At 69.6% G+C, this 45,500-nt stretch carries 54 protein-coding genes, 1 tRNA gene and 1 pseudogene; 29 read left to right on the top strand and 27 right to left on the bottom strand.

The window, feature by feature from the left end; all coding sequences use genetic code 11:
* Nucleotides 1-276: pseudogene (locus Q7T09_RS07905) on the bottom strand (hypothetical protein); the annotation flags it as partial.
* Between the two features lie 636 nt (nt 277-912).
* On the opposite strand from Q7T09_RS07905, the gene Q7T09_RS07910 reads away from it, so the two are divergent.
* Nucleotides 913-1,683, top strand: a complete 771-nt coding sequence (locus tag Q7T09_RS07910) for a sulfite exporter TauE/SafE family protein (protein WP_304699032.1) — start codon at nt 913-915, stop codon at nt 1,681-1,683.
* Between the two features lie 13 nt (nt 1,684-1,696).
* On the opposite strand, the gene Q7T09_RS07915 is transcribed toward Q7T09_RS07910, so the two are convergent.
* Nucleotides 1,697-2,104: an MAPEG family protein gene (locus Q7T09_RS07915; RefSeq protein ID WP_304699033.1), complete on the bottom strand. Its 408-nt coding sequence runs from the start codon at nt 2,102-2,104 to the stop codon at nt 1,697-1,699.
* A 131-nt stretch (nt 2,105-2,235) separates the two neighbouring features.
* On the opposite strand from Q7T09_RS07915, the gene Q7T09_RS07920 reads away from it, so the two are divergent.
* On the top strand, nt 2,236-2,442 hold the full coding sequence (locus tag Q7T09_RS07920) for a KTSC domain-containing protein (protein ID WP_304699035.1): 207 nt from the start codon (nt 2,236-2,238) through the stop codon (nt 2,440-2,442).
* Between the two features lie 7 nt (nt 2,443-2,449).
* Here the strand turns inward: Q7T09_RS07920 and Q7T09_RS07925 are convergent, their stop codons facing one another.
* The 4 genes from Q7T09_RS07925 to Q7T09_RS07940 all read right to left on the bottom strand — a co-directional run bounded on the left by Q7T09_RS07925 (nt 2,450) and on the right by Q7T09_RS07940 (nt 5,343).
* Entirely contained in the window at nt 2,450-3,889 is a 1,440-nt protein-coding gene (locus Q7T09_RS07925; RefSeq protein WP_304699036.1) for a class I adenylate-forming enzyme family protein, read from the bottom strand.
* Nucleotides 3,890-3,988: 99 nt separating this feature from the next.
* Complete coding sequence (locus Q7T09_RS07930; protein WP_304699037.1) at nt 3,989-4,318, bottom strand: DUF6481 family protein; 330 nt, start codon at nt 4,316-4,318, stop codon at nt 3,989-3,991.
* 95 nt (nt 4,319-4,413) lie between these two features.
* A tRNA-Gly gene (locus Q7T09_RS07935) sits at nt 4,414-4,488 on the bottom strand.
* A gap of 108 nt (nt 4,489-4,596) precedes the next feature.
* Nucleotides 4,597-5,343: a DUF6065 family protein gene (locus Q7T09_RS07940; protein WP_304699038.1), complete on the bottom strand. Its 747-nt coding sequence runs from the start codon at nt 5,341-5,343 to the stop codon at nt 4,597-4,599.
* An 80-nt stretch (nt 5,344-5,423) separates the two neighbouring features.
* On the opposite strand from Q7T09_RS07940, the gene Q7T09_RS07945 reads away from it, so the two are divergent.
* From Q7T09_RS07945 to Q7T09_RS07960, 4 genes are all read left to right on the top strand, one after another.
* The gene (locus Q7T09_RS07945) at nt 5,424-5,945 is read left to right on the top strand and encodes a prolyl-tRNA synthetase associated domain-containing protein (RefSeq protein ID WP_304699039.1); all 522 of its coding nucleotides are present in this window, start codon (nt 5,424-5,426) and stop codon (nt 5,943-5,945) included.
* 69 nt (nt 5,946-6,014) lie between these two features.
* Entirely contained in the window at nt 6,015-6,911 is an 897-nt protein-coding gene (locus Q7T09_RS07950; protein ID WP_304699040.1) for a co-chaperone YbbN, read from the top strand.
* Complete coding sequence (locus tag Q7T09_RS07955) at nt 6,908-7,588, top strand: LON peptidase substrate-binding domain-containing protein (RefSeq protein WP_304699041.1); 681 nt, start codon at nt 6,908-6,910, stop codon at nt 7,586-7,588. The genes Q7T09_RS07950 and Q7T09_RS07955 overlap by 4 nt, the downstream gene beginning before the upstream one ends.
* A gap of 10 nt (nt 7,589-7,598) precedes the next feature.
* Nucleotides 7,599-7,799, top strand: a complete 201-nt coding sequence (locus tag Q7T09_RS07960; protein ID WP_304699042.1) for a Trm112 family protein — start codon at nt 7,599-7,601, stop codon at nt 7,797-7,799.
* Here Q7T09_RS07960 and Q7T09_RS07965 read toward each other — a convergent pair.
* Complete coding sequence (locus Q7T09_RS07965) at nt 7,796-8,332, bottom strand: hypothetical protein (protein WP_304699043.1); 537 nt, start codon at nt 8,330-8,332, stop codon at nt 7,796-7,798. The genes Q7T09_RS07960 and Q7T09_RS07965 overlap by 4 nt on opposite strands.
* A 242-nt stretch (nt 8,333-8,574) precedes the next feature.
* Between Q7T09_RS07965 and Q7T09_RS07970 the strand changes: the two genes are divergently transcribed.
* A complete protein-coding gene (locus tag Q7T09_RS07970) occupies nt 8,575-9,336 on the top strand; it encodes a class I SAM-dependent methyltransferase (protein ID WP_304699044.1) in 762 nt (253 codons plus the stop codon).
* Here Q7T09_RS07970 and Q7T09_RS07975 read toward each other — a convergent pair.
* A complete protein-coding gene (locus tag Q7T09_RS07975) occupies nt 9,333-10,586 on the bottom strand; it encodes a UbiH/UbiF/VisC/COQ6 family ubiquinone biosynthesis hydroxylase (protein ID WP_304699045.1) in 1,254 nt (417 codons plus the stop codon). The two genes, Q7T09_RS07970 and Q7T09_RS07975, sit on opposite strands and share 4 nt — an antisense overlap.
* 171 nt (nt 10,587-10,757) lie before the next feature.
* Between Q7T09_RS07975 and Q7T09_RS07980 the strand changes: the two genes are divergently transcribed.
* The 3 genes from Q7T09_RS07980 to Q7T09_RS07990 are packed head-to-tail and all read left to right on the top strand — an operon-like array spanning nt 10,758 to nt 14,101.
* Nucleotides 10,758-11,870: an HlyD family secretion protein gene (locus tag Q7T09_RS07980; protein ID WP_304699046.1), complete on the top strand. Its 1,113-nt coding sequence runs from the start codon at nt 10,758-10,760 to the stop codon at nt 11,868-11,870.
* 9 nt (nt 11,871-11,879) lie between these two features.
* A complete protein-coding gene (locus Q7T09_RS07985; RefSeq protein WP_304699047.1) occupies nt 11,880-13,493 on the top strand; it encodes a DHA2 family efflux MFS transporter permease subunit in 1,614 nt (537 codons plus the stop codon).
* Complete coding sequence (locus Q7T09_RS07990) at nt 13,493-14,101, top strand: TetR/AcrR family transcriptional regulator (RefSeq protein WP_304699048.1); 609 nt, start codon at nt 13,493-13,495, stop codon at nt 14,099-14,101. The genes Q7T09_RS07985 and Q7T09_RS07990 overlap by 1 nt, the downstream gene beginning before the upstream one ends.
* 6 nt (nt 14,102-14,107) lie before the next feature.
* Here Q7T09_RS07990 and Q7T09_RS07995 read toward each other — a convergent pair whose 3' ends face one another.
* The 5 genes from Q7T09_RS07995 to Q7T09_RS08015 all read right to left on the bottom strand — a co-directional run bounded on the left by Q7T09_RS07995 (nt 14,108) and on the right by Q7T09_RS08015 (nt 17,752).
* Nucleotides 14,108-14,923: an enoyl-ACP reductase gene (locus Q7T09_RS07995; RefSeq protein ID WP_304699049.1), complete on the bottom strand. Its 816-nt coding sequence runs from the start codon at nt 14,921-14,923 to the stop codon at nt 14,108-14,110.
* Between the two features lie 11 nt (nt 14,924-14,934).
* Entirely contained in the window at nt 14,935-15,408 is a 474-nt protein-coding gene (locus tag Q7T09_RS08000; protein ID WP_304699050.1) for a GNAT family N-acetyltransferase, read from the bottom strand.
* A gap of 9 nt (nt 15,409-15,417) precedes the next feature.
* Entirely contained in the window at nt 15,418-16,629 is a 1,212-nt protein-coding gene (gene fabB / locus Q7T09_RS08005) for a beta-ketoacyl-ACP synthase I (RefSeq protein ID WP_304699052.1), read from the bottom strand.
* Nucleotides 16,630-16,661: 32 nt separating this feature from the next.
* Nucleotides 16,662-17,171, bottom strand: a complete 510-nt coding sequence (gene fabA, locus Q7T09_RS08010; protein WP_304699099.1) for a 3-hydroxyacyl-[acyl-carrier-protein] dehydratase FabA — start codon at nt 17,169-17,171, stop codon at nt 16,662-16,664.
* A 65-nt stretch (nt 17,172-17,236) separates the two neighbouring features.
* Nucleotides 17,237-17,752 (bottom strand): SH3 domain-containing protein, encoded by a 516-nt coding sequence (locus Q7T09_RS08015; RefSeq protein WP_304699054.1) that lies wholly within the window; start codon nt 17,750-17,752, stop codon nt 17,237-17,239.
* 113 nt (nt 17,753-17,865) lie between these two features.
* Between Q7T09_RS08015 and Q7T09_RS08020 the strand changes: the two genes are divergently transcribed.
* Complete coding sequence (locus Q7T09_RS08020; protein ID WP_304699055.1) at nt 17,866-18,852, top strand: D-glycerate dehydrogenase; 987 nt, start codon at nt 17,866-17,868, stop codon at nt 18,850-18,852.
* A 3-nt stretch (nt 18,853-18,855) separates the two neighbouring features.
* On the opposite strand, the gene Q7T09_RS08025 is transcribed toward Q7T09_RS08020, so the two are convergent.
* Nucleotides 18,856-19,596 (bottom strand): molybdopterin-synthase adenylyltransferase MoeB, encoded by a 741-nt coding sequence (locus Q7T09_RS08025; protein WP_304699056.1) that lies wholly within the window; start codon nt 19,594-19,596, stop codon nt 18,856-18,858.
* Between the two features lie 11 nt (nt 19,597-19,607).
* Here Q7T09_RS08025 and hslV point away from each other — a divergent pair, with 11 nt between their 5' ends.
* The 3 genes from hslV to hslU all read left to right on the top strand — a co-directional run bounded on the left by hslV (nt 19,608) and on the right by hslU (nt 22,571).
* Nucleotides 19,608-20,192, top strand: a complete 585-nt coding sequence (gene hslV, locus Q7T09_RS08030) for an ATP-dependent protease subunit HslV (RefSeq protein WP_370689219.1) — start codon at nt 19,608-19,610, stop codon at nt 20,190-20,192.
* Between the two features lie 185 nt (nt 20,193-20,377).
* Nucleotides 20,378-21,220: a DUF4440 domain-containing protein gene (locus tag Q7T09_RS08035; RefSeq protein WP_304699059.1), complete on the top strand. Its 843-nt coding sequence runs from the start codon at nt 20,378-20,380 to the stop codon at nt 21,218-21,220.
* 46 nt (nt 21,221-21,266) lie between these two features.
* Nucleotides 21,267-22,571 carry an ATP-dependent protease ATPase subunit HslU gene (gene hslU, locus Q7T09_RS08040; protein WP_304699060.1) on the top strand — a complete coding sequence of 435 codons (1,305 nt, stop codon included), beginning with the start codon at nt 21,267-21,269 and terminating at the stop codon, nt 22,569-22,571.
* A 10-nt stretch (nt 22,572-22,581) separates the two neighbouring features.
* Here hslU and Q7T09_RS08045 read toward each other — a convergent pair whose 3' ends face one another.
* The gene (locus Q7T09_RS08045; RefSeq protein ID WP_304699062.1) at nt 22,582-23,037 is read right to left on the bottom strand and encodes a DUF2244 domain-containing protein; all 456 of its coding nucleotides are present in this window, start codon (nt 23,035-23,037) and stop codon (nt 22,582-22,584) included.
* Nucleotides 23,038-23,148: 111 nt separating this feature from the next.
* On the opposite strand from Q7T09_RS08045, the gene nth reads away from it, so the two are divergent.
* Complete coding sequence (nth, locus tag Q7T09_RS08050) at nt 23,149-23,829, top strand: endonuclease III (RefSeq protein ID WP_304699063.1); 681 nt, start codon at nt 23,149-23,151, stop codon at nt 23,827-23,829.
* Here nth and Q7T09_RS08055 read toward each other — a convergent pair.
* Nucleotides 23,826-24,632: a peptidylprolyl isomerase gene (locus tag Q7T09_RS08055; RefSeq protein ID WP_304699064.1), complete on the bottom strand. Its 807-nt coding sequence runs from the start codon at nt 24,630-24,632 to the stop codon at nt 23,826-23,828. The two genes, nth and Q7T09_RS08055, sit on opposite strands and share 4 nt — an antisense overlap.
* A 71-nt stretch (nt 24,633-24,703) precedes the next feature.
* Nucleotides 24,704-24,940, bottom strand: coding sequence for a hypothetical protein (locus tag Q7T09_RS08060; protein ID WP_304699066.1), 237 nt, complete (start codon nt 24,938-24,940; stop codon nt 24,704-24,706).
* A 248-nt stretch (nt 24,941-25,188) separates the two neighbouring features.
* Here Q7T09_RS08060 and Q7T09_RS08065 point away from each other — a divergent pair, with 248 nt between their 5' ends.
* Genes Q7T09_RS08065 through Q7T09_RS08090 form a run of 6 tightly spaced genes read left to right on the top strand, consistent with a single transcriptional unit; the run spans nt 25,189 to nt 29,264 of the window.
* On the top strand, nt 25,189-26,178 hold the full coding sequence (locus tag Q7T09_RS08065) for an adenosine kinase (RefSeq protein WP_304699067.1): 990 nt from the start codon (nt 25,189-25,191) through the stop codon (nt 26,176-26,178).
* 4 nt (nt 26,179-26,182) lie between these two features.
* Nucleotides 26,183-26,773, top strand: a complete 591-nt coding sequence (hisB, locus tag Q7T09_RS08070) for an imidazoleglycerol-phosphate dehydratase HisB (RefSeq protein ID WP_304699068.1) — start codon at nt 26,183-26,185, stop codon at nt 26,771-26,773.
* A 10-nt stretch (nt 26,774-26,783) separates the two neighbouring features.
* Entirely contained in the window at nt 26,784-27,416 is a 633-nt protein-coding gene (gene hisH / locus Q7T09_RS08075; RefSeq protein ID WP_304699069.1) for an imidazole glycerol phosphate synthase subunit HisH, read from the top strand.
* The gene (hisA, locus tag Q7T09_RS08080; protein ID WP_304699071.1) at nt 27,413-28,135 is read left to right on the top strand and encodes a 1-(5-phosphoribosyl)-5-[(5-phosphoribosylamino)methylideneamino]imidazole-4-carboxamide isomerase; all 723 of its coding nucleotides are present in this window, start codon (nt 27,413-27,415) and stop codon (nt 28,133-28,135) included. Before hisH ends, hisA begins: the two co-directional genes overlap by 4 nt.
* Entirely contained in the window at nt 28,135-28,932 is a 798-nt protein-coding gene (gene hisF / locus Q7T09_RS08085) for an imidazole glycerol phosphate synthase subunit HisF (RefSeq protein ID WP_304699072.1), read from the top strand. Before hisA ends, hisF begins: the two co-directional genes overlap by 1 nt.
* Nucleotides 28,929-29,264, top strand: coding sequence for a phosphoribosyl-ATP diphosphatase (locus Q7T09_RS08090; RefSeq protein WP_304699073.1), 336 nt, complete (start codon nt 28,929-28,931; stop codon nt 29,262-29,264). The genes hisF and Q7T09_RS08090 overlap by 4 nt, the downstream gene beginning before the upstream one ends.
* 146 nt (nt 29,265-29,410) lie before the next feature.
* On the opposite strand, the gene Q7T09_RS08095 is transcribed toward Q7T09_RS08090, so the two are convergent.
* The gene (locus Q7T09_RS08095; protein WP_304699075.1) at nt 29,411-30,037 is read right to left on the bottom strand and encodes a hypothetical protein; all 627 of its coding nucleotides are present in this window, start codon (nt 30,035-30,037) and stop codon (nt 29,411-29,413) included.
* A gap of 47 nt (nt 30,038-30,084) precedes the next feature.
* On the opposite strand from Q7T09_RS08095, the gene Q7T09_RS08100 reads away from it, so the two are divergent.
* Nucleotides 30,085-31,008 (top strand): CPBP family intramembrane glutamic endopeptidase, encoded by a 924-nt coding sequence (locus Q7T09_RS08100; protein WP_304699077.1) that lies wholly within the window; start codon nt 30,085-30,087, stop codon nt 31,006-31,008.
* Between the two features lie 170 nt (nt 31,009-31,178).
* Here Q7T09_RS08100 and Q7T09_RS08105 read toward each other — a convergent pair whose 3' ends face one another.
* A complete protein-coding gene (locus Q7T09_RS08105) occupies nt 31,179-31,487 on the bottom strand; it encodes a polyhydroxyalkanoic acid system family protein (protein WP_304699078.1) in 309 nt (102 codons plus the stop codon).
* Between the two features lie 187 nt (nt 31,488-31,674).
* Here Q7T09_RS08105 and Q7T09_RS08110 point away from each other — a divergent pair, with 187 nt between their 5' ends.
* Both Q7T09_RS08110 and Q7T09_RS08115 read left to right on the top strand, forming a co-directional pair.
* The gene (locus Q7T09_RS08110; RefSeq protein WP_304699080.1) at nt 31,675-33,585 is read left to right on the top strand and encodes a pyrroloquinoline quinone-dependent dehydrogenase; all 1,911 of its coding nucleotides are present in this window, start codon (nt 31,675-31,677) and stop codon (nt 33,583-33,585) included.
* A gap of 67 nt (nt 33,586-33,652) precedes the next feature.
* Nucleotides 33,653-34,921 carry a dicarboxylate/amino acid:cation symporter gene (locus tag Q7T09_RS08115; protein WP_304699081.1) on the top strand — a complete coding sequence of 423 codons (1,269 nt, stop codon included), beginning with the start codon at nt 33,653-33,655 and terminating at the stop codon, nt 34,919-34,921.
* Here Q7T09_RS08115 and Q7T09_RS08120 read toward each other — a convergent pair.
* Genes Q7T09_RS08120 through timA form a run of 3 tightly spaced genes read right to left on the bottom strand, consistent with a single transcriptional unit; the run spans nt 34,918 to nt 37,238 of the window.
* Complete coding sequence (locus Q7T09_RS08120; RefSeq protein WP_304699082.1) at nt 34,918-35,445, bottom strand: Smr/MutS family protein; 528 nt, start codon at nt 35,443-35,445, stop codon at nt 34,918-34,920. The genes Q7T09_RS08115 and Q7T09_RS08120 overlap by 4 nt on opposite strands.
* Nucleotides 35,442-36,563 carry an MltA domain-containing protein gene (locus tag Q7T09_RS08125; RefSeq protein ID WP_304699083.1) on the bottom strand — a complete coding sequence of 374 codons (1,122 nt, stop codon included), beginning with the start codon at nt 36,561-36,563 and terminating at the stop codon, nt 35,442-35,444. The genes Q7T09_RS08120 and Q7T09_RS08125 overlap by 4 nt, the downstream gene beginning before the upstream one ends.
* Nucleotides 36,564-36,611: 48 nt before the next feature.
* Nucleotides 36,612-37,238 (bottom strand): TIM44-related membrane protein TimA, encoded by a 627-nt coding sequence (gene timA, locus Q7T09_RS08130; protein WP_304699100.1) that lies wholly within the window; start codon nt 37,236-37,238, stop codon nt 36,612-36,614.
* Nucleotides 37,239-37,401: 163 nt separating this feature from the next.
* Here timA and secB point away from each other — a divergent pair, with 163 nt between their 5' ends.
* The gene (gene secB, locus Q7T09_RS08135; RefSeq protein WP_304699084.1) at nt 37,402-37,899 is read left to right on the top strand and encodes a protein-export chaperone SecB; all 498 of its coding nucleotides are present in this window, start codon (nt 37,402-37,404) and stop codon (nt 37,897-37,899) included.
* Nucleotides 37,900-38,076: 177 nt separating this feature from the next.
* Here the strand turns inward: secB and dnaQ are convergent, their stop codons facing one another.
* From dnaQ to Q7T09_RS08160, 5 genes are read right to left on the bottom strand one after another with little or no spacing between them, the layout of a single operon-like run.
* Nucleotides 38,077-38,784, bottom strand: a complete 708-nt coding sequence (dnaQ, locus tag Q7T09_RS08140) for a DNA polymerase III subunit epsilon (RefSeq protein WP_304699086.1) — start codon at nt 38,782-38,784, stop codon at nt 38,077-38,079.
* Nucleotides 38,785-38,825: 41 nt separating this feature from the next.
* On the bottom strand, nt 38,826-39,449 hold the full coding sequence (coaE, locus tag Q7T09_RS08145) for a dephospho-CoA kinase (protein ID WP_304699087.1): 624 nt from the start codon (nt 39,447-39,449) through the stop codon (nt 38,826-38,828).
* 4 nt (nt 39,450-39,453) lie between these two features.
* Entirely contained in the window at nt 39,454-40,305 is an 852-nt protein-coding gene (gene aroE, locus Q7T09_RS08150) for a shikimate dehydrogenase (RefSeq protein WP_304699089.1), read from the bottom strand.
* Nucleotides 40,302-40,898: a nucleoside triphosphate pyrophosphatase gene (locus Q7T09_RS08155; protein ID WP_304699091.1), complete on the bottom strand. Its 597-nt coding sequence runs from the start codon at nt 40,896-40,898 to the stop codon at nt 40,302-40,304. The genes aroE and Q7T09_RS08155 overlap by 4 nt, the downstream gene beginning before the upstream one ends.
* Nucleotides 40,895-41,743 carry a pyruvate, water dikinase regulatory protein gene (locus Q7T09_RS08160; protein WP_304699092.1) on the bottom strand — a complete coding sequence of 283 codons (849 nt, stop codon included), beginning with the start codon at nt 41,741-41,743 and terminating at the stop codon, nt 40,895-40,897. The genes Q7T09_RS08155 and Q7T09_RS08160 overlap by 4 nt, the downstream gene beginning before the upstream one ends.
* Before the next feature lie 523 nt (nt 41,744-42,266).
* Here Q7T09_RS08160 and hemE point away from each other — a divergent pair.
* The 4 genes from hemE to Q7T09_RS08180 form a co-directional block, all read left to right on the top strand.
* Nucleotides 42,267-43,298, top strand: a complete 1,032-nt coding sequence (gene hemE / locus Q7T09_RS08165; RefSeq protein ID WP_304699094.1) for a uroporphyrinogen decarboxylase — start codon at nt 42,267-42,269, stop codon at nt 43,296-43,298.
* Nucleotides 43,295-44,335 (top strand): ferrochelatase, encoded by a 1,041-nt coding sequence (gene hemH / locus Q7T09_RS08170; protein WP_304699095.1) that lies wholly within the window; start codon nt 43,295-43,297, stop codon nt 44,333-44,335. Before hemE ends, hemH begins: the two co-directional genes overlap by 4 nt.
* Nucleotides 44,332-44,784 carry a CopD family protein gene (locus tag Q7T09_RS08175; protein WP_304699097.1) on the top strand — a complete coding sequence of 151 codons (453 nt, stop codon included), beginning with the start codon at nt 44,332-44,334 and terminating at the stop codon, nt 44,782-44,784. The genes hemH and Q7T09_RS08175 overlap by 4 nt, the downstream gene beginning before the upstream one ends.
* A gap of 278 nt (nt 44,785-45,062) precedes the next feature.
* The coding region (locus Q7T09_RS08180) for a Rho termination factor N-terminal domain-containing protein (protein ID WP_370689218.1) at nt 45,063-45,500 on the top strand (438 nt) is incomplete at its 3' end.

Consider the following 45,500-nt stretch of genomic DNA (forward strand, 5'->3'; position numbering starts at 1 on the left):
ATAGAGGGCCGCGACGCCGCTGGCGCCGCCGACCGCGGAGGCTTCGATGGGCTTGCCCGTCAGGGTGACGGCGCCGGCCGCATAGCCCGCGCCGAGCGCGGCCATGATGGCGTTCTTCTCAGCCACCGAGCCGGGCTTGGAGGGATCGAAGACCACCCCGAGAACCGCCTTGCCCGTGGGTCCGCCCTCCAGGAAGGTCAGGGCCCGGCCGGCCACGGCCAGGTCCTTGGCCGGATCGGCGTGGCCGACCACTGGCGCCACCAGCACGAGCGTCATCGCTCCTGCGGCCAGCAGTCTCTTGTGGTGTCGCAACATCGTTTTCCCCTCGCCCCTTTGGGCTGAACGGGAACAGGGGATAGCAAGTTAGCCCAATTTTCGTAGTGAAGGCCCCGGTCGGCGCAGGGCTTGTTAGGATATGTCGGACGCTTTCTTTGCTGAAGTCCGAACAACTCAATTGAGCGCAAACCCACTTATCGCGGCACTACTTTACATTTCACAAGAAAGCCGCCGCTCAGGTCTCTTTGATCAGAGGGCGGCGAGCCCCAGTTCCATCATTTTCATTGCGAAGCAGCGGTCTTGATCCGGGATCGCCATTGGCCCTACCGCGGTATGGCCAAGGTTCGAATCTGCCTTCGCCCCACATCTCTACTTTTGCGGACGGGGTGGCGCGGTCGCGCGTTTGGGACGTTTTGTCGTGATCTTAACGTACTGAAAACACGAGACTATCCCCACATTGAGTGTAATTTCTAGAGGATCGGGAATGTTCACCGCGACCTGATTCGGAGCGCCGGCCGACGCGGCCCATCGCCGGGCCGCCCATCGCCTTCAGAAAACTTGCGCGGGACCCGAGTTAATCCCCAATGCCCTAGTGGGGAATTTGCGCCACACAGGCCTCGCACAAGGGGCGACCTCATGGGTTCCGAATTCTGGCTGTTCGTCGCTGTGGGCTTCGCCGCCCAACTCGTCGACGGCGCCCTGGGCATGGCCTATGGGGTGATCTGCTCCACCGTCCTGCTGACCCTGGGGGTCAGCCCCGCCAACGCCTCGGCTAGCGTCCACGCCGCCAAGGTGTTCACCGGGGCGGCCTCGGCCATCAGCCACATCTACCACCGCAACATCGGCTGGCGGCTGCTGCTGCTGCTGTCGGCCGGCGGGGTGCTGGGCGGGGTGGCCGGCACCTACCTGCTCACCTCCATCGATGGGAAGGTGATCAAGCCCTATGTGGTGGCCTGGCTGGGGCTGATGGGCCTGGTGATCCTCTACCGCGCCTGGAAGCAGGCCCGGCCCAAGCTGTTCTCCTGGCGCCTGCCCTTCCCGCTCGGCCTCACCGGCGGCTTCTTCGACGCCGTGGGCGGCGGCGGCTGGGGGCCGGTGGTCACCTCAACCCTGATGGGCGGCGGCGCCGACCCTCGACAGGCGATCGGCACCACCAACGCCGCGGAGTTCTTCATGTCCGTGGCCGTCTCGGCGGCCTTCATCACCGCGCTCGTCACCGGCCACTGGGAGACGACGGGCCTGACCGACCACCTCTGGTCGGTGGTGGGCCTGATCGCCGGCGGGGTGGTGGCCGCCCCCGTCGCCGGCTGGGCCACCAAGGTCCTGCCCCACAGGGCCCTGACCTGGCTCGTCGGATCCCTGGTGACCGGCCTCTCCCTCTGGCAGGCCTGGGCGCTGTTCGCCTAGGGGGTAAGGGCCGTCAGACGGTCCCAGTCTGGACCATGGCCCAGATGACCCGGCCGAGCGCGCCGAACAGCAGGACGGCGGCGGCCAGCGCCTGGATCATGAAGCCCGCCTCCCGCTTGCCCGGATCGGCCACGTAGCCCAGGGCGTAGACGATGCGTCCGACGATCCAGACCACACCCACGGCGGCGGCGATGCGGTCGTCCCAGTAGATGGCGAACAACCACAGGCCGGCCAGGAAGATCGGCAGCCACTCCAGGGTGTTGTAGTGGACCCGGATGTTGCGCTCCAGGTGGGCGTCGCCGTGCATGGCCGGCGCGGCGATGCCGGAAACTTGACGGGCTTTTCCCACCCGCAGTCCCATCCAGACATAGACGAGCAGGGCCGCGATGGTGACGATGGCGACTTCGTAGTGCGGTTGCATGATTTCCCCCGAAATACCTCTGGCCCAGGTCGTGGCCGGTTCGCGTCAGGGTGACACGCGTCGGGCCGTGCGGGAACCATCCCCCAGGCTCGCGGTGTTTTAGTCCGTCGACGGAGACTTTGGAGGTCTCGATGCCGTTCGAATCCGCCGCTATCAGCGATATCCGCTACGACGAGGACCGCTCCAAGCTGTTCGTCCGGTTTCACGATGGGGACGAGTATGTCTATGTCGGCGTGCCCGGCGAGGTGCACCGCAGCTTCATCGACGCCGATTCCAAGGGCCAGTTCTTCGCCTACGAAATCCGCGACCAGTACCCCTACAACAAGATCCAGGCCTGACCGGGCCTCAGTTCGCCGCGGCGAGCATCTGGCGCAGACGGTCGCGCTGAATCTTTCCCATGGCGTTGCGTGGAACCTGCGCCACTCGCAGCAGCCGCGCCTGCCGCCCGAGCGACCGCTCGAAGACCAGGGTCAGGGGCGCCAGGTCGAGGCCGTCGGCGGCCACATAGGCCAGGTGGGGGGCGTCCAGGCCGTCAGCGTCGGGGGCTAGGAAGGCCGCGGCGTCGCAGACCCCCTCCACCGCCAGGACCAGGGCCTCCAGTCGCGAGGCGAGGAACTTCGCGCCGCCGACGTTCATCAGGTCATTGGTCCGCCCCACCACCCGCAGCAGGCCGCGGTCGTCGATCATCCCCAGGTCGCCCGGCCAGAACCACCCGTCGCGGAACATCTGCGCGGTGGCTTCGGGGTCGTCCATGTAGCCGCCCGCCAGGCCCGATCCGCCAATGCGGATTTCCCCCATCTGGCCGGGGGGCAGGACCTCGCCGTCCGGCCCCACGATCTGCACCTCCGCCCAGGGGCAGACGAAGCCCGCGGCGTCCTCCGCGCCCTCCATGTCGGTCAGCCGGCCCAGCGCCGTGGCCCCGGCCTCAGTGGACCCGTAGTTGACGACGATGTTTCCGCTCAACCGGACGCGGGTCTCCTCGGCCAGGGCCTTGGAGATCGATCCGCCGATCACGCCGACGATCAGATCGGGCATGGGGGCGAAGTCGTCGGGCAGGGCCCGCAGCAGGGTCTGGAGATGATGCGGCGCCAGGCGGATCAGATTGAGGTCCAGGGCGCCCAGGGCCCCGGCCCAGCCCGTCCCGGGCCCAGGGTGGCACATGGTCCCCCCCTGGGCCCAGCAGAGCAGGCTGGTCTTCAGGCCGCCGATGGACCCGGCGCCCACCGTGGCGGCCGCCCGCAACCGCGGCCGGACATAGAGCTGATTGAACAGCAGGGCGCCGGTCTGGACGTCGATCACCTCCCGCGTCAGCAGGATCTTCTTGGGCGAGCCGGTGGTGCCGGAGGTGACGATGATGCGGCAGGGATCGTCCTTGCCCCGCCGCCGGCGCCGGGCCGAGCTGGGCGGGTAGGCCCACAGGGCGTCGATCCAGGCCTGGTCGATCCGGTGGGTGGGAACCTTCAAGGGCCCCTCGGGCAGGACACTGGCGAACAGCACCTGGGGCTCCAGCAGGGCCACATCGCGGGGAATGTCGCCCACCGCGGCGCTGGAAGCGCTCACCAGGCCGCTCTGCTCCAGGGCGAAGGTCAGCACCCAGTGCAGGTAGGGGTGGGGTGTGCTGAGCAGGGCCCGGGCGTCCAGGGGCAGGTCCAGGGTGGCGAGCCAGGCCGCGCAACGCCCGATGTCGGCGGCCATGCGGCCGAAGGTGAAGCTGTCCTCGCCATGGACCAGGGCCACGCCATCGGGCTGTTGCCCGGCCTGATAGGAGATAAGCTGTTCGAACATGCAGAGGCTCAACGCGCGGCGGCGCAGGTCGGAAAGAAAAGCGCCCGCGTCCTGGTGGGAAGCGGGCGTCGGGTCGTCTGGGAGCCGTGAGGCGCTCGCCTATTTCCGCTTCTGCTTGCGGGCGGCGTAGCGGAGGTCTCGGGCTTCCTTCTGCTTGGCGCGCAGATCCAGGTCCCGGGCTTCCTGGGTGATGGCCTCGTCCTCCAGCCGCAGGCGCTCGGCCTCGGCGGCGGCGGCGCGCTTGGTCTCACGCTCGGCGTTGCGGGCGGCGCGGACGGCCTCCAGCTCGGCGGCCTCGGCCTTCTTGCGCGCCTCGATATTGGGATCGATGACGGAGGGCTTGGGCTTGAAGCGTTCCAGCAGCGCCTTCTTGGCCGCGGCGGAGGTCGCCTGGCGGTCGGCGTGCTTCATGCCTTTGGGTTCGAACATGCGGTCTCAAAGTTCCAATTCAGGGCCCGGTTCCGGTTCGCCGTCCCCTCCCCCGGTGGGGAGGGACGCCGGGCCTGCGGGATCGTTCGAATTTCTGGAGCGGGCGAAGAGATTCGAACTCTCGACCCCAACCTTGGCAAGGTTGTGCTCTACCACTGAGCTACGCCCGCACTCCGTGAAACCGATCCCCGTGAGGAAAGGCCCCGAAATTCGAGAGCGGGCTTATGGCAGAGGGTCCGGGGCTTGGCAAGCGGGGCTGGCCTCTATTGGCGTCTTTCTCAACCCATGAAGCGCGGCGCCTTGAGCCGGCGCTTGTTCACATGGTCCTTGGGAGCCTCGTTTTCGATCTCCGGCGGGAACTCGCCCTTGAAGTAGTAGCGCTGCCAGGCCGCCCTGGTGGCCTCCGGATCGAGCTGGAAGATCTTCTTGTTGAACTCCGCCCGATGCTTCTCCCAGACGTCGTACTGGTCGCGCAGTTCCGGATTTCGGGACATCGACTTGATCACCGGCTGGACCTCCGCGATCACCTTGTCCTGGGTGAGCGTGATGAAGCAGAAGGGCTCGCCCTTCTCGAACCGCACCACGCCGGGCCGGGTGAAGATCCAGTTCATCGTGAAGGGGAAGGGCAGCCAGTCGGTCTCCACCAGGCCGGCCAGGGGCTGGATGCCGTCCTTGACGTGGTTGGGCGGTCCCTGGGCGATCATCGACCAGCCCGGCGGCGTGCGGAACAGGTAGCCGGGATGGAAGGTGACGACGCCATGGCTGAAGTGGCTCTTGGCGAAGTTGTGGAAGTCCGGGTGCGGGTGGTCGGTCTTGAGCTTGATGTCCTCCTGCCGCAGGCCGCCGTTCCATTCGGCGGTGAAGGCCATGGGACAGAGAATCTCCCAGCCGGTGGTGTTGGCCATGGCCAGCGGCAGGCACCGGTAGGGGTGACGCTCGGCGAAGTGATCCATCCAGGCCCGCTGCGGGCGGCCCGGCACGATTTCCGGCGGGCGCTCGGCGGTGGGGTAGCACTCAAGTTCCATGGCGGGCTCTCAACGCAAGTGACCAGGGTTCTGGTCTAGCCAGCCTGTCGCGCCCGCGTCCAGTTCGCTAATCAGGTCACATGCTGACTCGCCCCGACCTGATCGCCTTTTTCGACGCCCACGGGATCGACCACGCCACCACCGAGCACGAGGCGGTGTTCCGGGTCGGCGAGGGCGAGGCGGTCAAGCACGGCATCGAAGGCGCCCACAGCAAGAACCTGTTCCTGAAGGACGCCAAGGGCCGGCTGTGGCTGATTTCGGCCCAGGACACCACGGTGATCGACCTCAAGCGCCTGCACCCGGTGATCGGCTCGGCCAGGCTCTCCTTCGGCAGCGCCGAGCTGATGGTCGAGACGCTTGGGGTGACGCCGGGCTCGGTCACCGCCTTCGCCCTGGCCAACGATGTCGAGCGCCGGGTGACCTTCGTCCTGGACCGGGCGCTCGCCGAGGCCGAACGGGTAAATTTTCATCCTCTCACCAATACCGCCACCACCACGGTGAGCCCGGCGGGGCTGCGGCGGTTCTTCCAGGCCCTGGGGATTACGCCCCTGGTCGTGGATTTCACGGACCTGCGCGTGGTCGAGGATGGTTTCGTCCGTTGAAGCGCGGGCCGCTTGGGACCATTTTAGGCGTCGAGACGTTCAACCCCCGGACGGGAAAGACTGCAGACCATGACCCTCATCGGTGAAACCGCGCCGGGCGCCGGCGGCGACCTCATCAAGGACGGCAGCGACGCGGGCTTCATGGCCGACGTGATCGAGGCGTCGAAGACCACCCCGGTGATCGTCGACTTCTGGGCGCCTTGGTGCGGCCCCTGCAAACAACTCGGTCCCTCCATCGAAAAGGCGGTGCTGGCGGCCAAGGGCAAGGTGAAGCTGGTGAAGATCGACATCGACCAGCACCCCCAGTACGCCGGCCAGCTGCGGGTGCAGTCGATTCCGGCGGTCTTCGCCTTTTCCGGCGGCAAGCCCATCGACGGCTTCATGGGCGCCCTGCCCGACAGCCAGGTGAAGCAGTTTGTCGACCGCATCGCCGGCCAGGCGCCGGCCAACGAGACCGACGAGCTGCTGGCCATGGCCAAGGAGTCCCTGGAACTCGGCGACATGGGCGGCGCGGCCCAGGCCTTCGCCCAGGTGCTGCAGGGCGATCCCACCAACGCCAAGGCCCTGGGGGGCCTGGCCCGGGTCTATCTGCAGGGCGGCGACGCCGAGAAGGCCCGCGAGATCGCCGACCTGGCGCCCGAGGGCGCCAAGGACCCCGACCTGGACAGCGTGCGCGCCGCCCTGGCCCTGGCCGACGCCGCGCCGGAAGAGACCTCGGACCTGGAAAGGCGCCTGGCCGCCAACGCCAATGACCACGAGGCCCGCTACGAGATCGCCACGGCGCTCGCCGGCCGCGGCGCCTGGGAGGCGGCGTCCGATCACCTGCTGAAGATCATCGAGGCCGACCGCGCCTGGAACGACGAGGCGGCCCGCAAGCAGCTGATCACCATCTTCGAGGCCGCGGGGCCCGGCTCCGACGTGGCCCGGTCCGGGAGGCGGCGGCTGTCGTCGATCCTGTTCTCATGAAGGGCGAGCGCGCCGTCCCGGGCGGCTACCAGAGCCCCGGCGACCTGCCGCAGGTGATCCCGGTCTTTCCCCTGGACGGCGCCATGCTGCTGCCGGGCGGCGAGCTGCCCCTGCGGATCTTCGAGCCGCGCTACCTGAACCTGGTGGACGACGTCATGGCCGGCGACCGCATGATCGGCATGGTCCAGACGAGGTCCGGCGGCGAGCGCTCCCGGCCCAACCTGGCCCATGTCGGCTGCGCCGGACGCATAACCAGCTTCAACGAGACCTCCGACGGCACCTATCTGATCACGCTGACCGGAGTGTGCCGGTTCGAGGCCGGGGAAGAGTTGCCGGTCAAGACGCCCTATCGCCAGGTGCGCACCGCGTTTGCCCCCTTCTTCGGGGACCTGGCCGACGAGGAGGTCGATCCCGACGAATTCGACCGCAAGCGGTTCGCCAAGGCGCTGAAAAAGTACCTGAATCGCCGCGAACTGGACATCGACTGGGACACCGCCGAGACCGCGCCCCTGGAGAGCCTGGTCACCAGCCTGGCCATGGGCCTGCCCTTCGAGCCCCTGGAGAAGCAGGCCCTGCTGGAGGCGCCGACCCTCATCGAGCGGGTGGACGCACTCACCACCCTGCTGGAGATCGACGCCCTGGATAACGGCGATGACGCCGGCCATTCCGTGCAGTAGGGATGGCGTCATGACCGAACCCCTCCCCGCCCTCACCGTCGAGATCGACCCGCGCCTGCTGGAGATACTGGTCTGCCCGGTGACCCACGGACCCCTGACCTATGATCGCGACAAGGGCGAACTGGTCTCCAGGTCGGCCAACCTCGCCTACCCCATCCGCGACGGGGTGCCGATCATGCTGCCGGAAGAGGCCCGCGAGATCGCGGATTAGGCCGCCAGCACCCGGCGCACGCTCTCCTCCACCGTGGGCGCGTCGCTGATCTCCAGGATCGGACAGGTCAGGGTCGAGAGCCAGGCCCGGTGGCTGGGTAGGCTGCGACCGCCGTTCGAGCCGTCGTCATAGCCCCGCGACCAGGTCACGAACTTCACGTGGATTTCGTGCATGTCGCCGCCGGGCAGGATCCGGTCGCCATAGCGGGCGCGTTCACGGACCAGGCTGCGCGCCATGCGGATCTCGGGATCGAGATAGAGGAAGACCACCAGGTCGAACCGGTCGACCACCTCCACGCCCCAGGACAACAGGGAGCCGGACAGCACCCAGGATTCGCCCTCCGGCACGGCGGCCTTGAGCATCGCAAGCCGCTCGGGCTGCGGTCTCTGGGTGGTGAAGGGCGGCTCGGTGGGCAGCCAGAAGAAGGTGTCGCTGTCATGGTGGGCCACGCTCAGGGCTCTGGCCAAGGCGGCGCCGAGGGTCGTGGTCCCCGACCCCGAGGCCCCGACGATGTGGATGCGCCGCGCGGTCATGGTCCCCTCCCCTCGCCACCGGATAGCGAGGACGGCGTGGCGGCGCAATTGACAGGCCCCGCCCGCCCGCGCACCGTCGCGGCCTCATCTTCAGATCGGGAGGCGGTTTCATGAAGGCTCGTTCGTCCACGCGGACCGCCCCGGGCGCCTAGCGCCCCTTCCAGCGTCCGCAGGTTTTCGCGCGCCCCGGCCGCCCTGAGCGGACCCTGGCGCATGCCTGACACTCGCGACGACGAGACATCATGACCGACACCCTCAACCGCTACGGAAGCCTCTGCGCGGAGATCTACGACCTCGACAAGCCGGTGGGCTCCCTGTTCGACATCCCCTACTACCAGAGCCGCCTGAAGGGCCTGGACGGCCCCGTCCTGGAGGCCGCCCTGGGAACCGGCCGCCTGTTCATCCCCCTCCTGGAGGCGGGCCTGGACATGGCGGGCTTCGACCATTCGGCCGACATGCTGGCGGTCTGCCGTCACAACGCCCAGGCCCGCGGCCTGGCGCCGGCGCTGGCCCAGGCGAGGTTCCAGGACTTCGCCTTCGACCGGGCTTTCGCGGCGATCATCGTGCCGGCCAGCTCCTTCATGCTGGTGGACGATTTCGACGAGGCCCTGGCGGTGCTGGCGCGTTTCCGCGACGCCCTGGCCCCCGGCGGCCTTCTGTTGATCGACCTGCCCCCCATGAGCTTCTTCGAGGCCGCCGGCGGGGTGCGCAGCTGGACCGCCGCCAATGGCGACCTGCTGCGCCTCAACTCCCAGCGGGTGGAGACCGACCCCGTCGGCCAGAGGCGGGTCAATCACGACACCTATGAGAGGTGGCGCGATGGCCGGCTGCTGGAGAGCCAGCTCGAGCTCTTCGCCTACCGGGTCTGGGGGGTGCGGGAGTTCCAGATGGCGCTGGCCGCCACCGGCTTCACAGACATCGCCGTGAGCGCCAACTATCGGCCCGGCCGCGCGCCCAAGGCCGGGGACGGCATCCTCAACTTCGAGGCCCGTCGGCCGACCTAAAGCGCCTCGCCCCGCAGCAGCCGGGGCAGGTCCCCCAGGGCTCCGCCCGCGTCGTTCATGAAGAACCGGCGGGCGGGGCCGATGCCGTTGACCGCCGCCATGCCCGCGCCCCGCGCCAGGCGCAGCAGGGGATTGTCGTTGGAGAACAGCCGCACGAAGAGGTCGCAGGCCGCCACCACCGAGATGTTGTCGAACCGCCGCCAGCGGGCGTAGCGCTCCAGCACCAGCTCCGAGCCGATATCCTCCCCCAGCCGCGCGGCGTCCACCAGCACCTGCGCCAAGGCCGCGGCGCCCTTGAGGCCCAGGTTCAGGCCCTGGCCGGCGATGGGATGGATGCCGTGGGCGGCGTCCCCCAGCAGGGCGGCGCGCGGGGCGCACATCCGCTCGGCCAGCTGCAGGGACAGAGGATAGGTGAAGACCTGGCCCATCACCTGGGCCTTCCCCAGCAGGGCGCCGAACCGGCGTTGCAGGTGGGCGTGGAAGACCTCCGGCCGGGCGGACTTCAGCGCCGCCGCCTTGGCGGTGGGTTCGGTCCAGACCAGGCTCGCCCGGTCCTCGGTGAGCGGCAGGATGGCGAAGGGGCCGCCGGGCAGGAAATATTCGTGGGCCACGCCCTCGTGCGGACGCGCCAGCTTGACGGTGGCCACCACGCCGGTCTGGGCGTAGGCCCAGCCAAGGGAACCGATCCCGGCGGCGGCGCGGACCACCGAGGCGCGCCCCTCGGCGCCCACCACCAGGGGCGCGGTCAGGACGCGGCCATCCTCCAGGGTGACCCGGGCGCGGTCGGTATCGAAGCTGACCTGGGCCACCCGGGCCGGGGCCAGGACGGTGATCTTGGCCTTCTCCACCGCCGCGGCCAGGGCGGCGCGGGAACGGCGGTTCTCCAGCAGATAGCCCAGGGGCTCACCGTCGGAGCGATCGGCGATCTCGGCGGAGTCGAAGCGCAGGTAGAAGGGCGAGGGCTTGCCGGCCGAGGCGCCGGGGCTGCGGCCGTCGGTCACCAGGATCTGCTCGATCCGCTGGGCGTGGGGCTCGATGTCCTGGGCCAGGCCGAGCGCCCGCCACTGTCGGAAACTCGCATAGGCGATGGCCGAGGAGCGGCCGTCGAAGGTCGGCGCCAGCTGGGCGTCAAAGACGATGGGGTCGATCAGGATCGGGGTCAGGCCGCCCTGTTTCAGGGCGAGCGCCAGGGTGGCCCCGGCCATGCCGGCCCCGGCGATGATGACGTCGGCGTCGAAGGTCTCGCTCATGGGCCGATATGCCGACGATAGGGCCGAGGCGTCCAGTCCCAGAACCCTTCCGCCGGTTTTTTGGGCGGCCGCGTCGATTTATCCGTTGCCAAGGCCCCCGGCCCCCTGTCTGCTGTTTTTTGGACCCTCGGGTCTAGTTTTCGAAACTCGCGCGCCTGGGGAGCCCCGCCGATGGCCATCCTGCCCAATATCCGACGTGGACCCCTCGTCGTGGGCGGCGTGGTGGCGGTGGTCCTGATCGTCGGAGGGGGGGTCTGGTGGACCAACAAGCAGCGCTATGAGTCCACCGACAACGCCTTCATCGCCGCCGACAAGGTGACCGTGGCCCCGCAGGTGGACGGCTATGTCGCGCAGGTCCTGGTGGAGGACAACCAGAGGGTCGCCGCCGGCCAGGTGGTGGTGCGGCTGGACGCCGCCGCCGCCCAGGCCAAACTGGCCCAGGCCATCGCCAACGCCGCGGCCCTCGACGCCGCCGTCCGCGGGGTCGACGACAAGTCGGCCCTGGAGAGCGCCATGATCGCCCAGAAGGCGGCCGGGGTGGAGTCCGCCCACGCCCAGGCCCAGATGGCCACGGCCGAGCTCGAGCGCTACGGCGCGCTCGCCAAGCAGGGCTGGGTCTCTCCCCAGCGGGCCCAGTCGGCCAAGGCCGCGGCCGGCACCGCCGCCGCCGGCGTCGCCCAGGCCCAGGCCACCCTGGAAGCCGAGCGCCGCACCGCCGAGGCCCTGGGCTCGGCCCGCGCCCAGACCCTGGCCCAGGCCCAGGCCGCCCACGCGGCGGTGGAGACCGCCCGCATCGATGTCTCGCGCACCGAGATCCGCGCGCCAGTCGCCGGCGTTGTGGGCGCCAAGGCCGTGCGTCCGGGCCAGTACGTGCGCCCGGGCATGGCGCTGATGAGCGTCGTGCCGCTCGGCCAGGCCTATGTGGTGGCCAATTTCAAGGAGACCCAGGTCTCGCGCCTGCGCATCGGCCAGCCGGTGGAGATCCGCGCCGACGCCTTCGGAAAACAGACCATCCGGGGCCATATCGACTCCTTCGCCCCGGCGACGGGCTCGGAGTTCGCCCTGATCCCGGTGGAGAACGCCGTGGGCAACTTCACCAAGATCGCCCAGCGCCTGCCGGTGAAGATCGCCGTCGATTCCAAGGAGCCCCTGGCCGGCGCCCTGCGGCCGGGCCTGTCGGTGGAGGTCAAGGTCGACGTGCGCAAGGACACCGGCCTCGGCTTCGCCGACACCGCGCCCACCGCGCCCTCGACCGAGCTCGCCCGCCGCGGCGTCTCGCGCTAGGCGCCCGCCGTGGCCGACGTCGCCGCCATCGACCGTCCCCCAGCGCCGGCGCCCCCCGGCGGCCACCTGACCAAGTCCGGCGAGATCGACTGGCTGAAGGTCTTCCTGGGTTTCGGCGGCATGGTGATCGGCCAGTTCATGGCCGTGCTCGACGTCCAGATCGTCGCCTCCTCCCTGGCCGAAATCCAGGCCGGCGTCGGCGCCAGCGCCGACGAGATCAGCTGGGTGCAGACCATCTACCTCCTGGCCGAGGTGGTGATGATCCCGTTGACCGCCTACTTCTCGAAGATGTGGGGCACGCGGCCCTTCTTCATGGCGGCCACGGCCTGCTTCATCGTTGCCTCGATCCTCACGGGCCTCTCGACCACCTTCGAGATGATGATCGTCACCCGAGCCCTGCAGGGTCTGGCGGGCGGCGCCATGATCCCCCAGGTCTTCGCCGCGGCCATGACCGTCTTCCCGATCGAGCGCCGGGTGACCGCAAACGTGGTGGTGGGCCTGATCGTCACCCTGGCGCCCACCATCGGCCCGACGGTGGGCGGTCACCTGACCGAAGCCCTGGGCTGGCGGTGGCTGTTCTATGTCAACATCATCCCGGGCCTGCTGGCCCTGTTCCTGGTCGGGCGCTTCGCCAATTTCGACAAGGGCGACCCTTCGCTGGCCAAGGGGATCGACTGGACGGGCCTGGCCCTGATGGCCGTCTTCCTGCTCACCATGCAGTACGTGCTGGAGGAAGGCGCCGGCGACGGCTGGCTGAAGGACGACAAGATCCTCTGGCTCACCGTCCTGTCGGTGCTGGCCGGCGCGGCCTTCACATGGCGGCAACTCGCCTATCGCCAGCCCATCGTCTCCCTCGCCCCTTTCACCGACCGCAACTTCGCGCTCGGCAGCGTGATGAACTTCGTGTCGGGGATGAGCCTCTATTCTGGAACCTTTGTCCTGCCCCTCTACCTGGCCCAGGTCCGGGGCTATTCCCCCGGGCAGGTGGGCACCACCATGCTGGTCTCCGGCCTGGCCATGTTCCTGGCCGCCCCGATCGCCGGGCGGGTGATCCGGCTCATGGACCTGCGGATTAGCCTGGTGCTGGGATTCAGCATGGTGGGAGTGGGCCTGGGCCAGGGCATCCACGTGGGCCCCGACTGGGGCTTCAACGAGTTCCTGGTGCTACAGGTCTGCCGCGGCCTGGGGGCGATGATCGCCATGATCGCCGCCTCCCAGATGAGCATCTCCACCCTGCCCCTGCACCTGATGAAGGACGGCTCGGGGCTGCTGAACCTGATCCGCAACATCGGCGGGGCCGTGGGCCTGGCGATGGTGACCACCATCCTGGCCCATATGAGCGCCGTCCACCTGGCCGAGCTGTCGGCCTCGCTGAACAGCAGCAGCCTTGAGGCCCAGGAGATGATGACCCAGCTCTCGGGGATGATGCAGGCCTCCGGCGCCCTGGATCCCGAGGGCGGGATGCGCAAGCTGATGGGCGGGATGCTGCGCCGTCAGGCCCTGGTCATGGCCTTCGCCGACGTCTTCATGTTCCTCACCGCCGGCTGCGTCGTCGCCATCGTCCTGACCCTGCTGGCCCGCCCGGCCCCGGCCACGCCGCCCCCAGGCGGCGGAGGCCGCTGATGCCCAGGATCGCCGGACAGATCGACCTGGCCAAGGGCGAGGCCATCCTCGACGCCGCCATACAGGTGCTGTCGGAGCGCGGCCTCTCGGCCTCCATGGAGGAGATCGCCCGGCGGGCCCGCGTCTCCAAGCAGACCATCTACAATCACTACGGCTCCAAGGCCGAGCTGATCGCGGCCCTGGTGGACCGCCGGGTGGCCGACATCACCGCCCCCCTGGAGATGCCCGGCGCCGACGAGCATCCGGAGGAGGCCCTGGCCAGCTACGCCCGGATCATGCTGCGGGCCCTGGTCAACCCGCGGGCCAGCGCCCTGATGCGCCTCTACATCCAGGGCGCCACCGAGGCGCCCGACGTGGCGCGCGCCGTCTTCGAGGCCGGGCCCAAGGCCTCCCGCGCCCGCCTGGCCGCCTTCCTGGCCCGCGAGACCGCCGCTGGCCGGCTGGCGGTGGACGATCCGGCCCAGGCCGCGGAGTTCTTCGGCGGCATGGTGGCCGGCACCTACCAGCTGTCCGAGCTGCTGGGGGTGGACCGGGGCCTCACTGAACCCCAGATCGACCACATCGCCGCCGAGGCGGCGCGGCGCTTCCTACGGGCTTACGGAGTCTGAACAGACCTACTCCGCCCCGAAATCGTCGGGCAGGCCGATCATGTGGAAGCCAGCGTCGACATGGACCACCTCGCCGGTGGTGGAACGGCCGAGGTCCGACAACAGCCACAGCGCCGTCCCGGCCACCCCTTCCATGGAGGTGTCCTCCTTCAGCGCCGACATCACCCGACCCTGGGAGAGTTTCTCGCGGCCCCCGGCGATGCCGGCGAGCGACAGGGTGCGCATGGCGCCGGCGGAGATGGCGTTGACCCGTATCTTGGCGGGGCCCAGGTCGCGGGCGGCGTAGCGGGTGGCCGCCTCCAGGCCCGCCTTGGCCACCCCCATGGTGTTGTAGTTGGGGATCACCCGCTCGGCGCCCAGATAGGTCATGCAGATGATCGAGCCGCCGTTCGGCATCAACCGGGAGGCCCGCCGGGCGCAGTCGACGAAGCTGTAGACCGAGATGTCCATGGCCTGGAGGAAGCCCGCCCGGGTGGTGTTCTCCACGAAGGAGCCCTTGATCTCGTCGCGGGGGGCGAAGGCGATGGAGTGGACGAAGAAGTCGAGGGTCCCCAGGGCCGCCTCGACCCCGGTGAAGGCTTGGTCCATCTGGGCGTCGTCGGTGACGTCCGCCGGCAGGACGGTCTTGACCCCGATGGAGTCGGCCAGCGGCTGGACCCGGCGCTCCATGCCCGGCAGGTGCAGGAAGGCCAGCTCCGCGCCCTGGGCGGCCAGCTGGGCGGCGATGCCCCAGGCGATGGACTGGTGGTTGGCCACGCCGATGACGACCCCCTTCTTGCCCTTCATCAGGTCGCCCTTGGGCAGGTCATAGTCCTCGGCCACGATCGCCTCCTCTACAGCTTGATCCGGTAGCCCACGTGGCTCTGCTCGAACCCCAGCCGGTCATAGAACCGGTGGGCGTCGGCGCGGCTCTTGTGGGTGAAGAGCTCCACGGCCTGGCAGCCGCGCGCCCGGGCGGCGTCCAGCGCGTCCGCGATCAGCCGGGCGCCCAGGCCCTGGCTGCGCAAGGACATGTCCACCCGCACCCCCTCGATGAGGGCCAGGTCCGCCCCCCGGTTGGAGAGGCCAGGGATGAAGGTCATCTGCAGGCAGCCCACCACCACTCCGTCCAGCTCCGCGACGGTTAAGATATTACCGTCACTGGCCTCGATGCGGTCGAAGGCGGCGTAGTAGGCCTCGGGCAGGGGGGCCTCGAATCGCTCCCGTCCGGCGCCCAGGGGATCGTCTGCCAGCAACTGGACGATCCGCGCCACGTCCTCGCGGCGGGCGGGGCGGAAGACAGGTTCAGAGGCCTTGGTGATTCCCACCGCGCTCGATCAGACCCGGCCCATCACCAGGCAGCCGTTGGTGCCGCCGAAGCCGAAGCTGTTGGACATCACCGTCTCCACCTGCTGGTCCAGGCGCTTGCGCAGGATCGGCAGGTCGGCGAAGGCGGGGTCGAGGTTCTCGATGTGGGCGCTCTCGGCCAGGAAGCCGTTGCCCAGCATCAGCAGCGAATAGATCGCCTCCTGGGCCCCGGCCGCCCCCAGGCTGTGGCCGGTCAGCGACTTGGTCGAGGAGATGTAGGGCGCCTTGTCCCCGAAGACCGCGCGCACGGCCTCCATCTCCTTGAGGTCGCCCACCGGGGTCGAGGTGCCGTGGGGGTTCAGATAGTCGATCTTGCGGCCGCCGAGGTCGGCCATGGCCAGGTTCATGCAGCGCGCCGCGCCCTCGCCGGAGGGAGCGACCATGTCGAAGCCGTCGGAATTGGCGGCGTAGCCGAGGATCTCGCCATAGATCTTGGCCCCGCGGGCCTTGGCGTGCTCGTACTCCTCCAGCGCCACGATGCCCGCGCCACCGGCGATCACGAAGCCGTCGCGGGCCGCGTCATAGGCGCGGCTGGCCACGGCCGGGGTCTCGTTGAAGTTGGAGCTCATGGCGCCCATGGCGTCGAACAGCACGCTCAGCGTCCAGTCGAGCTCCTCGGTCCCGCCGGCGAAGACCACGTCCTGCTTGCCCATCAGGATCTGCTCGTAGCCGACCCCGATGCAGTGGGTGGAGGTGGCGCAGGCCGAGGAGATGGAGAAGTTCAGGCCCTTGATCTTGAACCAGGTCGAGAGCGTCGCCGAGGGGCCCGAGCTCATGGCCTTGGGCACCGCGAAGGGGCCGACCCGCTTGGGGCCGCGGGTCTTGGCGGTTTCGGCCGCCTCGATGATGGATCGGGTCGAGGGGCCGCCGGAGCCGACGATCAGGCCGGTCCGCACATTGGAGACATCGGCCTCCTCGAGGCCGGAGTCGGCGATCACCTGTTCCATGGCGATGTGGGCGAAACCGGTGCCCTGGGCCAGGAAGCGGGCCGCGCGGCGGTCCACCATGGATTCCCAGTCCACGTCGGGCTTGGCCTGGACCTGGCTGCGGAAACCGAGCTCCGCATAGTCCGGCGCGAAGGAGACGCCCGACTTGGCCTCGTGCAGCGAGGCGAGAACCTCATTGGCGTTGGCGCCAATGGAGGAGACGATACCGATACCCGTGACGACGACGCGACGCATGTTTGCTCCCAAATCCAGACGGCGTTTACCGTTTACCGTTGGTAGAGACCGACGCGGAGATCCTGCGCCCAGTAGATAGGAACGCCGTCCGCTTCCAGCACACCATCGCCGATCCCCATGACGAGACGGCGGTTGATGACGCGCTTCATCTGAATCTTGTAGGTGACCTTCTTGATGTTCGGGGTCACCTCGCCGCCGAACTTCACCTCGCCACAGCCCAGGGCGCGGCCGCGGCCCTTGCCGCCGATCCAGCCGAGATAGAAGCCCACCAGCTGCCACAGGGCGTCCAGGCCCAGGCTGCCGGGCATGACCGGGTCGCCGATGAAGTGGCAATCAAAGAACCAGAGGCCCGGATTGATGTCGAATTCGGCTTCGATGAAGCCCTTGCCGTGATCGCCGCCTTCGTCGGTGATCTTGGTCATGCGGTCGAACAGCAGCATCGGCGGCGCCGGAAGCTGGGCGTTGCCCGGCCCGAACATCTCACCGCGCGCACACGCCATGAGATCTTCGAAGCTGTAGTTGTCCTTGGCCTTCACGCCCATGGTCATGCAGTTCGCCTTCCGGCTTCAAAAGAGGGGTCAGGGCCTATCAGAGCCGGCCGCGTCGCTCAACGGCATTGCAGACGGTCGTCGGTTCCCCAGAGCTCGGCGGCCGGGGCCCAGCCCGAGACGCCGTCGACCCGGAGCTTGCACCAACCCCGGCTGTCGCACCGGACCAACGCGGCCAGGGCCCGGGCGTTCAAAATGGCGTGCACGGGAGCGCCGGCCTTGGGCCCGCCATGCAGGGCCAGCGGGGTCGGCTTGATCCGCATCACCGTGCGGCGGCCGTCGGTGGTGCGCCGGTGCACCCAGGCCATGCCGTGCTCGGGATCGCAGATCCTGCGCCACTCGCTGTTCTCGGCCACCACCTGCACCGGCAGGTCGCGGGCGTGATAGACCCAGAGCAGGCGATGGTCGTCGCCGGGGCCGGACCGGGCGTTCACCTCGTTGAATTTCAAGGAAACATAGCGCGGCACCGGAAAGCCCGAGGGGGTCTGACGCTCCGCCGCCGCCAGGGTCTGGGCCGCGCCCAGGGCCCAGAACAGGACCGCCGTCAAAAGCGGCGCCCACGCCCGTGCGCCCATCGCCGTTTCCGCCTCGCCTTGGCCGCTCATATGCCCTTTGCTAGAGGTTCATCTCGCGACGCGCCATAGTCCCGCGCGCCGCACCTCCTTTTTCGAGTTCCGCGAAACCGCCCATGCCCGCCCGAAAGCCCAAAGTCATCGTCACGCGCAGGCTTCCGGATCCCGTGGAGACACGGTTGCGCGAGCTGTTCGACACCCAGCTCAACCTCACTGACGAGCCCCTGGACCGCACAGCCCTGATCGCGGCGGTGAAGAGCGCCGACGTCATCGTCCCCACCATCACCGACAAGCTGGACGCCGACATCCTGTCCCAGGCCGGGGAGCAGCTGAAGCTGATCGCCAATTTCGGGGCCGGCGTGGACCATATCGACGTGGCCGCCGCCAACGCCCGGGGGATCAGCGTCACCAACACGCCGGGCGTGCTCACCGAGGACACGGCCGACCTTACGCTGGCTTTAATGATGGCGGTCTCCCGCCGCATCGTGGAGGGCGCCAATGTCGCCCAGGCCGGGGGCTTCACCGGCTGGGCGCCCACCTGGATGATGGGGCGGCGGATTTCCGGGAAACGGTTAGGAATTATCGGCATGGGCCGCATCGGCCAGGCCGTGGCGCGCCGGGCCAAGGCCTTCGGCATGCAGATCCACTACCACAACCGCAAGCCGGTCAGCCCGCGCATCGCCGAGGACCTGGAGGCCACCTACTGGGAGAGCCTCGACCAGATGCTGGCCCGGATGGACATCATCTCGGTCAACTGCCCGCACACCCCGGCCACCTATCACCTGCTCTCGGCGCGCCGGCTGAAGCTGATGCAGCCCCACGCCATCCTGGTGAACACCGCCCGCGGCGAGATCATCGACGAGGGCGCCCTGGCCGATCAGCTGGCCAAGGGCGAGATCGGCGGGGCGGGCCTGGACGTCTTCGAGTTCGAACCGGCCATCAATCCCAAGCTGCTCAAGCTCCCCAACGCCGTCCTCCTGCCCCACCTCGGCTCGGCCACGGTGGAGGCCCGCACCGAGATGGGCGAGAAGGTGATCATCAATATCAAGACCTGGATGGACGGCCACAAGCCGCCCGACCGGGTGCTGACCTCGATGCTGTAGGGCCTAACCCCCGCCGCAGACCTCGCACTCCGGGTCGGGGCCGATCTTCACGGTGCGGGTCTCGGCCGAGAGGGCGTCATAGATCAGCAGCCGGCCGGCCAGGGGATCGCCGGCCCCGGTGAGGACCTTGATGGCCTCCAGCGCCATCATCGAGCCGATGACCCCGGCCAGCGCCCCCACCACCCCGACGGCCGAGCAGGTCTCGGCCTCGGGCGGGATCTCAGGCACCAGGCAGCGGTAGCAGGGGGCGCGGCGGAAGACGCCCACCTGGCCGGTCCAGCGGCCGATGGCGCCGGAGACCAGGGTCACGTGCTCGGCCACGCAGGCGGCGTTGACAGCGAAGCGGGTGGCGAAGTCGTCGGTGCCGTCCAGCACCAGGTCGCAGCCGCGCACCAGGGCCCGGGCGTTGGCCTCTTCGAGCGCCACCGGGACCCGCTCGATATGGACGTGGGGATTGAGGGCCTTCAGGCGATCGGCGGCGGCCTCGACCTTGCAGCGGCCGACATCGCCTTGCGTGTAGATCACCTGCCGCTGCAGGTTGGAGACGTCGACCCTGTCGGGATCGGCCAGGACCAGGGTCCCGACCCCGGCGGCGGCCAGGTAGAGGGCGGCCGGCGCGCCCAGGCCGCCGGCGCCCACGATCAGCACCCGGGCGGCCTTCAGGCGCTGCTGGCCCGGCCCCCCCACCTCGCGCAGCACCAGATGGCGGGCGTAGCGCTCGACCTCGTCGTCGGAAAAACTCATCGTCCTTGACCTTGACCCTTCGCCTGCTCACATCGGCCAGCATGACACCAGCTGACAAGACAAGCTTCCCCGACTGGCATGGGACCACCATCCTAGCCGTGCGCAAGGACGGACAGACCGTCATCGCCGGCGACGGACAGGTGTCGATGGGCCAGACCATCGTCAAGGGCAACGCCCGCAAGGTCCGCACCCTGGCCGGCGGCAAGGTGATCGCGGGCTTCGCCGGCGCCACCGCCGACGCGCTCACCCTGATCGAGCGGCTGGAGGCCAAGCTGGAGCAGTATCCCGACCAGCTGGCCCGGGCCTGCGTGGACCTGGCCAAGGACTGGCGCACCGACCGCTATCTGCGGCGGCTGGAGGCCATGCTGCTGGTGGCCGACAAGGATAATATCTTCACCGTCACCGGGGCCGGCGACGTCCTGGAGCCGGAAACCGGGGTGGCGGCCATCGGCTCGGGCGGCAACTATGCGCTGGCCGCGGCCCTGGCCCTCATGGAGACCGACCGCGGCGCCGAGGACCTGGCTCGCCGGGCCATGGGGATCGCCGCCAGGATCTGCGTCTACACCAACGGCAATCTGACGGTCGAAACCCTCTAAGGCCGTCATCCCGGCCAAGGCCCGTCAGGGCCGCAGAGCCTGGACCCAGGGGCGGGGCGCGCGGCCCTGGGTCCCGGGTCTTCGCTGCGCTCGCCCGGGATGACGGGTGTGGATGTCCAATCCTTCACTTGAGAGGGCGCGGTGGCGGAGCTTAGTTGCAGGGCGACTATCCAAGGATTCCCGCCGTGATCAGAGCCGCCCTCTTCGCCCTGCTGGCGCTGGCCGCCACCCCGGCCCTGGCCGCCGACCCCGCCCCGGTGGTGGCCGCCGAGCGGGCCTTCGCCGTCGACGGCCTGGCGCTCGGCATCCGCGATTCGTTCCTCAGGCACGCGGCCCCCGAGGCGATCCTGTTCGCCCCCGATGTCCGCAAGGTGCACGAGACCTTCCCCAAGCGCCCCGCCGACCAGGGCGGCCCGCCCCTGGTCTGGTGGCCCCTGTGGGCGGGGATCGCGCGGTCCGGCGACCTCGGCTTCACCACCGGCCCCTCCACCTATGACGGCAAGCCTGGCGCATATTATTTCACCGTCTGGAAGAAACAGGCCGACGGCGGCTGGAAATGGATCTTCGACGGCGGCGCGCCCTCCAGCACCGCCGGCGCCCCGCCCCAGGGCTCGCCGCCGGCCTATCTGCCGGTCTCGACCACCAAGGGGAAATATCCCGAGGCCGCCTTCGCCGATGTCCGCGAGGCCGAGGCGGCCCTGAACGCCGCGGCCAGGACCGACACGGCCAGCGCCTACAAGGCGGTGCTGGCCGCCGACGGCCGGGTGGTGGGCTCGCCGGCCGCCCCCGGCAATGGCCCGGCCGCACAGGCCGCCGAACTGGCCACCCGCCCGGCCCAGATGACCTTCGGCCCGACCCTGGGGGGCGAGGCCTCGGCGGCCGGGGATCTCGCCTGGACCTATGGCGAGGCGGCCTGGGTGCGGGACGGCAAGGACCGCCAGGGCCACTATGTGCGGATCTGGCAGCTGCGGCCCGAGGGCTGGGTCCTGGTCTTCGACGAGATCCTGGCCTCGCCGCCGAAGAGCTAGCCCCGGCGGGCTTGAACGAGCCGATCCGTACCTATCTAAGGCCGGCATGACCGAATTCTCACCGCGCGAAATCGTCTCCGAACTCGACCGCTTCATCGTCGGTCACCCCGAGGCCAAGAAGGCCGTGGCTGTGGCCCTGCGCAACCGCTGGCGCCGCCGCCGGGTGCCTGAGGCCCTGCGGGACGAGGTGACGCCGAAGAACATCCTGCTGATCGGCCCCACCGGGGTGGGCAAGACCGAGATCGCCCGGCGGCTGGCGCGCCTGGCCCAGGCCCCCTTCCTGAAGGTGGAGGCCACCAAGTTCACCGAGGTCGGCTATGTCGGCCGCGACGTCGACCAGATCGTCCGCGATCTGGTGGAGATCTCGCTCGGCATGGTGCGCGAAAAGCGCCGCGCCGCCGTCCGCGCCAAGGCCGAGGCCGCCGCCGAGGAGCGCATCCTCGACGCCCTGACCGGCCCCGGCTCCACCGCCGCCCGCGAGAGCTTCCGCAAGAAGCTGCGGACCGGCGAGCTGGACGACAAGGAGGTGGAGCTGACCCTGGCCGACACCGGCGGCGCGGGCATGTTTGAAATCCCCGGCCAGCCCGGCGCCCAGATGGGCATGCTCAATCTCGGCGAGATGATGGGCAAGGCCTTCGGCGGGCGGACCAAGACCCACAAGACCACCGTTGCTGCAGCCCACTCTCCCTTGATTCAGGAGGAGAGCGACAAGCTGCTAGACCAGGAAGCCCTGACCCAGGAGGCCATAGAGCTGGCCGAGAACCAGGGGATCGTCTTCCTCGACGAGATCGACAAGGTGGCCACCAGCCGCGAGCGCTCCGGCGGTGCCGACGTCTCCCGCGAGGGGGTGCAGCGCGATCTGCTGCCCCTGATCGAGGGCACCACCGTGTCGACCAAGCATGGGCCGGTGAAGACCGACCACGTGCTGTTCATCGCCTCGGGCGCCTTCCACGTGGCCAAGCCCTCGGACCTGCTGCCCGAGCTGCAGGGCCGGCTGCCCATCCGGGTGGAGCTGAAGGCGCTGACCCGCGACGACATGCGCCGCATCCTCACCGAGCCCGAGGCCAACCTGATCGTTCAGCACCAGGCCCTGCTGGCCACCGAGGGGGTGACGCTCACCTTCACCGCCGAGGCGATAGATGCGCTGGCCGACGCCGCCGTGGCGGTGAACGGCTCGGTGGAGAATATCGGCGCGCGGCGGCTGCAGACCATCCTGGAAAAGGTGCTGGAGGAGATCAGCTTCACCGCCTCGGATCGCTCGGGCGAGGCCATCAGCATCGACGCGCCCTACGTGAAGGCCCACGTCGGCGACCTGGCCAAGGACGCGGATCTCTCGCGGTTCATTCTTTAGCGGAGCGGCGCTAGAACCGCGCCCGCCGCGCGTTGTAGATCGCGCCCTCCAGGGCCTTGGCGAACTCGGCGCGTTCGGAGGGGCTCAGCGCCCGGGCCACCGGGGCCTCCTTGCCCGAGAGCGCCAGGCGCAGGTCGACGACGTGATCGTCCTCGGTCAGCAGGGTGACGCGGGTGAAGGCCGTGGGGCTTTCCCACAGCAGCTTGCGCATCTTCGGCGTCTCTTGGAACACCTGGACCTGGCGGTCGGTGACCCGCACCCGCTCGATCTGCTTGGCCGCGGCGTAGCTGGCCAGGAAGGCCACCACGATGGCGGCCAGGTCCAGGCCCAGGAACATCGGCACGAAGACCGCGCCCATCGACAGGAACACCGCCGCCGAGGCGCAGTTGAGCACCGTCACCACCGTGATCAGCACCATGAAGCCGCGCTGCGACAGGCTCCGGTTGGGCCTGATTTCGGCGTCCATGAAAACGTGATCGTCCATAGCCCGCGCAAGCTAGGCGATTTGCGGACGTCCAAACAGGCCCCACGTGCGGGGACGCTTGGCGAAGCGGCCCGGAGCGGGCGATGGTCGGCCATGGCCAAGACCCCGAAAGCCCAGACCCGCAAGCCCGCCAGCCCCGCCGAACAGGCGCGGATCGCGGAAATTTTTCACCGGTTCATCGCGCTCAGCGACGATCCCCGCACCGAGCTGGATTATGCCAGCCCCTATGAGCTGGTGACCGCCGTGGCCCTGTCGGCCCAGGCCACCGACGTCTCGGTGAACAAGGCCACCCGCAAACTGTTCGCCGTGGCCGACAGCCCGGAGAAGATGCTGGCGCTCGGAGAAGAGGGCCTGACCCCCTATATCGCCTCCATCGGCCTGTTCCGCACCAAGGCCAGGAACGTCATCGCCACGGCCCGCATCCTGATGGACCAGCACGGCGGCGAGGTGCCCCTGGACCGCGCGGCCCTCCAGGCCCTGCCCGGGGTGGGGCGCAAGACCGCCAGCGTCGTGCTCAACGAGCTGCGGATCGAGCCGGCCATCGCCGTGGACACCCACGTCTTCCGCGTCGCCCACCGCCTGAAGCTGTCGGATGGCAAGACGCCGGATCAGGTGGAGGCCGACCTGATGGCCATAGTCCCCGAGCCCTACCTGACCCGGGCCCACCACTGGCTGATCCTGCACGGCCGCTACACCTGCCTGGCGCGGCGGCCGAAGTGCGAGGACTGCCCGATCGCCGACCTCTGTCCCTCGAAGACACTGTTCGTCGGCTAATCGACGCGCACCGGCAGTTCGACGTCGCAGATGGAGAAGTCGGCGCCCTTGGCGCTGCGCACCTGCCGAACCAGGGTGCGGAAGGCCGGGCTGCGGTCGCTGAGGATCGAGACCCGGGGCCGCTCGGCGGCGGGCATGTCGGCGGCCACCCGCACCTTCAGCATCCGGTCGGGATCGGCGGGGGGCTCGCCCACCTTGATCAGCCGCACCACGTCCAGGCCCACGACCACCTTGCCCCAGACCGTATAGTCGCGGTCGAGGCGGCGGCTGGCGGCCCGCATGAAGAAGATCTCGCTGTTGCCGGTGTCGTCGGCCGCCTGCCGGCCCATGCCGGCGACGCCGGGGCAATAGGCGCCCCAGGCGCGGATCGTCCCGTCGGTGCTGCGCACGGCCTCCTGGCCCGACACCGTCTGGATCGGGACCGCGCCGAGGAAGCCGGTGGTGGCGTCCGACGGCGCGCTGACCGCCAGATAGTCGGTGATCTTCAGCTTGAAGGTGAATTCCGGCGGCAGGTCGGGGTGGCTGGAGACCCCGCCGTCGCGGTTGTCGGGATTGCCGGTCTGGTCGACGAAGCCGTCGATCACCCGATGGAATTGCAGGCCGTCATAGACGCCTTCGCGGGCCAGCAGCTTCACCCGGGCCACCGACTGCGGCGCCAGGACCGGCGCCAGGGCCACGATGATGCGGCCCTGGGTGGTGTCGATCACCAGGGTGTCTTGCGGATCGAGGGGCCGCCAGTCGCTGGCGGGGGCGGCGCCCATCAGGGCGAACGCGCAAAGGGCGGCGGAGAGCTTGCGGATCATGCGACCCAGTGAAGCTTCTCCGCCGCCCCGCGCCAACCGATCTTTTGAGGGACCGGCCGAATGGGATCAGGTCAGGTGATGCGCTTGACGCTCACCGGGTCGCTGCCCGGGAAGCTTTCCTCCAGGCCCTCGTCCAGCAGGGCTTCCTGGCGGTCTTCGGCCTCATGTTCCTTGTCCGCCAGTTGGTCGGGCTTCTCGCCCTCCTTCAGCGGCGTCACCTTGCGGGCGTGGGGGACCTCGGCCGCCTTCACGCTCTGCTTGTCGCTGGCCGCGCGCTCGGCGTCCTTGGCTTGATTGAGAATGCCCATGTGCCGGTCCTCTTGAACTGATGGCGGTTGTTCCGCCCTGCGGACCTAACGTGCGGGCCGCTCGCCGGTTGCCGCCCTGGCGCCCCGCGCCGAGGGGAGCGCGACCGGCCTCGGAACGAAGCATTCGATGTCGCGATCGTCGCGGAAGTGAAAAAGCCGCATGCTGGAGACTCTCTCACCGGCTCCTTGCGTTGCTCAAGCTTGCCTTTCCCTGTAGTCAGCCGGCCAACGTTTCCCCGGAAAGCCCCATGACCGAACTCTACGACGTCGCCGCCATCGGCAACGCCATCGTCGATGTGATCGCCCCGGCGACCGACGACTTCCTCTCCGCCAACGCGCTGGACAAGGGCGCCATGATGCTGATCGACGAAGCGCGCGGCGTGGAGCTCTACGGCAAGATGGCGGCGGGCATCGAGGCCTCCGGCGGCTCGGCGGGCAACACCATCGCCGGGGTCGCCAGCTTCGGCGGCCGGGCGGCCTATCTGGGCAAGGTGGCCAAGGACCAGCTGGGCGACGTCTTCGCCCACGACATGCGCGCCATCGGCGCCCACTTCGACACCCCGCCGCTCACCGGCGGCCCGGCCACGGCCCGCTCGCTGATCAACGTCACCCCCGATGGCGAGCGCACCATGTGCACCTATCTTGGCGCATCGACCGAGTTCGCCGCCGACGACGTCGACCCGGCGATCATCGAGGGCGCCAAGATCGTCTATCTTGAGGGCTACCTGTTCGACGCCGAGGCCGCGCGGCGCGCCTTCGCCAAGGCCGCGGGCCTGGCCCGGGGCTCGGGGCGGATGATCGCCATCACGCTATCGGACGGGTTCGTGGTGGAGCGTCACCGCGAGGCCCTGCTGGGCTTCATCGAGAGCCAGGTGGACCTGGTCTTCGCCAACGACACCGAGCTGATGGCGATGTTCCAGACCGACGATTTCAACGACGCCATGGCCCAGATGCGCGGCAAGGTGAAGATCGCCGCCGTCACCCGCGGCGCGGCCGGCTCCACCATCGCCGCGGCTGGCCAGACCTTCGACGTTTCGGCCTACCCGGTGGAAAAAGTCGTGGACACGACCGGCGCGGGCGACCAATACGCAGCCGGTTTCATGTTCGGTCTCGCCAAGGGCCGGCCGCTGAATGTCTGCGGTCAGCTCGGCTCGCTGGCGGCGTCGGAAGTGATCTCGCACTACGGCCCGCGCCCCCTGGTCAATCTGAAAGACCTCGCGGCGTCGAAAGGACTCTAAGCCCATGGCCCGCACGGCCGAAGTCGTCCGCAACACCAAGGAAACCCAGATCAGCGTCAGCGTCGATCTGGACGGGTCCGGCGTGTCCGATGTCCAGACTGGGGTCGGCTTCTTCGACCACATGCTCGATAGCTTCGCCCGTCACGGCGGCATCGACCTGAAGGTGCGGACCCAGGGCGACCTGCACATCGACTTCCACCACACGGTGGAGGACACCGGCATCGTCATCGGCCAGGCCATCGCCAAGGCGCTGGACGGGTTCAAGGGCGTCCGCCGGTTCGGCCACGCCTATATCCCCATGGACGAGACCCTGACGCGCTGCGCCATCGACCTGTCCAACCGGCCCTATCTGATCTGGAAGGTGGCCTTCAAGACCCCGAAGATCGGCGAGTTCGATACCGAGCTGTTCAAGGAGTTCCACCACGCCTTCGCCATGAACCTGGGCGCCTGCGTGCACCTGGAGACCCTCTACGGCGACAACAGCCACCACATCGCCGAGAGCGGCTTCAAGGCCCTGGCCCGCGCCCTGCGCGCCGCCGTCGAACTCGACCCCAAGACCCATGGTCACGCGCCGTCGACCAAGGGCGTCCTGTAGGATCCAATCCATGCAGAATGTCGCCCTGATCGACTACGGGTCGGGCAACCTTCGCTCGGCCGAAAAGGCCTTGGTGAAGGCCGCCGACGGCGAGAGCCAGATCGTGGTCACCTGCGATCCCGACATCGTGGCCGCCGCCGACCGCATCGTCCTGCCCGGCGTCGGGGCCTTCTCGGCCTGCATGACCGCGCTCTCGGAACGCCCCGGCCTGATCGAGGCCATGACCCAGGCGGTCCGCGGCAAGGGCGCGCCCTTCCTGGGCATCTGCGTGGGCATGCAGCTGCTGGCCACGCGGGGGCTGGAGTTCGGCGAGACGCGCGGCCTGGACTGGATCGGCGGCGACGTGCGGCGGATCGAGAGCCACGACCCGGCCATCAAGATCCCGCACATGGGCTGGAACACCCTGATCGGCGCCAGCGGCCCCGACCTGATCGCCAAGATCGGCGAGGCGCCCATGTACTTCACCCACTCCTTCGCCTTCTATCCGGACGACGAGAACGACGTCGCCGCCTGGGTCGATCACGGGGGACAATTCCCGGCCGCTGTCGCCAACGGCAACATCGCGGGCGTACAGTTTCACCCTGAAAAGTCGCAGAGCGCCGGCCTTGCCCTGTTGGCGCGCTTCCTGGAGTGGCGACCTTGATCCTCTATCCCGCGATCGACTTGAAGGATGGCCAGTGCGTGCGCGTGCTGCACGGTGACCTGACCACCGCCACCGTCTTCAACGCCTCCCCCGCCGACCAGGCCCGGCAGTTCGTGGAGTCTGGCTTCCACTGGGTCCACGTGGTGGACCTCAACGGCGCCGTCCAGGGCCGGGCGATCAATGAGAAGGCCGTCGAGGCCATCCTCGAGAACGTCTCCATCCCCGTCCAGCTGGGGGGCGGCATCCGCTCGATGAAGGACATCGAGCGCTGGATCGAGGCCGGGGTCTCCCGGGTGATCCTGGGCACCATCGCCGTCACCGATCCCGAGATCGTCAAGGCCGCGGCCCGCGAATGGCCCGAGCAGATCGCCGTCAGCGTCGATGTCCGCAAGGGCAAGGTGGCGACGCAGGGCTGGACCGAGAGCTCCGACCTCGACGCCGTCACCGTCTCCAAGCGTTTCGAGGACGCCGGGGTCGGCGCCCTGATCATCACCGACATCGACCGCGACGGCACGGTGATGGGCTTCAATGTCGAGGCCTTCGGGGCCATCGCCGACGCGGTCAATATCCCGGTGATCGCCGCCGGCGGCCTGGCCAGCGTCGACGACATCGTCCGGCTGCGGGCCCGCAAGGGCGTTCCGATCGCCGGCGCGGTCCTGGGCCGGGCCCTCTACAACGGCGCCATCAGCCCTTCCGAAGCCCTGAAGGTCGCCGCCTGATGCTCAAGGTTCGCGTCATCCCCTGCCTGGACGTCAAGGGCGGCCGCGTGGTGAAGGGCGTGAACTTCGTGGCCCTGCGCGACGCCGGCGATCCGGTGGAACAGGCGAGGGCCTATGACGCCGCCGGCGCCGACGAGCTGATGTTCCTCGACATCACCGCCAGCCACGAGCGGCGCGGCGCCATCCTCGACGTCATCGCCCGCACCGCCGATGTCTGCTTCATGCCGCTCTCGGTCGGCGGCGGCATCCGCGAGGTGGCCGACGCCCGCCGGCTGCTGCTGGCCGGGGCCGACAAGATTTCCGTCAACACCGCCGCGGTGGAGAACCGCGACCTGATCAGCGCCTGCGCCGACGCCTTCGGCTCCCAGGCCGTGGTGGTGGCCATCGACGCCAAGCACGGGACGTCGCGGACCGGGTCGGGCGGCCGCAACGACGGCTGGGAGGTCTATACCTATGGCGGCCGCACCGCGACGGGCCTGGACGTGGTGGACTACGCCGTCGAGGCCGTGAAGCGCGGCGCCGGCGAGATCCTGCTGACCTCCATGGACCGCGACGGCGCCAAGACCGGCTACGACATCGACCTGCTGCACGCCGTCACCAGCGCCGTGAACGTGCCGGTGATCGCCTCGGGCGGCGCCGGCAATGCGGCCCACATGGTCGAGGCCGTGGTCAAGGGCGGCGCCGACGCCGTCCTGGCCGCCTCGATCTTCCACTTCGGGGACGTTTCCATCGGCGAGGTCAAGCGCGCCATGGCGAAGGCCCATATTCCTGTCCGCCTGACGGAGACCGCCGCATGAGCCGTTTTTCCGAGACCCTGGAGCGCCTGGCCGCCACCATCGAGGACCGCAAGGGCGCCAGCCCCGAAAGCTCCTACACCGCCAAGCTGCTGTCGGAAGGCGTCGAGCGCGCCGCCAAGAAGCTGGGGGAGGAGGCCGTCGAGGTGGTGATCTCCGCCGTCCAGAAGGACAAGGACGGCCTGGCCGCCGAGAGCGCCGACCTGATGTACCACTTCCTGGTGGTGCTGGCGGCCGCCGACGTCAGCCTCGACGACGTCGCCGCCTGGCTGGAAAGCCGCGAGGGCCGCTCAGGCCTGGAGGAGAAGGCCTGGCGGCACAGGTCGGAGACCTGAGGTCTAGCGCCTCCTCTCCCGCTTGCGGGAGAGGGTAGGGTGAGGGCTTTTTCCGAAGTTCCGTGACCCCTCAGAGGCCGAGACGCGCAGCCCTGCTGCGCGCGCCCTCACCCATCCTCTCCCCCTGAACGGGGAGAGGAGAAGCGCTAAAACGGCCACCAGCTCCAGAACCAGGTGACGATCCGGGCCCAGAGGCCGTCGAAGGAGAAGCCGATGGCCTTTTCCACCGGACCCTTGGGCGGCTCGGGGACGAACCAGCTCGGCGCGGCCGGCGGGGCGCAGTTCATGCGCATGCCCACCCCCTTCAGATAGCCGCGGCGGATCTCGCCGGCGCGGATGGCGGCCTGGACCTTCTTGTCGTGGCGCGCGGCGCCGGTCAGCTTGCGCACCCAGCCCCGGAAGGGCAGCAGGCCGCCGCTCTCGCTGCGCACCTCCGAGATCCCGGCGTCCTTGATCGCCCCGCCAACCTTCTGGGCCCGGGTGCGGGTGTCGGGCGCCGGCGCCTCGTCCAGGTCGGGGCCCAGGGCGGCGTCCAGGCGTCCGATCTCGGCGGCGATGGGTTCGCAGCGCGACAGGCCCGCCAGGTCATAGGGATCGGCCCGGGCGCGGGAGAGCACGTCGGGAATGCCCTTCTGCTTGAGATTGAGGTCCTCGAGGGGGGCCAGGGCCGCGTCGCGGAAGGTGTCCTTGTCCTGCATGACGCCGCGATCGGCGGCCTGGGCCCCCGCAGCGGACAAAAGAGTGACGGTGACGGCGAAAGCAGCGGCGCGCATGGCGCCACCATAGTCGAGCTCGGCGGCGCGCGCTAACCTGCGCCCTCATGATCCCCGCCCTCGACGTGCTTGCCGGCCGCGCGACCCCGCCCTTCCTGGCGCAGACGACGCCCCGCGACCGCAGGGGGCGCTGGGTGGCGCTGATGGCGGTGGCGGGACCCGTGGCCGCCCTCGCCATGAGCCTGCTGGTGGTCCTGGTCCTGATCTTCGCCGGTCACCTGGGCCTGCCCCTCAACGTCATTGGCGGCGAGCTGGCCGACCTGCCGCGCCTGCTGAAGTCCAGCGTCTACATCTTCGAGGTGGGGATCGGCCTGGCGGCGGCGGCGGCGGGCCTGCTGCTGGCCGCGCGGCTGATCTTCCGCCGGCCCTTCCGCAGCTGGATCACCGTGGCGCCCCGCTTCCGCTGGGACGTCCTGGCCTGGGGCGCGGCGGCGGGTGTCATCGCCATCATGGTGCTGAACCTGATTTCGGTCTTCATGCCCCAGGGCGCCGGCGAGGCGCCGATCCTCGACGCCGGCGAACCCCTGACCCAGCGCCTGGCCTATGTGGCCGCCTCCAGCCTCGGCTTCCTGATCGCCGCCTGGGCCGAGGAGGTGGTGTTCCGCGGCTACCTGCTGCAGCAGGTGGGCGCCTTCACCCGCCGGGTCTGGCTGGTCCTGCTGATCAACGGCCTGGTCTTCGCCCTCTTCCACCTGGAGTTCGATCCGGGGGCCTTGGCGGCGCGGGCCCTGCTGGGGGCCGTCTTCGCCTGGGCGACCTTGAGGCTGGGCGGCCTGGAGTTCGGGATCGGCGCCCACGCCGCCCAGAACCTGGGGGTGGCCCTGTTCGGCGAGGTCCTGCTGCCGGGCTCGCCGGAAACCACCGTCAAGCTCGCCGACCTCGGCTACGAGGTGGTGCTGGCGGTGACCATCGTGGCCTGCGTGGAATGGCTGTATCGGCGGCGGACCCTGGTGGTTCCGGCCCTGGCCTAGGGGCGAGGCGCCCTACGCCGGACCCCGCGCGCAGTCTCGGTTCGAACAATCCCGTCATCCCGGACGGCCGCCAGGCCGATCCGGGACCCAGGGGCCGAGATCAATCCCCCTGGGTCCCGGCTCTCCGCTTCGCTGCGGCCGGGATGACGTGGAGGAGGGGCCAGGCGCCCCTACTTCAGCAGCAGCTGGCCTTCCTTCTGGACGCGACCCTTGATCTTGCCGGCGATGAGGGCGAGCACGTTGGGCAGGTTGATGGTCATGTGGACCGCGGCGTCCAGCACCTCCAGGTGGCCGGTGACGTTCTGGCCCATGGCCGCGACGGCGAAGTCCATGCGGTCGCCGGTCCAGCTCTTGGTGAGCGCCTTGGCCGCGGCCTCGCCGAACTGCTGGCTGATCTTGCCGAAGCCCTCCTCGATCCGCTGGCGCGCCACGGCGCGGCCCAGGTCGTGGGGAATGGTGATGGTGATCGGCTTGCTCATGTCGGGCCCTTCTGACTGACATCCATAACGGCGCAGATGGGGATCGGGTCCAGCCGGAACAAAGGCCGCCTCGCCGATAGTTGCAGAAGGTCGGCGGCCCGGCCGGGCGCCACCGCTCGTCCCGGCGGTCCCGCCGCTCGTCCCTGAAGGCTTTCCCGATCGGCTTCGGCGCGGGCTAGGCTGGGGCATGACCCGACACGCCCTCGCCCTGCTCGCCACCGCCAGCCTCGCCGCCTGTTCCGCGCCCCGCGCCGCGCCGGCCCCGGAAGCCGGATGGGCCCACTATGGCGGCGACGCCGGCGGCCAACGCTATTCCCCCGCCCGCCAGATCACGCCGGACAATGTCGCGCGGCTGAAGCCCGCCTGGCGCTTCTCCACCAGCGACATGGCCAGCAAGGGCGCGGCCATGGAACGCGCCGCCTTCGAGGTGACCCCGATCCTGGCGGCGGGCCGGCTCTATCTGTGTTCCCCCTTCAACGAGGCCAGCGCCATCGACCCGGGGACCGGCAAGGCCCTGTGGCGCTTCGATCCCAAGCTGAAGCTCGGGATCGGCTATCCCAACGACTACAACTGCCGGGGCCTGGCCTATTGGAGGAACCCCGCCGTCCCGCCCACGGCTCCCTGCGCCGAGCGGATCTTCATGAACACCAACGACCGGCGGCTGTTCGCCCTCGACGCCGCCACCGGCAGGGCCTGCCCGGGCTTTGGCCAGGACGGCATGGTCGCGGTCATGCCCGCCCTGGACGATCCCGGCGCCGCCCAGATCACCTCGCCCCCCGTGGTGGTGGCCGGCGTGGTGGTGGTGGGCTCCTCCATCGACGACAACCAGAAGGTCGACGAGCTCTCCGGCGCCGTGCGCGGCTTCGACGCCGTCACCGGGGCGCTGAAGTGGAGCTTCGACCCCCTGGCCAGCGCCCGGCCCGGGATCCGCGCCGGCGCCGCCAATGTCTGGGCGCCGATGTCGGCCGACGAGACCCGCGGCCTGGTCTTCCTGCCCACTTCCAGCGCCAGCCCTGACTTCTACGGCGCGGCAAGGCCAGGCGCTGGCGGGCACGCCAATTCGGTGGTGGCGCTGCACGCCGCCACCGGCCAGGTGGCCTGGGCCTTCCAGACCACCCACCACGACGTCTGGGACTACGACCTGCCGGCCCAGCCGACCCTGGCCACGGTGACCTACAAGGGCGCGACCTCGCCCGCCGTGATCCAGACCACCAAGCAGGGCCTGCTCTTCACCCTGAACCGCGACACCGGCGCCCCGGTCATCCCGGTGGTGGAGCGGCCGGTTCCCCAGGGCGGGGCCCTGGGGGAGACCCTGTCCCCCACCCAGCCCTTCCCGGTGGCGCCGGCCTCGCTCGCCCCCAACCGCATCGCGCCCCAGGATGCCTTCGGCCTGACGCCCTGGGACCGGGGCGCCTGTCGTCGGCTACTGGAGGGCGCCCGGAACCAGGGGCTCTACACCCCGCCCACCACCCAGGGGACGATCATCTATCCCTTCACCGGCGGCGGCTCGAACTGGGGCGGGATCGCCTTCGATCCGGGCCGCCAGGTGGTCTATGCCAACACCTCCAGCGCCCTGCACAAGGTGACCCTGATCCCGGCGGAACAGGTGAAAGCCGCCAAGGCCGCCCAGCCGGATCTGGAGATCAGTCCCAATACAGGCGCCCGCTACGGCATGAAGCGCGAGCTGCTGCGCTCGCCGCTGGGCCTGCCCTGCAACCCGCCGCCCTGGGGGGAGCTGTCGGCCATCGACATGCACGACGGCAAGGTGCTGTGGCGCGTGCCCCTGGGGACCACGCGGGACCTGGCGCCCGGCTCGCAGCTCTTCATGCGCGGAACCGGCACGCCCAATTTCGGCGGGCCCATCGTCACCGGGGGCGGCCTGGTCTTCATCGGCGCGGCCATGGACAACTATCTGCGCGCCTTCGACGCCCGCTCGGGCAAGGTGCTCTGGAAGGGTCGGCTGCCGGCCGGGGGCCAGGCCACGCCCATGACCTATGTCTGGAAGGGCCGCCAGTACGTGGTGATCGCCGCGGGCGGCCATTCCAAGAGCGATACCAAGCGCGGCGACCAGCTGGTGGCCTTCGCCCTGCCGCAATAGGGAACCTCGGGGTCCGGGCGGGTTTTTTCGCTGGCGCGCAGCCCCGCGCCCGGTGAAACCTGGCGGCATGACCCTGACCACCCGCGTTCTCATCGGCCTCGTCGCCGGTCTCGCCGCCGGCGCCGCCATCGCGGCCTACGCCCCAGGCTTGGTCCCGCAGATCATCGCCGTGGCCGAGCCGGCGGGGGGACTCTGGCTCGACGCCCTGAGGATGACCATCATCCCGCTCGTCTTCGCCCTGCTGGTGACCGGGGTGTCCCAGGCCGCCGACACCGCCCGGGCCGGGGGGGACGCGGCCCGGACGCTGGGCCTGTTCGCCGTCCTGCTGGTGGCCTCGGCCGCCTTCGCCGCCATCGCCACCCCGGCCCTGCTGGCCATCTGGCCGGCCCCGGCCGAGGCCGCCCAGGCCCTGCGCGCCGCGGCCCACGCCGCGAATGGGCAGATTCCGCCCACGCCGACCATCGAGGCCATGCTCAAGAGCTTCATCCCCACCAATCCGGTCCAGGTCGCCGCCGAGGGGGCCATGGCGCCCCTGGTGGTCTTCGCCCTGGTCTTCGGCCTGGCCGCCACCCGCATCGCCGCCGAGCATCGGGCCAGCCTGCTGGGGTTCTTCGCCGCGGTGAAGGACACCATGATGGTCCTGGTCCACTGGGTGCTGTGGGCCGCCCCCTTCGGGGTGTTCGCGCTGGCCCTGGTCACCGGGGCCCGGACCGGGCTGGGGGCGGTGGGGATCCTCGGCCACTATGTGATCGTGGTCTCCATCATGTGCCTGAGCATGGCTGCGGTCGCGGTGATCCTGGCCGTGGTGTTCGGCCGCGTGCCCTTCATGGCCTTCCTGCGCGCCATGATCCCGGTGGAGGCCGTGGCCATCTCCACCCAGTCGTCGCTGGCCTCCCTGCCGGCCATGCTCGACACCGCCGAGCGGCTGGGGGTTCCCGACAAGGTGCGTGGCATGGTCCTGCCCATGGCCGTGGCCCTGTTCCGCATGACCAGCCCGGCCGGCAACATGGCCGTGGTGATCTATGTGGCCCACATCTACGGCGTGGCGCTCAGCCCGCTGGTCCTCGCGGTCGGGGTGCTGGTGGCCGCCACGGTCAGCCTGGCGGCGGTCGGCATCGCCAGCGCGGTGACCTTCTTCACCACGCTGGGGCCCATCTCCATGGCCATGGGGGTGCCGATGGAGCTCCTGCCCTTGCTGCTGGCGGTGGAGACCCTGCCCGACATCTCGCGCACCATCGGCAACGTCACCGCCGACGTCGCCGTCACCACCATGGCCGCCGAATGGAGCCTGGAGGAGGACGCGCAGGAGGAACTGCCGGTGAGCGAGGGGGTCTAGGCCCGGCTCTTCCGCTTCAGGGCCACATAGAGCGCCCCCTCGCCGCCGTGCGTGCGGTGGGCCTCGGAGATGCCAGCCACCACCTCGCGCAGGGCCGGGCTCGACAGCCATTCCGGGGTCATGCGCCGCAGCACCCCGCCGCCGCGGGCCCCCTTGCCGGTGATCACCAGCACCGCGCGGTCGCCGCGGTTCCAGGCGCCGAGGACGAATCCCTCCAGCGCCGCCTTGGCCTGCATCTGATCCATGCCGTGCAGGTCGATGCGGCCGCCGATCGCCTCGCGCTCCTTGGCGATGCGCTGCTTGCGGCGCGGCTCGATGTCCTCGGGCCCGAGCCAGGGGTGGGCGGGACGCTTCGGCGCGGGCTTCTCGGGGATGGGGATGCGGGCGGCGGGCGCGTTGTGGTCGATCTGGGCGGCGAGGGCGTCACGTTCGGCCTTGGAGACCGCGCGACCGGGCATGGGGTGGACCGTGGCGGCCACCATGGACCAGAGGCGCAGTTCGTCGGGCCGGACCGGCCGCTTCACGACCCGGGACCCACCCGCGGAACCAGGCGGTGCATCCGCAGAGTATGGCGCACCCGGCCGGCCTCGGCGCCGGCGCGCTGGCCCTGACCCAGATAGAGGTCGGCGCGGACCTCGCCCTTGATCGCCCCGCCGACATCCAGCGCGGTCACCAGGCGCCGGTAGGTGGGGAAGGCGCCGGTGAGGATCGGCGCGACCCCGTCGATCCAGAACAGCTCGCCCGTGGCGTGGCGGGTCGGGTCCACCGCGATGGCGCGGCCGACCGGCAGGGGAATGCCCGCCGACCCCACCGGCGGTCGGCCGTCGTCCGGCGCCAGGGTGAAGAAGACGTAGCGCGGGTTGAGCCGCATGATGGCCTGGGCCTCGGCCCCGCGATGGTCGGCCAGCCACTGACGGATGGCCTCGCCCGAGGTATTGTTGGCCGCCAGCAAACCCTTGTCGCGCATGGGATTGGCGATTCCGACGAAGGGCCGGCCGTTAGTGGCGGCGAACAGCACCTTGGTCCGGGTCCCATCGGGATAGGTGATCACGCCCGAGCCCTGGACCTGCAGGAAGAACAGCTCCTCGGGCCGCATCCAGGCCAGAACCTGGCCGGGCGGGGAGGCTTCGATGGCGGCGCGGTCGGGATAGGGGCCGAGCTGGCCGTCGAGACCCCTCTGCTGGGCGTCGCGGCCGCCCTGGCCGCTGGCCGCCAGGTCGACGGGCTTGGGCCGGACGGGCGCGGAAAACTCGGCGTCGGACTTGGCGCGGGCCTCATATTCCGGCGCGTAATAGGCCGTCAGGATCCCCTCGCCGGGCAGGGCCTCGGGCCGGAAGTTAGCCTCGAAGAAGGCGCGGGCCTCGGCTCGGGGCGCCAGGGGCTGGCTGCGGGCCCGGCGGCAGATCTCCCCCATGGCGGCGTCCCGGGCCGCGCCGCAGGTGGCGCGGAAGGATTCGAAAGCCGCGGCGTGGTCCTCGTCGCTCCAGCCCGGCAGGTCGCTGAACTGCTCGAGCCGGGGGGGCGGACCCGGCTGCGGGCCGGGGGTGGGACGCGGCATGGGGCCGGGCTTGGCCGTGGCGCAGGCCGCGAGCGTCAGGGCCGCGGCGCAGGCCAGGAGGATCTTGGACAGGTTGCGGGCCACGACGGACTCCGGGCTGGACCGGCTGGGGGCCGGGATGAGCGGGTGGTCCTACGCCTCGGCGGCGTCGACGCGGACGAGGGTCCAGTTGGGGTCGCGGCTCTTAAGATTGCGTTCGAAGGTCCAGAGCTCGGCGGTGCGGCGATCGTCGACCCCCTCGCCCTCCGGCCCCTTGGTGCGGCTGCGGAACTCGGCCAGGAAGCGGACGGTGATCTTGGCCACGTCGCCCACCACCTCGGCCTTCTCCAGGTCGGCGCGCGGGGGATGGGCGAATTCCACGGTCTCGGTGCGGCCCTCGGTCTCACGCCGGGCGATCTCGGCGTCGAAGCTGGCCATGATACCCGGCGACAGCAGGTCGCGCAGGGTGTCGCGGTCGCCGGCGGCGAAGGCGGTGACGATCATCTCGTAGGCGCCCTTGGCGCCGCCGAGGAAGCGGGGCAGGTCGAAACTCCCGTCCCGGGCGCGCACGGCGGCCAAGCCGGAGAGGGCCACGCCCTCGGCGACCTCGGCGGCCTGGACCTCCTCGCCCTCCAGCCGATCGGGCGCGGGCTTGGCGCCGGGCAGGGCGTCGGCGGCCGGCGTGTCCTCCGGCTGACGGCCCACCCTGCGGCCCAGCACCGAATAGAGCTGGAACAGGACGACCGCGGCGAGGCCGGCGAAGATGATCAACTCAAGGATCGGCAATTGGTTATCGCTTCGATGGAGACGAGGGGTGGGCTTCAATATAGGACGTTGCAACGCCCCCGTCAGGGGCGACGTTGCATCGGCGAAAGTCGCATGATAGCAGCGCCGGTCCCAAACAGGGCGTGAACCAGTCCTTAGAGCACGGAATCTTCGCCAAATGAGCGACACTGACGCGGCCGGCCAGGAAAACGGCGCCGATATCGGCCTGACCGACCCGGGAATCCGGATTCTCGCCCAGTTCATCCGCGATCTCAGCTTCGAGAATCCGCGGGCCCCCGAGAGTCTGCGCGCCGGGACCACCCAGCCCAGCATCGACATGGGCGTGGAAATGAACGCCCGCGGCCGCGACGACGGCTATTTCGAGGTGGACCTGAAGCTCTCGGCCCGCGCGACGCGCGACGACGGCCCGGTCTTCCACGTCGAGCTGCTCTATGGCGGGGTCTTCGAGATCGCCGGGGTTCCCCCCGAGGAGCTGGAGCCGGTGCTGCTGGTGGAGTGCCCGCGCTTCCTGTTCCCCTTCGCCCGCCGGGTGATCGCCGACGTGACCTCGGACGGCGGTTTCCCGCCCTTCCTGCTCGACCCGATCGACTTCGCCGGCGTCTATGCGGCCCGCAAGGCCCAGGCCGACGGCGCGGGCCAGATCGGCAACGCGTAAGAGTCCAAGACCCTTCTCCCCTTGCGGGAGAAGGTGTCACGCGAAGGCGTGACGGATGAGGGGTTGCGCTCCCCTCTCAAAAAATTCCCGTGGGTTTGTCGGATAGGTCTATCGACCCCTCATCCGACCCTGCTCCGCAGGGCCACCTTCTCCCGCAAGGGGAGAAGGATCACAAATTCAAAGCCCGAACCGCGTCCAGAGTTCGTCGTTCTTCAGGACCTCGCGGATGAAGGCGGCGTGGATTTCGCGTTCGGCTTCGGTGGAGCGGGAGGCCAGGGGCCGGGGCCGCGCGCCATAGGTCGAGGGGTTGGCCACGGCGTAGGCGGCGGTGTCCATGGCCTGGGTGGTAAGCTCCAGGCTCCGCTCACGGCCGCCCTTCAGCTCCAGATAGACCGCCGCCAGCAGGCGGGCGTCGATCAGCGCCCCGTGCTTTTCCCGCTCCGATAGCGAGATCTTGAAGCGCTTGCAGAGCGCGTCCAGGGAATTGGCCATGCCCGGGAAGCGCTTGCGCGCCAGCGCCAAGGTGTCGATCCACCGCGGCTCCTCCAGGATGGTCAGGCCGCAGACCCCCAGCTCGTGATTGATGAAGGCCCGGTCGAAGGTGGCGTTGTGGGCGATCAGCGGCGCGTCGCCGACGAACTCCAGGAAGGCGTGGCTGACCTCCGGATGGGCGAACTTGGGCTTGCCCTTCAGGAAGGCGCCCGACAGGCCGTGCACCCGCTCGGCGTCCGGCGGCATGTCGCGCTCGGGATCGATATAGACGTGGAAGTGCCGCCCGGTGGGCAGGAAGTCCTCGATTTCCAGGCAGGCGATCTCCACCAGCCGGTGGCCGAGGTGAGGCTCGAAGCCGGTCGTCTCGGTGTCCATGACGATTTCGCGGGCCATGGCCCTAGATGCCGCGCTTCGACCGGGGTTTCAACCGGCGCTCAGGTCGCAGGGTTGTTTCGCTGGGGACGGCGCGCGGGATCGCGCAGGGCCGCGATGATCTCGGCGACCTGGGCCCGGGCGTGGTCCAGCCCCTGGCCGGTGTCCACCACGAAGTCGGCCCGCTTTCGCTTCTCGCTGTCGTGCAGCTGGCGCTTGAGGATGTCGTCCAGCCGTTCGGCGGTCCAGCCGGGGCGGGCCAGGACCCGGGCGCGCTGCTGATCCTCGGGCGCCGAGGCCACCACCACGGCGTCCATGTTCCGGTCGCCGCCGGTCTCGAACAGCAGGGGGATGTCCAGCACCACCATGTCGGCGCCGGCCTCCTGGGCGTGCTTGAAGAAGGCCCCGCGATCGGCGCCCACCAGGGGATGGACGATGGCGTTCAGCCGGGCCATGGCCGCGTCGTCGCCGAGCACCCGCTGGCGCAGGGCCTCGCGGTCCACGGCGCCATCCCGGGTGACCCCCGGAAAGGCCGCCTCCAGGGGCGCCACCGCCGCCCCGCCCTTCACATAGAGGTCGGCCACCACCGCGTCGGCGTCATAGACCGGGATCCCGGCCTCGCGGAACATGGCCGCGGTGGTCGACTTGCCCATCCCGATGGAGCCGGTCAGTCCGATATTCAGCATGGCGTCAAAGTCCCAGGGCTTGGATGGCCAGGGCCCGGACGTCGATCCCGTCGGGCGGCGCCTGGCCGAAGAAGGCGCGGAAGGCCGGGATGGCCTGGCCGATCAGCATTTCCAGCCCGTCCACCGTGGGCCGGCCCAGCGCCCCGGCCTGCGCCAGGAATGGCGTGAGCAGGGGCTTGTAGACCATGTCCATCACCACGCAGGTCGCCGGCGTCGCCGCCAGGGGCACGTCCAGGCTGCCCGAACCGCTGAGGCCCGCCGAGGTGGCGTTGATCAGGGCGCCGAGGCCTTCGAAGGCCTGCTCGGCCTGGTCCAGCCCATAGGCGCGCACGGCGGGGCCGAGATCGGCGGCGATCTCCCTGGCCCGCGCCACGGTGCGGTTGAGGATGCGGATATCGGTCGCCCCGGCGGTGAGGAAGGCCGCCGCGGCCCCGCGCGCCCCGCCGCCCGCGCCGAGGATCGCCACGGGCGCCGCCGCGGGATCGAAACCCGGCGCCTGGACGGCGAATGCCGCCAGCAGGCCCAGGCCGTCGGTGTTGTCGGCGAAGATGGCGCCCTCGGGTCCGAACACCAGGACGTTGGCCGCCTGGGCCAAGCGGGCCCGCTCGCTGACCTCGTCGGCCAGGGTGAGCGCCACGGTCTTGAAGGGCACGGTGACGTTCAGCCCGGCCACCGACCCGCCGCGCAGGCCGTTGATGAAGGACGGGAAGGCCTCGGGGAAGACGCCGAAGGGCACATAGACCCCGTCGATCCCGGCGGCCGCCAGCCAGGCATTGTGCAGGGTCGGGCTCATGGTGTGGGCGACGGGATGACCCACAACGCCCGCCACCCGGGTGGCGCCGGTGATCCTGCTCATGCCGCCAGGGCCCCATGTTTGCGCAGCAGATCCAGCAGACCCAGCAGGGGCAAGCCCAGGATGGCGAAATAGTCGCCCTCGATCTTGGAGAACAGCTGCGAGCCATGGCTCTCCAACCGGTAGCAGCCCACCGAACCCAGGGCCTCCTCCCCTTCGGCCAGCAGGTAGGCCTCCAGGAAGTCGTCGGAAAAGTCGCGCATGGTCAACGTGCAGGTGGCCACCTCGCGCCAGATCGGCGCGCCGTCCCTGGCCACCACCACCGCCGAGTGCAGCTGGTGCGGTTTGCCGCGCAGTAGCTTCAGGCGCGCGCGCGCGGCTTCCACCGTCTCGGCCTTGTCGTAGAGCGAGCCCTCGAACTCCAGGGTCTGGTCGGCGCCGATCACGAAGCCCGGCCGACCGCGCGAGATCTTCACCGCCTTCAGTTCGGCCAGGGCGTCGGCCACTTCGCGGGGCGTGCCCCCCTGGCCGAGCAGGGCGGTCTTCACCGCCTCCTCGTCCACCCCGGAGACGGCGGTCTCGAAGGGCACGCCGGCGCCTTTCAGCACGGCGGTGCGGGCAGCGCTCTTGGAGGCCAGGATGATCGGCGCGCTCATCCCAGCACCTCGATCTGGCCGTGGCCCCCGTGCAGCAGGTTGAGCACGGCCGCGGCCGTCTCCTCGACGCTGCGGCGGGTGACGTCAATCACCGGCCACTCCATCTTCTCGTAGAGCCGGCGGGCCAGGACCGTCTCCTCGCGGACCGCCTCGATGTCGATATAGCTGCTCTCCCGGTCTTCCTTCAGGCTGAGCAGACGGTTGCGGCGGATCTGGATCAGCCGGTCCGGCGAGATGGTCAGGCCCACGATGAGGGCGTTCTTCAGGGTCATCAGCTTCTCGGGCGGCGACCGTCCCGGCACCAGGGGGACATTGGCCGCCCGCACCCCGCGGTGGGCCAGATAGATGCAGGTCGGGGTCTTGGACGTGCGTGAGACCCCCACCAGCACCACATCGGCCTGGTCCAGGTCCTGGCCGCCCTGGCCGTCGTCGTGGCCGATGGCGTAGTTCAGGGCGTCCATGCGGTTGAAATAGTCGTTGTCCAGAGCGTGCTGCACCCCGACCCGCCGGGTCAGCGCCGCGCCCAGATAGCGCGACAGGGCCGAGACTAGGGGATCCAAGGCGGGGATGCAGGCCATGTCCAGCTTGCGGCACCCCTCCTCCAGGGCCGCGCGGAGTTCGTCGTCGACGATGGTGTGGATCACCACCCCCGGCGCGGCCTCGATGTCGGTGAGCGCCCGCTCCAGCTGCCGGGGCGAGCGGACCAGGGCGTAGATGTGCTCGATGGGCAGGACGTTCTCGAACCGGGCGCAGACCGCGCGGGCCATGGCGTTCAGGGTCTCGCCGGTGGAGTCGGAGACCAGGTGCACATGGAAGTAGGTGGCGAAGCGCGGGGCGGTGGTCATGGACCCTTGGGGTTCGAGCGGCGGGGCGGAAGAAATATCTGGGGACAGGTGTGTCGACACCTTCTTAGCGAAGCCGCGCGCGCTTGGGGATAGCCGCGGCCAAATCGCGCTGGTCCCGCGCGGCCGGTGGAGAACGGGGATGAAAGCCGAAGTTTGAGTCCGTCGGGCGCCCCGATCATCCCTGCGGCGTGGGGGATGTGAATCCCGCCCATGGTCAAGCTGCGGATGACCGCCGTTCGTTCAGGGCCTGCGTCCCCGAGAGGTTAATGAATCGTTAAGTCCGCTCAAGCGGTTAAGACTTCGTTAACACAATCCACAGCCCCGCTTATCACGGCGGGAGGAAGCGGCCCTGGCCTGGGGAAAGGGAGTCGAGGAGGGGGTGCGACATCGGAGGTTTCCCCCATGATCGACAGGCCTACCGCTACCTCTTCAATTCAGATTCCAAATCTTAGATAGGTAGAAGGCAGGCGGGGCCGAACAGACGGGCTTGAGCCGGAGAGGGGAAGGCGATTTAAGGCTCCCCATGCCGAACAGTTCGAAACCCCACCTTCTCCGCGCCCTGGCCGGAGAAACCCTGGACCGCCCGCCGGTCTGGTTCATGCGTCAGGCGGGACGCTCCCTGCCCGAGTACCGGGAACTGCGGACCCGGGCCAAGGACTTCATCGCCTTCTGCCACAATCCGGAAATGGCCGCCGAGGCGACGATGCAGCCCATGCGCCGCTTCCCCCTGGATGCGGCCATCGTCTTCGCCGACATCCTGCTGATCCCCCAGGCGCTCGGCCAGGAGGTCTGGTTCGAGGCGGGCGAGGGTCCCAGGCTCGGCGCCCTGCCGGAGATCGAGGCCCTGGCCGACCAGATCGAGGCCTCCACCGGGCGGCTGTCGGCCATCGGCGAGACCCTGTCGCGCGTGCGGGCCGAGCTGGAGCCGGACCGGGCCCTGATCGGCTTCGCCGGCGCCCCCTGGACCGTGGCCACCTACATGATCGAGGGCCGCGGCTCAGACCGCTCCGGCGCCAGGACCTACGCCTACCAGAACCCGGAGAAGCTCGACCGCCTGCTGGAGGTGCTGGTGGAGTCCACCGCCCGCTACCTGGTGATGCAGGCCAGGTCCGGCGCCCAGGTGCTGAAGCTGTTCGAGAGCTGGGCGGAGGGGCTGGCCGAGGATGTCTTCGAACGCATCGTCATCAAGCCGCACACCGCCATCATCGAGAAGGTCCGCGCCGCCGGGGTCGACACCCCCTTCATCGGCTTCCCACGCGGGGCCGGCGCCCTGGTGGAGAACTACGCCGCCCGGGTCCCGGTCAACTGCGTGGCCCTGGACACCCAGGCCACCGCGGTGCTGGGCCAGAAGATTCAGGACAGCGGCAAGACCATCCAGGGGGCGCTGGACAACCTGCTGCTGCGCGCCGGGGGCCCGGCCCTCGACGCCCGGGTCGACGCCCTGATCGAGCAGTGGAACTCCGGTCCCTATATCTTCAACCTGGGCCATGGGGTCCTGCCCGACACCCCCATCGAGCACATCGAGCGCACCATCCGCCGGGTGACCGGCAAGTGACCCGGGTCGCCGTTGTCCTGTTCAACCTCGGCGGCCCCGACGGTCCCGAGGCGGTGCGGCCCTTCCTCTACAACCTGTTCAAGGACCCGGCGATCATCGGGGCCCCGGCCTTCGTGCGCTATCCTCTGGCCGCCCTGATCTCCTCGCGGCGGGAAAGCTCGGCCCAGGCCAACTACGCCATCATGGGGGGCGGCTCGCCCCTGCTGCCCGAGACCCTGGCACAGGCCGAAGCCCTGGATCTGGCCCTGGCGGCGGCCAGGCCCGACCTCACCGCCAAGACCTTCATCGCCATGCGCTACTGGAAGCCCTTCGCCTACGAGACGGCCAGGGCGGTGGCGGCCTTCAATCCCGATGAGATCGTCCTGCTGCCGCTCTATCCGCAGTTCTCCACCACCACGACGGGCTCGTCCCTGAAGGACTGGGCCAAGGCCTATTCGGGCCCGGGCCGCACGCGCACAGTCTGCTGCTATCCCACCGCCGAGGGCCTGATCGAAGCCCACGCCCAGCGCATCCACGACACCTGGGAAGAGGCCGGCAAGCCCAGGAACGTCCGCCTGCTGTTCTCCGCCCACGGCCTGCCGGAGAAGGTGATCGCTGGCGGAGATCCCTACCAGGTCCAGGTCGAGGCCACGGCCGCCGCGGTGGCCGCCCTCGTTCCCGAGCTCGCCGACTGGCGGGTCTGCTACCAGAGCCGGGTCGGACCGCTGAAATGGATCGGTCCCTCCACGGCAGACGAAATCCACGTGGCCGGGGAACAGGGGGTCGGCCTGCTGATCACGCCCATCGCCTTCGTCTCCGAGCACATCGAAACCCTGGTGGAGCTGGACCACGAATATGCCGAGCTGGCGGTGCAGCAGGGGGTGGCCCCCTATCTGCGGGCGCCGGCGCTCGGGGTGGAGCAGGTCTTCATCGACACCCTGGCCCAGACCGTCGATCGGTCCCTGGCCCGGGCTGGCGGCGCGGCGCCGGAGGGGGAATGGCTTTGCCCGTCCGGCTATGGCAAATGCGGCCGCACCACCAAGGGAGCTTCGGCGTGAACTACGACCTGCTGCGCGGCCTGCACATCATCTCGGTGATCGCCTGGATGGCCGGCATGATGTACCTGCCCCGCCTGTTCGCCTACCACGCCGCAGCGCCGATGGGCGGGGAGATGGACAAGACCTTCCAGACCATGGAGCTCAAGCTCTACCGGATCATCATGGGTCCGGCCATGGTGGCCACCTGGGTGTTCGGCCTGGCCCTGATCTATGTGGACGCCACCCAGATCCGCGGCGGCTGGGACTTCCTGCAGACCCCCTGGATGATCACCAAGCTGGCGGGGATTGTCTTCCTGACCGCCTGGCATCATGTGCTCGGGGCGGCCCGCAAGAAATTCGTCGCCGGGACCAACACTCGAACGGCGCGCTTCTGGAAGATGACCAACGAACTGCCCTTCATCGCGGCCATCATCATGGTCATCGCGGTGACGACGGAGTTCGGGGGGTAACGCAAACCCCGCGGTTAGTATCCCAAGCCAAGCTACCCCCATCGCTTGACCCGAAGCACCCAATGTGGTTCCGCTGCACCCACATGGCGTCGCGCACCGCGAAGTCATGCCCCGCCTCTCTCCGGCGACGCGCGCTTCCAGAAACCCAAGCTGCTGCGTCCCGGCCCCTGAACACCCCCGGCGAGTCTCAAGGCCCGCCATAGACGTTTCAAGTTTGCTCGACGCCGCAGGACTGTCTCAAGTCCTGGGTGCGCCGGGCCGTATCAAGGCGATACCCCATGTCCGAAGAAAATATCTCCGACACCCTCGACGCCGAAGACTCCGCCCTCGACCAGGCGATGGACGCGCAGGTCGCGGCCGCCCAGGAGACCAGCGACGACGACGACGACAACGAACTCTCCGCAGCCATCGCCGCGCTCGGCATCACCCGGATGTCCCTCCAGGAACTGAAGGACAAGTCGCCGGTCGACCTGCTGGCCTTCGCCGAGAAGCTGGAGATCGAGAACGCCAACTCCATGCGCAAGCAGGACATGATGTTCGCGATCCTCAAGACGCTCGCCGAGGAAGGCATCGAGATCTCCGGCTCCGGCACCCTGGAAGTGGTGTCCGACGGCTTCGGCTTCCTGCGCTCGCCGGAAGCCAACTACCTGCCCGGCCCCGACGACATCTATGTCAGCCCCTCGCAGATCCGGAAGTTCGGCCTGCGCACCGGCGAC

The sequence above is a fragment of the Phenylobacterium sp. genome (assembly GCF_030645195.1).
In the GTDB taxonomy this organism is placed as follows: Bacteria; Pseudomonadota; Alphaproteobacteria; order Caulobacterales; family Caulobacteraceae; genus Phenylobacterium.

What these genes read in the sequence shown, in the direction of transcription:
- Q7T09_RS07910 (WP_304699032.1), top strand. Translation starts at nt 913, where the DNA reads ATGGGTTCCGAATTCTGGCTGTTCGTCGCTGTGGGCTTCGCCGCCCAA.
- Q7T09_RS07915 (WP_304699033.1), bottom strand. Translation starts at nt 2,104, where the DNA reads ATGCAACCGCACTACGAAGTCGCCATCGTCACCATCGCGGCCCTGCTC.
- Q7T09_RS07920 (WP_304699035.1), top strand. Translation starts at nt 2,236, where the DNA reads ATGCCGTTCGAATCCGCCGCTATCAGCGATATCCGCTACGACGAGGAC.
- Q7T09_RS07925 (WP_304699036.1), bottom strand. Translation starts at nt 3,889, where the DNA reads ATGTTCGAACAGCTTATCTCCTATCAGGCCGGGCAACAGCCCGATGGC.
- Q7T09_RS07930 (WP_304699037.1), bottom strand. Translation starts at nt 4,318, where the DNA reads ATGTTCGAACCCAAAGGCATGAAGCACGCCGACCGCCAGGCGACCTCC.
- Q7T09_RS07940 (WP_304699038.1), bottom strand. Translation starts at nt 5,343, where the DNA reads ATGGAACTTGAGTGCTACCCCACCGCCGAGCGCCCGCCGGAAATCGTG.
- Q7T09_RS07945 (WP_304699039.1), top strand. Translation starts at nt 5,424, where the DNA reads ATGCTGACTCGCCCCGACCTGATCGCCTTTTTCGACGCCCACGGGATC.
- Q7T09_RS07950 (WP_304699040.1), top strand. Translation starts at nt 6,015, where the DNA reads ATGACCCTCATCGGTGAAACCGCGCCGGGCGCCGGCGGCGACCTCATC.
- Q7T09_RS07955 (WP_304699041.1), top strand. Translation starts at nt 6,908, where the DNA reads ATGAAGGGCGAGCGCGCCGTCCCGGGCGGCTACCAGAGCCCCGGCGAC.
- Q7T09_RS07960 (WP_304699042.1), top strand. Translation starts at nt 7,599, where the DNA reads ATGACCGAACCCCTCCCCGCCCTCACCGTCGAGATCGACCCGCGCCTG.
- Q7T09_RS07965 (WP_304699043.1), bottom strand. Translation starts at nt 8,332, where the DNA reads ATGACCGCGCGGCGCATCCACATCGTCGGGGCCTCGGGGTCGGGGACC.
- Q7T09_RS07970 (WP_304699044.1), top strand. Translation starts at nt 8,575, where the DNA reads ATGACCGACACCCTCAACCGCTACGGAAGCCTCTGCGCGGAGATCTAC.
- Q7T09_RS07975 (WP_304699045.1), bottom strand. Translation starts at nt 10,586, where the DNA reads ATGAGCGAGACCTTCGACGCCGACGTCATCATCGCCGGGGCCGGCATG.
- Q7T09_RS07980 (WP_304699046.1), top strand. Translation starts at nt 10,758, where the DNA reads ATGGCCATCCTGCCCAATATCCGACGTGGACCCCTCGTCGTGGGCGGC.
- Q7T09_RS07990 (WP_304699048.1), top strand. Translation starts at nt 13,493, where the DNA reads ATGCCCAGGATCGCCGGACAGATCGACCTGGCCAAGGGCGAGGCCATC.
- fabB (WP_304699052.1), bottom strand. Translation starts at nt 16,629, where the DNA reads ATGCGTCGCGTCGTCGTCACGGGTATCGGTATCGTCTCCTCCATTGGC.
- fabA (WP_304699099.1), bottom strand. Translation starts at nt 17,171, where the DNA reads ATGGGCGTGAAGGCCAAGGACAACTACAGCTTCGAAGATCTCATGGCG.
- Q7T09_RS08015 (WP_304699054.1), bottom strand. Translation starts at nt 17,752, where the DNA reads ATGGGCGCACGGGCGTGGGCGCCGCTTTTGACGGCGGTCCTGTTCTGG.
- Q7T09_RS08020 (WP_304699055.1), top strand. Translation starts at nt 17,866, where the DNA reads ATGCCCGCCCGAAAGCCCAAAGTCATCGTCACGCGCAGGCTTCCGGAT.
- Q7T09_RS08025 (WP_304699056.1), bottom strand. Translation starts at nt 19,596, where the DNA reads ATGAGTTTTTCCGACGACGAGGTCGAGCGCTACGCCCGCCATCTGGTG.
- hslU (WP_304699060.1), top strand. Translation starts at nt 21,267, where the DNA reads ATGACCGAATTCTCACCGCGCGAAATCGTCTCCGAACTCGACCGCTTC.
- Q7T09_RS08045 (WP_304699062.1), bottom strand. Translation starts at nt 23,037, where the DNA reads ATGGACGCCGAAATCAGGCCCAACCGGAGCCTGTCGCAGCGCGGCTTC.
- nth (WP_304699063.1), top strand. Translation starts at nt 23,149, where the DNA reads ATGGCCAAGACCCCGAAAGCCCAGACCCGCAAGCCCGCCAGCCCCGCC.
- Q7T09_RS08055 (WP_304699064.1), bottom strand. Translation starts at nt 24,632, where the DNA reads ATGATCCGCAAGCTCTCCGCCGCCCTTTGCGCGTTCGCCCTGATGGGC.
- Q7T09_RS08060 (WP_304699066.1), bottom strand. Translation starts at nt 24,940, where the DNA reads ATGGGCATTCTCAATCAAGCCAAGGACGCCGAGCGCGCGGCCAGCGAC.
- Q7T09_RS08065 (WP_304699067.1), top strand. Translation starts at nt 25,189, where the DNA reads ATGACCGAACTCTACGACGTCGCCGCCATCGGCAACGCCATCGTCGAT.
- hisB (WP_304699068.1), top strand. Translation starts at nt 26,183, where the DNA reads ATGGCCCGCACGGCCGAAGTCGTCCGCAACACCAAGGAAACCCAGATC.
- hisH (WP_304699069.1), top strand. Translation starts at nt 26,784, where the DNA reads ATGCAGAATGTCGCCCTGATCGACTACGGGTCGGGCAACCTTCGCTCG.
- hisF (WP_304699072.1), top strand. Translation starts at nt 28,135, where the DNA reads ATGCTCAAGGTTCGCGTCATCCCCTGCCTGGACGTCAAGGGCGGCCGC.
- Q7T09_RS08090 (WP_304699073.1), top strand. Translation starts at nt 28,929, where the DNA reads ATGAGCCGTTTTTCCGAGACCCTGGAGCGCCTGGCCGCCACCATCGAG.
- Q7T09_RS08095 (WP_304699075.1), bottom strand. Translation starts at nt 30,037, where the DNA reads ATGCGCGCCGCTGCTTTCGCCGTCACCGTCACTCTTTTGTCCGCTGCG.
- Q7T09_RS08100 (WP_304699077.1), top strand. Translation starts at nt 30,085, where the DNA reads ATGATCCCCGCCCTCGACGTGCTTGCCGGCCGCGCGACCCCGCCCTTC.
- Q7T09_RS08105 (WP_304699078.1), bottom strand. Translation starts at nt 31,487, where the DNA reads ATGAGCAAGCCGATCACCATCACCATTCCCCACGACCTGGGCCGCGCC.
- Q7T09_RS08110 (WP_304699080.1), top strand. Translation starts at nt 31,675, where the DNA reads ATGACCCGACACGCCCTCGCCCTGCTCGCCACCGCCAGCCTCGCCGCC.
- Q7T09_RS08115 (WP_304699081.1), top strand. Translation starts at nt 33,653, where the DNA reads ATGACCCTGACCACCCGCGTTCTCATCGGCCTCGTCGCCGGTCTCGCC.
- secB (WP_304699084.1), top strand. Translation starts at nt 37,402, where the DNA reads ATGAGCGACACTGACGCGGCCGGCCAGGAAAACGGCGCCGATATCGGC.
- dnaQ (WP_304699086.1), bottom strand. Translation starts at nt 38,784, where the DNA reads ATGGCCCGCGAAATCGTCATGGACACCGAGACGACCGGCTTCGAGCCT.
- coaE (WP_304699087.1), bottom strand. Translation starts at nt 39,449, where the DNA reads ATGCTGAATATCGGACTGACCGGCTCCATCGGGATGGGCAAGTCGACC.
- aroE (WP_304699089.1), bottom strand. Translation starts at nt 40,305, where the DNA reads ATGAGCAGGATCACCGGCGCCACCCGGGTGGCGGGCGTTGTGGGTCAT.
- Q7T09_RS08155 (WP_304699091.1), bottom strand. Translation starts at nt 40,898, where the DNA reads ATGAGCGCGCCGATCATCCTGGCCTCCAAGAGCGCTGCCCGCACCGCC.
- Q7T09_RS08160 (WP_304699092.1), bottom strand. Translation starts at nt 41,743, where the DNA reads ATGACCACCGCCCCGCGCTTCGCCACCTACTTCCATGTGCACCTGGTC.
- hemE (WP_304699094.1), top strand. Translation starts at nt 42,267, where the DNA reads ATGCCGAACAGTTCGAAACCCCACCTTCTCCGCGCCCTGGCCGGAGAA.